28 protein-coding genes, 1 tRNA gene and 28 pseudogenes are annotated in these 54,212 nt (G+C 56.3%); 18 read left to right on the top strand and 39 right to left on the bottom strand.

Going from position 1 to position 54,212, the window contains the following annotated elements; all coding sequences use genetic code 11:
* Positions 1-459: pseudogene (locus ACTBDU_RS05195) on the top strand (IS3 family transposase); the annotation flags it as partial.
* Positions 460-495: 36 nt separating this feature from the next.
* Positions 496-834: a YejG family protein gene (locus ACTBDU_RS05190; RefSeq protein WP_438805759.1), complete on the top strand. Its 339-nt coding sequence runs from the start codon at positions 496-498 to the stop codon at positions 832-834.
* Between the two features lie 122 nt (positions 835-956).
* Here the strand turns inward: ACTBDU_RS05190 and ACTBDU_RS05185 are convergent, their stop codons facing one another.
* The 6 genes and pseudogenes from ACTBDU_RS05185 to ACTBDU_RS05160 all read right to left on the bottom strand — a co-directional run bounded on the left by ACTBDU_RS05185 (position 957) and on the right by ACTBDU_RS05160 (position 6,490).
* A complete protein-coding gene (locus ACTBDU_RS05185; protein ID WP_438805758.1) occupies positions 957-1,907 on the bottom strand; it encodes an ATP-binding cassette domain-containing protein in 951 nt (316 codons plus the stop codon).
* 10 nt (positions 1,908-1,917) lie between these two features.
* Complete coding sequence (locus tag ACTBDU_RS05180) at positions 1,918-2,148, bottom strand: ATP-binding cassette domain-containing protein (protein ID WP_438805762.1); 231 nt, start codon at positions 2,146-2,148, stop codon at positions 1,918-1,920.
* A gap of 10 nt (positions 2,149-2,158) precedes the next feature.
* Positions 2,159-2,560 carry an ATP-binding cassette domain-containing protein gene (locus tag ACTBDU_RS05175; protein ID WP_438805757.1) on the bottom strand — a complete coding sequence of 134 codons (402 nt, stop codon included), beginning with the start codon at positions 2,558-2,560 and terminating at the stop codon, positions 2,159-2,161.
* A 19-nt stretch (positions 2,561-2,579) separates the two neighbouring features.
* Positions 2,580-3,574, bottom strand: a pseudogene (locus tag ACTBDU_RS05170) (ABC transporter permease).
* Positions 3,571-4,669, bottom strand: a pseudogene (gene yejB / locus ACTBDU_RS05165) (microcin C ABC transporter permease YejB). Before yejB ends, ACTBDU_RS05170 begins: the two co-directional pseudogenes overlap by 4 nt.
* Before the next feature lie 14 nt (positions 4,670-4,683).
* Positions 4,684-6,490, bottom strand: a pseudogene (locus ACTBDU_RS05160) (extracellular solute-binding protein).
* Positions 6,491-6,636: 146 nt separating this feature from the next.
* Between ACTBDU_RS05160 and ACTBDU_RS05155 the strand changes: the two are divergent.
* The gene (locus tag ACTBDU_RS05155) at positions 6,637-6,927 is read left to right on the top strand and encodes a hypothetical protein (protein WP_438805756.1); all 291 of its coding nucleotides are present in this window, start codon (positions 6,637-6,639) and stop codon (positions 6,925-6,927) included.
* Between the two features lie 277 nt (positions 6,928-7,204).
* Positions 7,205-7,486: a hypothetical protein gene (locus tag ACTBDU_RS05150; protein ID WP_438805755.1), complete on the top strand. Its 282-nt coding sequence runs from the start codon at positions 7,205-7,207 to the stop codon at positions 7,484-7,486.
* A gap of 574 nt (positions 7,487-8,060) precedes the next feature.
* Here the strand turns inward: ACTBDU_RS05150 and mepS are convergent.
* The 6 genes and pseudogenes from mepS to ACTBDU_RS05120 all read right to left on the bottom strand — a co-directional run bounded on the left by mepS (position 8,061) and on the right by ACTBDU_RS05120 (position 13,994).
* Positions 8,061-8,630 (bottom strand): bifunctional murein DD-endopeptidase/murein LD-carboxypeptidase, encoded by a 570-nt coding sequence (mepS, locus tag ACTBDU_RS05145; RefSeq protein ID WP_438805754.1) that lies wholly within the window; start codon positions 8,628-8,630, stop codon positions 8,061-8,063.
* A 410-nt stretch (positions 8,631-9,040) separates the two neighbouring features.
* A pseudogene (locus tag ACTBDU_RS05140) lies at positions 9,041-9,768 on the bottom strand (phosphatase PAP2 family protein).
* A 32-nt stretch (positions 9,769-9,800) separates the two neighbouring features.
* Positions 9,801-10,783: pseudogene (locus tag ACTBDU_RS05135) on the bottom strand (CobW family GTP-binding protein).
* Between the two features lie 37 nt (positions 10,784-10,820).
* A pseudogene (locus ACTBDU_RS05130) lies at positions 10,821-11,870 on the bottom strand (hypothetical protein).
* A 273-nt stretch (positions 11,871-12,143) separates the two neighbouring features.
* Positions 12,144-12,779 carry an elongation factor P-like protein YeiP gene (yeiP, locus tag ACTBDU_RS05125; RefSeq protein ID WP_438805753.1) on the bottom strand — a complete coding sequence of 212 codons (636 nt, stop codon included), beginning with the start codon at positions 12,777-12,779 and terminating at the stop codon, positions 12,144-12,146.
* Between the two features lie 105 nt (positions 12,780-12,884).
* Positions 12,885-13,994: pseudogene (locus ACTBDU_RS05120) on the bottom strand (MFS transporter).
* Between the two features lie 401 nt (positions 13,995-14,395).
* On the opposite strand from ACTBDU_RS05120, the pseudogene fruB reads away from it, so the two are divergent.
* From fruB to ACTBDU_RS05105, 3 genes and pseudogenes are all read left to right on the top strand, one after another.
* Positions 14,396-15,522: pseudogene (gene fruB / locus ACTBDU_RS05115) on the top strand (fused PTS fructose transporter subunit IIA/HPr protein).
* Positions 15,519-16,303: pseudogene (locus ACTBDU_RS05110) on the top strand (PfkB family carbohydrate kinase); the annotation flags it as partial. The pseudogenes fruB and ACTBDU_RS05110, both read left to right, overlap by 4 nt.
* A gap of 221 nt (positions 16,304-16,524) precedes the next feature.
* The gene (locus ACTBDU_RS05105) at positions 16,525-17,145 is read left to right on the top strand and encodes a fructose-specific PTS transporter subunit EIIC (protein ID WP_438805752.1); all 621 of its coding nucleotides are present in this window, start codon (positions 16,525-16,527) and stop codon (positions 17,143-17,145) included.
* Positions 17,146-17,184: 39 nt separating this feature from the next.
* Here ACTBDU_RS05105 and ACTBDU_RS05100 read toward each other — a convergent pair whose 3' ends face one another.
* The 8 genes and pseudogenes from ACTBDU_RS05100 to purL form a co-directional block, all read right to left on the bottom strand.
* Entirely contained in the window at positions 17,185-17,355 is a 171-nt protein-coding gene (locus ACTBDU_RS05100) for a hypothetical protein (RefSeq protein ID WP_438805751.1), read from the bottom strand.
* Positions 17,356-17,578: 223 nt separating this feature from the next.
* A pseudogene (locus ACTBDU_RS05095) lies at positions 17,579-18,779 on the bottom strand (IS3 family transposase).
* 271 nt (positions 18,780-19,050) lie between these two features.
* The gene (gene glyA / locus ACTBDU_RS05090; RefSeq protein ID WP_438805750.1) at positions 19,051-20,304 is read right to left on the bottom strand and encodes a serine hydroxymethyltransferase; all 1,254 of its coding nucleotides are present in this window, start codon (positions 20,302-20,304) and stop codon (positions 19,051-19,053) included.
* A gap of 319 nt (positions 20,305-20,623) precedes the next feature.
* Positions 20,624-20,962, bottom strand: a complete 339-nt coding sequence (glnB, locus tag ACTBDU_RS05085; RefSeq protein WP_438805749.1) for a nitrogen regulatory protein P-II — start codon at positions 20,960-20,962, stop codon at positions 20,624-20,626.
* Positions 20,963-21,022: 60 nt separating this feature from the next.
* A pseudogene (locus ACTBDU_RS05080) lies at positions 21,023-21,907 on the bottom strand (response regulator).
* 77 nt (positions 21,908-21,984) lie between these two features.
* Positions 21,985-22,554: pseudogene (locus ACTBDU_RS05075) on the bottom strand (hypothetical protein).
* Positions 22,555-22,776: 222 nt separating this feature from the next.
* A pseudogene (locus ACTBDU_RS05070) lies at positions 22,777-23,840 on the bottom strand (sensor histidine kinase).
* Between the two features lie 691 nt (positions 23,841-24,531).
* Positions 24,532-28,424: pseudogene (gene purL / locus ACTBDU_RS05065) on the bottom strand (phosphoribosylformylglycinamidine synthase).
* Between the two features lie 292 nt (positions 28,425-28,716).
* On the opposite strand from purL, the gene mltF reads away from it, so the two are divergent.
* Positions 28,717-30,204, top strand: a complete 1,488-nt coding sequence (mltF, locus tag ACTBDU_RS05060) for a membrane-bound lytic murein transglycosylase MltF (RefSeq protein ID WP_438805748.1) — start codon at positions 28,717-28,719, stop codon at positions 30,202-30,204.
* Between the two features lie 171 nt (positions 30,205-30,375).
* Here mltF and tadA read toward each other — a convergent pair whose 3' ends face one another.
* The 5 genes and pseudogenes from tadA to murQ all read right to left on the bottom strand — a co-directional run bounded on the left by tadA (position 30,376) and on the right by murQ (position 34,007).
* Positions 30,376-30,876, bottom strand: coding sequence for a tRNA adenosine(34) deaminase TadA (tadA, locus tag ACTBDU_RS05055; RefSeq protein ID WP_438805761.1), 501 nt, complete (start codon positions 30,874-30,876; stop codon positions 30,376-30,378).
* Positions 30,877-30,942: 66 nt separating this feature from the next.
* Positions 30,943-31,583 (bottom strand): annotated as a pseudogene (gene yfhb, locus ACTBDU_RS05050) (phosphatidylglycerophosphatase C).
* A gap of 3 nt (positions 31,584-31,586) precedes the next feature.
* Positions 31,587-32,618, bottom strand: a pseudogene (locus ACTBDU_RS05045) (PTS transporter subunit EIIC); the annotation flags it as partial.
* An 87-nt stretch (positions 32,619-32,705) separates the two neighbouring features.
* A pseudogene (locus ACTBDU_RS05040) lies at positions 32,706-32,951 on the bottom strand (PTS transporter subunit EIIB); the annotation flags it as partial.
* Positions 32,952-33,127: 176 nt separating this feature from the next.
* Positions 33,128-34,007: pseudogene (murQ, locus tag ACTBDU_RS05035) on the bottom strand (N-acetylmuramic acid 6-phosphate etherase).
* A 145-nt stretch (positions 34,008-34,152) separates the two neighbouring features.
* Here murQ and ACTBDU_RS05030 point away from each other — a divergent pair.
* Positions 34,153-35,000 (top strand): annotated as a pseudogene (locus ACTBDU_RS05030) (MurR/RpiR family transcriptional regulator).
* Between the two features lie 4 nt (positions 35,001-35,004).
* Here ACTBDU_RS05030 and ACTBDU_RS05025 read toward each other — a convergent pair.
* Positions 35,005-36,211: pseudogene (locus ACTBDU_RS05025) on the bottom strand (acid phosphatase); the annotation flags it as partial.
* 474 nt (positions 36,212-36,685) lie between these two features.
* Here ACTBDU_RS05025 and ACTBDU_RS05020 point away from each other — a divergent pair.
* Entirely contained in the window at positions 36,686-36,886 is a 201-nt protein-coding gene (locus tag ACTBDU_RS05020; protein ID WP_438805747.1) for a hypothetical protein, read from the top strand.
* Positions 36,887-37,090: 204 nt separating this feature from the next.
* Positions 37,091-37,309, top strand: a complete 219-nt coding sequence (locus ACTBDU_RS05015) for a helix-turn-helix transcriptional regulator (RefSeq protein ID WP_438805760.1) — start codon at positions 37,091-37,093, stop codon at positions 37,307-37,309.
* Here the strand turns inward: ACTBDU_RS05015 and ACTBDU_RS05010 are convergent.
* Complete coding sequence (locus ACTBDU_RS05010; protein WP_438805746.1) at positions 37,293-37,505, bottom strand: hypothetical protein; 213 nt, start codon at positions 37,503-37,505, stop codon at positions 37,293-37,295. The two genes, ACTBDU_RS05015 and ACTBDU_RS05010, sit on opposite strands and share 17 nt — an antisense overlap.
* A gap of 317 nt (positions 37,506-37,822) precedes the next feature.
* Here ACTBDU_RS05010 and ACTBDU_RS05005 point away from each other — a divergent pair.
* Positions 37,823-37,930, top strand: a pseudogene (locus tag ACTBDU_RS05005) (ferredoxin); the annotation flags it as partial.
* 37 nt (positions 37,931-37,967) lie between these two features.
* Here ACTBDU_RS05005 and acpS read toward each other — a convergent pair.
* From acpS to ACTBDU_RS04970, 7 genes and pseudogenes are all read right to left on the bottom strand, one after another.
* The gene (gene acpS / locus ACTBDU_RS05000; protein ID WP_438805745.1) at positions 37,968-38,348 is read right to left on the bottom strand and encodes a holo-ACP synthase; all 381 of its coding nucleotides are present in this window, start codon (positions 38,346-38,348) and stop codon (positions 37,968-37,970) included.
* Entirely contained in the window at positions 38,348-39,079 is a 732-nt protein-coding gene (gene pdxJ, locus ACTBDU_RS04995) for a pyridoxine 5'-phosphate synthase (protein WP_438805744.1), read from the bottom strand. Before pdxJ ends, acpS begins: the two co-directional genes overlap by 1 nt.
* Positions 39,080-39,144: 65 nt before the next feature.
* Positions 39,145-39,656: pseudogene (gene recO / locus ACTBDU_RS04990) on the bottom strand (DNA repair protein RecO); the annotation flags it as partial.
* Between the two features lie 499 nt (positions 39,657-40,155).
* A tRNA-Leu gene (locus ACTBDU_RS04985) sits at positions 40,156-40,240 on the bottom strand.
* A gap of 42 nt (positions 40,241-40,282) precedes the next feature.
* Positions 40,283-41,410: pseudogene (locus ACTBDU_RS04980) on the bottom strand (IS3 family transposase).
* Positions 41,411-41,699: 289 nt separating this feature from the next.
* Positions 41,700-42,305, bottom strand: a pseudogene (gene nei, locus ACTBDU_RS04975) (endonuclease VIII); the annotation flags it as partial.
* 57 nt (positions 42,306-42,362) lie between these two features.
* Positions 42,363-42,587, bottom strand: coding sequence for a hypothetical protein (locus ACTBDU_RS04970; protein ID WP_438805743.1), 225 nt, complete (start codon positions 42,585-42,587; stop codon positions 42,363-42,365).
* Between the two features lie 600 nt (positions 42,588-43,187).
* Here ACTBDU_RS04970 and ACTBDU_RS04965 point away from each other — a divergent pair.
* Positions 43,188-43,726: pseudogene (locus tag ACTBDU_RS04965) on the top strand (DUF2501 domain-containing protein).
* A gap of 172 nt (positions 43,727-43,898) precedes the next feature.
* Here ACTBDU_RS04965 and ACTBDU_RS04960 read toward each other — a convergent pair.
* Both ACTBDU_RS04960 and ACTBDU_RS04955 read right to left on the bottom strand, forming a co-directional pair.
* The gene (locus ACTBDU_RS04960; protein ID WP_438805742.1) at positions 43,899-44,351 is read right to left on the bottom strand and encodes a YncE family protein; all 453 of its coding nucleotides are present in this window, start codon (positions 44,349-44,351) and stop codon (positions 43,899-43,901) included.
* Between the two features lie 126 nt (positions 44,352-44,477).
* On the bottom strand, positions 44,478-44,726 hold the full coding sequence (locus tag ACTBDU_RS04955; RefSeq protein ID WP_438805741.1) for a hypothetical protein: 249 nt from the start codon (positions 44,724-44,726) through the stop codon (positions 44,478-44,480).
* 944 nt (positions 44,727-45,670) lie between these two features.
* On the opposite strand from ACTBDU_RS04955, the gene ACTBDU_RS04950 reads away from it, so the two are divergent.
* Entirely contained in the window at positions 45,671-46,306 is a 636-nt protein-coding gene (locus ACTBDU_RS04950) for a LysR family transcriptional regulator (protein WP_438805740.1), read from the top strand.
* 35 nt (positions 46,307-46,341) lie between these two features.
* Complete coding sequence (locus ACTBDU_RS04945) at positions 46,342-46,569, top strand: hypothetical protein (RefSeq protein ID WP_438805739.1); 228 nt, start codon at positions 46,342-46,344, stop codon at positions 46,567-46,569.
* A 113-nt stretch (positions 46,570-46,682) separates the two neighbouring features.
* Here ACTBDU_RS04945 and lptG read toward each other — a convergent pair whose 3' ends face one another.
* Both lptG and lptF read right to left on the bottom strand, forming a co-directional pair.
* The gene (gene lptG / locus ACTBDU_RS04940) at positions 46,683-47,753 is read right to left on the bottom strand and encodes an LPS export ABC transporter permease LptG (RefSeq protein WP_438805738.1); all 1,071 of its coding nucleotides are present in this window, start codon (positions 47,751-47,753) and stop codon (positions 46,683-46,685) included.
* Positions 47,753-48,853 carry an LPS export ABC transporter permease LptF gene (gene lptF / locus ACTBDU_RS04935; RefSeq protein WP_438805737.1) on the bottom strand — a complete coding sequence of 367 codons (1,101 nt, stop codon included), beginning with the start codon at positions 48,851-48,853 and terminating at the stop codon, positions 47,753-47,755. Before lptF ends, lptG begins: the two co-directional genes overlap by 1 nt.
* 279 nt (positions 48,854-49,132) lie before the next feature.
* Between lptF and pepA the strand changes: the two are divergent.
* The 3 genes and pseudogenes from pepA to ACTBDU_RS04920 all read left to right on the top strand — a co-directional run bounded on the left by pepA (position 49,133) and on the right by ACTBDU_RS04920 (position 54,041).
* Positions 49,133-50,642 (top strand): annotated as a pseudogene (gene pepA / locus ACTBDU_RS04930) (leucyl aminopeptidase).
* A gap of 80 nt (positions 50,643-50,722) precedes the next feature.
* The gene (locus ACTBDU_RS04925) at positions 50,723-51,172 is read left to right on the top strand and encodes a DNA polymerase III subunit chi (protein ID WP_438805736.1); all 450 of its coding nucleotides are present in this window, start codon (positions 50,723-50,725) and stop codon (positions 51,170-51,172) included.
* A gap of 13 nt (positions 51,173-51,185) precedes the next feature.
* Positions 51,186-54,041 carry a valine--tRNA ligase gene (locus ACTBDU_RS04920; RefSeq protein WP_438805735.1) on the top strand — a complete coding sequence of 952 codons (2,856 nt, stop codon included), beginning with the start codon at positions 51,186-51,188 and terminating at the stop codon, positions 54,039-54,041.
* Here ACTBDU_RS04920 and ACTBDU_RS04915 read toward each other — a convergent pair.
* A pseudogene (locus tag ACTBDU_RS04915) lies at positions 54,014-54,212 on the bottom strand (IS3 family transposase); the annotation flags it as partial. The gene ACTBDU_RS04920 and the pseudogene ACTBDU_RS04915 overlap by 28 nt on opposite strands.

Raw genomic sequence — 54,212 nt, 5'->3', positions numbered from 1 at the left:
GCATACCTTGCGGTTGTTCTTGATCTGTTCGCGAGGAAACCGGTGAGCTGGGCTATGTCGTTCTCCCCGGGCAGTAGACTGACCATCAAAGCACTGGAAATGGCATGGGAAACGCGTGGTAAACCAGGCGGAGTGATGTTCCACAGCGATCAGGGTAGTCACTATACGAGCAGGTAGTTCCGACAGTTGCTATGGCGTTACCGGATTAAACAAAGCATGAGTCGGTGTGGTAACTGTTGGGATAACAGTCCGATGGAGCGGTTCTTCCGCAGCCTGAAGACAGAATGGGTGCCGACAAAGGGTTACAACAGCTTCAGCGAAGTAGCTCATAAAATTACCGACTATATCGTGGGATATTACAGCGCACTCAGGCCGCATAAATATAACGGTGGGTTGCCACTAAACAAATCAGAAAATAGATACTGGAAAAACCCTAACGCGGTGGCCAGTTTTAGTTGACCACTACGGTTATGGCGCTTCTAGGGAGAGGCAGTGATGAATTTACACTTATCCGTGGTACACCGGTTACCGCATCAATACCGCTGCCTGCAAGGCTATACCGGGGTCAAGGTAGAATCGGTTATTGAAGCCCGCCATGACGATAATGTCTTGATCGGGTTGACGCTGCTGAGTCACGGCGATGATACCGCCTGGCAGGTGATGCGTGAGCTCGCCCGCACCTTGGCAGAAATGGACGTCAGCTGCTCGATCGTGGAGTGCGACGGCAAGCCCTGCCTGTTTTTACACCGTGAAGATGAATGCGCCGGTTTGTGCCGCATCAAGAATATAGGCGTGGCGGTCGCTGAACCCGCCGGCGCACCGCACATCGCCTAAGATTATCTCTCTAGCCCGTCAACGGCCGTGCGCGGCCGCCTGTTGCTTCCCGCCACGCTTGTGCGCACGGGGGGCTGCTTTCCTCGCCATACCGCGCCAGTGAATCCTGCTTTCGCTTCCCGCTAACGCTCCGGGGCGAATTGACGTCCCGCCGTCATCAATTCCCGCGTATATGGCGTTTGCGGCGTGCGGAACACGGCCTCGGCGCTGCCTTGTTCTACGACCTGTCCCTGGCGCAGCACCACCACCTGATGGCACATTGCTCGTATCACCTGTAAATCATGACTAATAAAGATATAGGTCAAGCGATGTTTTTGTTGCAGCTCTTGCAGTAACGACAGGATCTGGGCCTGTACCGATCGATCCAGAGAGGATGTTGGCTCATCGAGGATCACCAACTCGGGCTGCAAAATCAACGCGCGAGCGATGGCGATAAGCTGGCGCTGTCCGCCGGAAAATTCCCCTGGATAGCGATAGCGATGGCGACTGGCGGCATCCAGTTTGACCTCCTCCAGCGCGGCAACCACCCGCTGCTCCACCGCGTGCGCACTGAGCTTCTGGTGCGCCTGCAGACTTTCTGCGACAATTTCCGCCATGGATAAGCGTGGATTCAACGCCGAAGTAGGGATCTTGAAACACGACCTGGATGCGCCGGCGCAGCGGCAGCATTTGCCAGCGGTCAAACTGATGCAGGGGCATAGCTCAAACCAGATTTCGCCCTCGCTGGCGATGAGCCGCTGCAGCGCCAGCGCGGTGGTGCTTTTCCCGGAGCCGGATTCCCCCACCAAACCCAGACTTTCGCCGCGGCGCAGCGTAAAGTCAAGACCGCTCAGAGCAGTTTTTGGCGCCTGACGCCGTGTGAATATCCGCCCGGCGCCGCCATAGCTGACGCCCAGATTGGTTAGCCGCAGCAGGGGGCGGCATCCTGCGCTATCGCCGGGGGGGCTGGCCGGACGGTTCGGTGGCCAGTAATCGCTGCGTGTATAGGGATGCGCCGGCGCGCTGAACAGGGTTTGGCAAGTATTGGTTTCCACGCAGCGCCCGTTTTGCATCACCGCCACCCGATCCGCCATTTGGCGAACACTATTCAGTGTCGTGGGTAATAAACAGCAGCGCCATGTCCAATTCCAGGCGCAGATCCGCTAGCAATTGCAGGATCTGCGCCTGGACCGTCACATCGAGGGCGGTCGTCGGTTCATCTGCTATCAACAGTTTTGGCCGCGTTAACAACGCCATCGCGATTATGACCCACTGACGTTCGCCGCCGGACAACTGATGCGGATAGTCCTGCAAGTGGCTGGCGGGGTGATGAATGCCGACCCGCTCAAGGCTCGCTAGCGCCTCGGCGCGGGCGGCTTTCCCCCCATACCGCGATGCAGCAGCAGAACTTCGCTGAGTTGCTTCTCCAGTGTGTGCAGCGGGTTAAGCGACGACACATCGGCTCTTGGAAAATCATCGCGATATCATTGCCGCGAATACGCTTCAAGGCCGCCTCATCGGCGTCAAGCAAACTTTGTCCGTTAAACCGGATTTCCCCACCCGGGTACTCAACCGGCGGCGCGGGCAGCAGGCGCAGGACCGACAACCCAGTGGCGCTGTTGCCGGAGCCCGATTCGCCCACCAGCGCCAGCGTTTCGCCTGCGTGCAGCGTGAGCAACACATCATCGACGACCCGGTGCACCGACGTCCCCTGGCGGAACGCCACTCTCAAGTGATTGATAGCCAATAACGGCGTGCGGTTTATATTAATACGCCTTTCTCGGATCGAAAGCGTCGCGCACCGCTTCGCCGATAAAAATTAATAACGACAGCACCAGCGCCAGTGTGATAAATGCGGTAATACCAAGCCAAGGCGCCTGCAAATTGTTTTTGCCTTCCAAGAGCAGATTTCCCAGCGAGGGAGAGCTGAGCGGCGGGCCGAAGCCGAGGAAGTCCAACGAGGTAAGCGTGGTTATCGAGCCGCACAATATAAACGGCAGAAAGGTTAGCGTTGCGACGATGGCGTTAGGTAGCATATGGCGCAGCATAATGTGCCGATCGCTGACGCCCATTGCCTGCGCGGCGCAGATATAGTCGAAATTGCGGGTGCGCAGAAACTCCGCCCGCACGACGCCGACCAGGCTCATCCAACCAAAGAGGACGATAATGCCCAGCAGCCACCAGAAATTAGGCGGCACTACGCTTGAAAGTAAAATGATCAGAAACAGCGTCGGCATACCGGACCAGACCTCAACAAAGCGCTGGCCCCACAAATCCAGACGCCCGCCGTAATAACCCTGAGTGGCGCCGACCAACGATGCCGATAAGGCTCGACAAAAACGTTAACGCCAGCCCGAACAGCATCGACAGCCGGAAGCCATACAGGAGATTGGCCAGGACATCGCGGCCGTTGCTGTTGGTACCGAGCCAATTCCCCGCCTCGGGCGGGGCCGAGAACGGCGAGGCTGAGGCGTAATTAATGGTGCGATAGTTGAAAAGCACTAGCGCCCACAGCGCCCAACCTTGCTCCTCAAGCCGCTGCATTACAGCGGGCCGCCAAAGGCAGCCTCGCTGTAATCATGCAATAACGCAGATAGAACTGACCCTGATACCGCTCCAGCAGCGCTCTGTCGTTGGCGATAAGCTCTGAACACAAACTGAACGCGAACAGCAACATAAACAACCACAGCGACCAATAGGCGCGGCTATTGTGGCAAAAGCGCGCCCAGCGCGCCTGCTTCACCGGAGACAACGATTTCAATGGCGCTTCCCGAAATCAATTCTGGGATCGACCAGAGTATAGGTAATATCGCTAATGATATTCAACAGCAGACCGATGAGCGTGAAGATGTACAGCATACCGAACATGACGGAGTAATCGCGCGACAGCGTGGCGTCATAGCCCAGCAGCCCCAGGCCGTTAAGGGAAGACATCACTTCAATGAGCAACGAACCGGTAAAAAACATGCTGATAAAGGTGGCGGGAAAACCCGCGATAACTAGCAGCATGGCGTTGCGAAAAACATGGCGATAAAGGATGGCGCCTTCCTTGAGTCCCTTGGCGCGTGCGGTGATAACATACTGTTTGCGGATCTCGTCGAGAAACGCGTTTTTGGTGAGCATGGTTAAGATGGCAAAAGCGCCAATCACCATCACCAGTACCGGCAGGGTAAAGTGCCAGAAATAATCGGCTATCTTGCCATACCAGGGCAGGGCGTCGAAATCACCGGACACCAGACCGCGTAGCGGGAACCAGTCCAGATAGCTGCCGCCGGCGAACAGCACGATAAGCAGGACGGCGAATAAAAACGCCGGAATAGCCTAGCCGATGATGATGAGCAAGCTCCTCCAGGTATCGAAGGTGCTGCCGTTGCGTACCGCCTTTTTGATGCCGAGCGGAATCGACACCAGATAGATAATCAGCGTACTCCATACCCCCAGGGAGACCGAAACCGGCAGGCTGTCTTTGATAAGCTGCCTCACCGAGGCGCCGCGAAACAAACTGTCGCCGAAGTCAAAGCGGACATATTGCCATAACAACGTGAAGTAACGTCCGTGCAGCGGCTTATCGAAACCGTAGCGGCGGGTTATTTCGGCAATCACCTCCAGATTCAGCCCCCGCGCGCCGCGATATTGATTATTCCCCAGTTGGCCACCGTGCAGGGTCTGATTGCGCGACAGGGGATTGCTGCCGTGGCTGCCGCCGAAGCCGGCCGTTTGTCCCAGCTCAATGGCGGCTATCGCCTGATCCACCGGCCCGCCGGGCGCAATTTGCACGATAAAGAAGTTGAGAGTGATAAATGGCCCACAGCGTGGGGATAATTAACAGCAGGCGTTTTAGTAAATAAGACGTCAAGCGACCTCTCCTCGTCAGCGCCGCTGGGCGGGCAGCTGCGCCGCCTTATTGACATCATACCACCAGCCGTCGAAACCCAGATCATGCGCGGGGCGCTGGGCGGGCATGGCGAATTTGTCCCAGTAGGCCAGGCAGATCTGATGCGAATACCACAGCAGGATCATAAAATAATTCCAGGTTAACACGCGGTCCAAAGCCCTTCCTAGTGGCAGTAACGCCGCTTTATCACCCTGATGGCGCACGATTTGGTTAATCAACAAGTCGATCGCGGGGTTTTTTACCCCGGGATGGTTATAGCTGGACTCCACATACACCGAACCCCAAATGATTTGCAGATCGCTACTGGGAAAGGCGTACGCGCCGTAGGTGGAGGAGATCATATCGAAATCCCGTTTACAGGCGGTTAATAAATTGGGCGCTGTCCACTTCGCATACCGTCATGGTGATGGCGAGGCGGGACAGGCTGTGTTGAAAAGGCAATATGTATTAATTATTGCCGCCGCTCATCACCAACAATTCAAAGCTGAACGGTTTGCCCTGGGCGTCGACCAGGCGCTGGTTGGGCAGCGTCCAGCCGGCTTGTTTTAGCAACGCCAGCGCCTTGAGTAGGTTGCGGCGGTCGTAGCCGCTACCGTCGGACACCGGCGGCTGGTAAATCGCGCTAAAGACCTCCGGCGGCACCTGTTTTTTCAGCGGCGCCAGTAGCGTCAGCTCGGCGGCATCCGGATAAGCGCGCGCGGCATAGTCGGTGTTCATAAAGTAACTGTTAACGCGCTGATAGCCATTATAAAACAGCGCCTTGCTCATCCATTCAAAATCGAACGCCCGCGACAGCGCCTCGCGGACGCGACGGTCGGCAAACAGCGGCCGCTGAATGTTAAAGCTCAGCCAAGGTGTCCCCACCGGCGCGTTGTTGGCCACTTCGCGATGAGGGATAAAACCGCGGTCGAAGTTACCGCCGCGGTACTGGGTCGCCCATTTTTTGAGTGAGCCTTTAATTCGCAGATTGAAAGCCTCGGCTTTGAAAGCTTCCATAGCGACATTATCATCGAGATAATAATTATAGCGCAGGGTATCAAAGTTGTAGCGCCCGACATTAACCGGCAGCGGGGCCGCCGCCCAATAATCTTTCACCCGGCTATACGTCACGGATTGGCCCGCGCGCCAGGCGGTGATGCGATAGGGGCCCCTGGTGGGAGGGGGGAAAGTGAGGGGATCGCTCAGTTTATGCTGCGACCAAAAGTTCTCCGGAAGTATCGGCAGCGTGAGAAGCCCTAATAACGCATCTTTGTTTGGCTCGGGGAATTCGTAGCGGACCGTTAGCCGCGAGATAGCCTTCACCTTCACCCCTTTATAGAACACCCGGAACTGGGGGACGCCCTCGGTCATGAACTTATTGAAAGTGAACGCGACGTCGGCGGCGGTAACCGGTTGATGATTATGGTAGCGGGCCCGTGAATTGAGCGTGATTTCCGCCCAGGCATAATTGGCGGGATGACGGGCCGTTTCGGCGACGAGCGGATAATAGCTGCCCACTTCGTCATCGGAGGTGACATACAGGCTGTAATAAAGCTGTTCCGTACGCGCCGCCGGCATCCCGCGCGAGGCGTAACGGTTGAAATTGTCGAAGGTACCGATGGCGGCCATGGTCATGCCGCCACCCTTGGGCGCAGCCGGATTAACATAGTCAAAATGGGTGAAGTCAGGCGGGTAGCGCCGTTCGCCTAACAGCGCGAAAGCATAGCCGTCATGCAAGGGTTCGCCTCGGGCGCACGGGAAAATAACGTTGAAAAATAGCGCCCGCCAAAAACGTGGAAACATCAGCTTATGCTTCTGCATCGTTATGCATCGCCGGCGGGAATGGACAGATTAATTAGCGATGCTATTGAGGACTATAATGGTTTTTTACCATAATTGTTCAAACAATCAATGATGTTCCCCGCCTGAGACGGGATAGCAGGAGAAGGATGATGCGCAAAGCCATCGCCACTGTGGCGTTATCGGGCACGCTGCCGGAAAGACTGGAGGCCATTGCCCGTGCGGGCTTTGCAGCCGTCGAGATTTTTGCCGACGATTTACAGACTTTCCCCGGAAGCGCGAGGGACATCCGCCGCTTGACGGAGGCCTTGGATCTGGACGTGGTGGTGGTGCAACCTCTGCGTGATTACGTCGACGCACCGCGTCAACGTAAACGAAAACGCGCAACGAATGCTGGAGCAGATGAACCAGCTCGGCTGTCGGCTGTTACTGGCCTGTAGCGGGACCGATGCGGCAACGTCGCCCGAACCGCAGGCGCAGATAGAAGATCTTGGGTGTCTGGCTGATCTGGCGCAGCAACATGATTACGCAGTGGCCTTAGAAGCGCTGGCCTGTGGGGCACGTATGTCAATCGTCTAAGTCAGGCGTGGGACCGCGTACGCGCCGTCAATCACCCGCATCTGGGTATCATGCTGGACAGTTTTCACGTCCTGGCGTAGGGGGAGGGGGCACAGGAGATAATGGCCATCCCGGCCGACAAAGCTTTACTTTATACAAATGGCGGATGCGGCCGCCCGTCCTTATCCGGCTATGCCGGTAGATAAATGGAGCCGCCATCATCGCTGTTTTTCCGGCAGAGGTACATTGGCGGTGACGGAGATTGCCGCCGCCGCGCAGCAAGCGGGATACCAAGGCGTCTGGTCGCTGGAGATTTTTAACGATCGCTACCGGCAATCGGCGCCTGCTGCCGTGGCCGCTGAGAGCTTTACGTCCCTGCAGTGGCTGGAGCGGCATCTGCCGCCACGGGGTCAGGCCGGCACCGCCGTCTGTGGGGGTTGACAGGCAAAACTGTTTTTTTTGGGGCTATTCCGATTGAAATCGGTACCATCGCCTGTCCCGAGAGATGAACCTGCCTTGAGCTGCTTACGGTTACGGGTCGCTTGATAGTCCTGCCACGCACTGCGGCGCGCACCGCCGCTATAGACTCCGGAACTCCCCTTAACGTGTCCGTCGGCGCGCCTGTTCGGCATGGTAATTATTCTGGTTCGATGGAATAACGCGGCATTTTTGTCAGCCTGCCGCGGCAAAAATCAGGCGAATTATCCTGTTGCCTGTGGCCGATAATGTTGCCATAGCGGCGAATAACTTGCTGCTTTAATCACGGTATGTGCTGGTCTAATGATAGATGTTTGGCAATAATGATAAAACAATTAAATCACAGGCTGGCGCTCATGCGAATGAGAAAAGTAATAATTAATTAACAGTCAGTAATTAATTTGTAAGTTTTTGTTTAAGTAATTTACGCAGCTATTAATTATTGCAGTGTTAATGAACAATAAAAAAAGCCGCTTGCGGCGGCTTTTTCGATCTCTCATTGGGCAATGCGGACGTTCAATTAATAACCAATTTAACTTTATACTTCGTTGGGCAACACCCGCCGGGCTTCACGGTAGCGGGATTTCCAGTAGCTTTCATTCAGATTGGAAATCATCACGCCACTGCTGGTAGAAGCATGAACAAATTGATTGTTACCCAGATAAATGCCTACATGGCGGCCCGTTGAGCCGGCGCAAAACAGCACCAGGTCGCCCGGACGCAGCTTAGTGCGTTGAATTCTAAAGCCTATTTCCCATTGATCCAGCGTAGAGCGCGGCAGGTCAAGGCCAAATTGCTCACGGAATGTCATTTGTACGAAGCCGGAGCAATCAATTCCGTGCTTGGTACTGCCGCCGAGGCGGTAACGCACGCCTTTCCAGTCGGCGTATTGATCCATAATTTTGGATTTAATATCCGCATTACGAACCATTTCTTCAAATTCGTCCTGAGAGGCTTGCAGTAAAAAATGATTTGAATCGTTTACTGCACGCATGTCAGCGGTTTGTTTCGGGCTATGAGAAGTACTGCAGGCGGAGAGCATGGCAGCAACCGCCACTGCGGGGATGAGCCGCGGAACATATCTCAAGATAGGCTGAGATTTGACCATTATTCGTGTTATCCCTTGAAGTCTTTAGAGGCAATGTTGTTATAAAATGCCAAACCAATTAGGGTTGAGCGGGTATCCTAATTGAACAGATTTCGTTCATCAAGTGTATGGTATTACTCACACAATCGCTTTAAGGATAAGAAAATTAACGGACCGGACGTCGAGCGAATTCGGGGTTACCGTAATAAATAAAGGAAAGCGAGGTTTTTTAAACGTAAACTTATAACATTTAATGATGTAATTATTTGTCAATCGGCACAGATGATTTTTGCGCAAATAATCAGCTGTGGTAACGAAATCGGCGCCGGTACAGGCCAAAAGCGCCTAATTGGGCATCGAGATAAGGGCAGGGATGGAGTACACCGCTTTCCTGGCGTGTCACGCCGGGAAAGCGGAGGATAGTATTTTCTTTATCCGTGCGGCTGCTGACGCCGGTTAAACAACATCGCGCGCGGCAGGTGGCGCTCAAACCAACTCACCAGCGCATCGTGACCGCCGCCGGGCAACCACAGCCCCAAACCCACCAGAACGATGGACAATGAGCCGACGGCGACGTCGGTAAACCAGTGGCGCTTATCAGGATCCGCAGCGTCGAGAAGAACAGGAGAATCAACACGGCCTGCAGGAAAGCCCGGCGGCCAAAATAGTGCAGCATAAAGGCGGCGAAAATCATCAACAGCATGCCGTGATCGCCCGGGAAGCTGTCGCTTGAGAACTCTTTGGTGGGAATATGGGTCAACTCGGCAATGCTGACGACGCCGGGCGTTGCTTTAAAATAGCGCGACGGGCTGACACGCGACACCGGCACCAGATGGCCAAGCTGGTTAAGCACCAGGGTGGTGATGATAAGGGCCAGGCCGATCGCCAGCATGCGGTGACGGCCGGCGGCATCGGTGCGCAGGAAGTAGCGCAGGTACAGGGCCCTCATCGCCAGCAAGGAGCCGAGATCAAAGATGCGGTTGTTGGTAACAGCCAGAAAATCGGTAAACTGCGGATGGCGTACCGACTGATAATTAATCACGTGGTAGATGCGGCTGTCGAGCGTGAACCAGATACCATGATGTGCGGGCAGGTACCATGAAATGAACAACGCCACGCCGAGTAAGCTCAGCATCGCCATGGTGGGGAGGCGAGACATGGAAAACCCTTAAGATGAAAGATTAAAAACGTTTAAATATAAGTGAGATAATTTAAATAAAAATTCAACAATTTGCTCTGAAAGTGATTCCAGTCTGCGGCCTGCGGGTGGATAAGCTCTATTCGGCTATCCGCCGGTGACTGAGGCAGCGTTTCCGTGTGCAGGTAATGCCCCTGGCGGTTTATCCGTAAGGTGCCTTCGCGAATCCACAGCACCCCTTTAATGCGTTCTACCGGCGCCAGACGCACCCGTTCCAGCAGTCCCAGCGTATCAAATCGCGTTGCGTCATCAAATATCCAGCCGCAGGCATGATAGCCTTGCCCCTGATTCAGCGCGCGGCGCCAGCCTTGATTGTCCGGCAGGCGGAGCGCGGCCAGGCCGGAGGGGGGGCCGCGGCATGCTGATGCTGATACCCGGCGCCGGGGGCCTGCGGTCGCAGATTTGCCCGCGGGCGATCCAACAGCGCTAGCGGCAGCTGCCCATGGCTGACAGTGAAGAGCTCGCGGCCGTCTGCGCTGGCGCGCCACCATGCCGCCAATGACTGCCGGTCAGTGTCAGCGTAGGTTTCCTGTTTGTTGGCAATGACGATATCGGCCGCGGCCAACTGATCGCAGAAATTTTCGTTGTCGCGATAACGTGGTTGGCTAAGCTGCCGCGCGTCAAGCAGGCACAGCGTCGCCCGCAGTTGTAGCCAGGTGCGATAGGTATCGGAGGCGAGCAGCGCAAGGATTTGCGCGGGATGACCCAGGTTGGTAGGCTCTATCGATAATTTATCGGGCCGGTTCCGCGTTAGCAAAGTGTTGAGGCCGATTTGCAGCGGCAAACCATTAACGCAGCACATGCAGCCGCCGGGGATCTCTTTTGGCAGCGCGCTGCTATCGGTGAGCAGGGCGCCGTCGACCCCGATTTCGCCGAATTCGTTCAGCAGGATAGCCCACTTCTCATCGGCGGGTTTCTGACTGAGAAAATGGCGTAAGGTGGTCGTTTTTCTACTACAGAGAAAACTGGTTACCAGAGTGGTTTAAGTCGGCATGGCGGTTCCGCTTTAGTCGTTAATTAATTCGGCTACCGTTGCCAAGCGCACCGTGCTGCATCGGCGATCGATAGGCCTCGGTGACCGCGGCGACGGACGCCGGGTTTTCCGGCAGATCCTGACCGAAAACGTTGCAAAGGGCAGGCCATGCCCGCACGCGCGCCGGTTCCTCTTCATACCGGGCGGCAATCTCCGAAAGCGTGCCGTGTAGCGGATAACGATAGGTTGTCCCCGCTCGTCAATGCCGCCGGCGTAACGCATTCAGCCCGCGACCGCCAGCGTCAGCAGCGGCGCAGGGCGGCCCTGTCGTAAATGCCAGCGCAGCGGATCGAGGATACGCTCCGGCAGTTTTTGCGTACTGTCCGTCGCGATTTGCTAGGTGCGATGTATCAGCGCGGGGTTAGCGAAACGCGCCAGCAATTGTCGGGCGTAGTCCCCCCCGGTGTCCACTCCCTCAATGGACTGCAGGGAGGGAGCTTGTTCGTCAAGCATCAGCTTCTCGACCGCGGCGCGCAGTGTGGCGTCGTTCATGCAGTCGCTGATATGAGCGTAACCGGCCAGATGATGGCCCAGCCAGACGAGGAACGAATGGCTGCCATTGAGCATCCGCAGCTTCATTTCTTCAAACGGCGCCAAACCGCGTTGATGGCGCAGATTAAGCGCTTCCGCCAGAATGCTGGGCACCGTGGCCGGCGTGTGCGACGCCGCCAAATCGGCCACTATGCCCGAATGGGTGGGATCGAGTTGGCCGCTGCCCGGTTCGATGCAGTAGCCTTTTTCGGTGATGGTCAGCGATACGATGGCGGCCTGCGGCTCGGCAGGCTTAGCCAGCAGCGCATCAATACCCTGTTCGGCGGCGACGATCAGCGAGTCGCCTACGGCGCCTATCACCCGCGCATACTCTCCAGTCGCCGCCGTGATGATTGAGCACCCGGTCGGTTATGACGCCCTGGTGGGCGCGGTGGAACGCACCAAAACCAATATGCATAATACGGCTGACAAGGCAACGGTGATCGTAACCCGGCTGCTGCACGTGTTCCGGTAGCGGCCGTGAGGCGAGGGTTGGCATGGTTTGTCCTCTATCAAGGGGAGTCTGCGCCCGGTGACGGCGTGACCGAGGCGAAAGTGTTTTTTTTGTTAAAAGAGTAAACATGAAAAGTTAATGCTGTAAGCTAGGCGGCAGAAAACCGCTTTTTTTGCCAGGATAAGCACGTGGGGGGGGGCGGCTAACCGGCCGTCCGCGCGCGGCACCGACATAGAAAACGCGAGGATGTTAGGGGTTTGCCGGATGCGCCCTGTTCCGGCGGGCGCAGGAGAGCGCGCTAAGTTGAGAGGGCCCGCTTCACCGAACCGCGCCCGCTGACCGAGCGGCATCGGTGAAGCGGGCCGGTGGATTAGTCGAGTCGGCGCGTCCCACATAGCGGCGTTCCGCCACGTGAATGCGGATACGCTCGCCGCTGCTGAGGTATTCGAGTACCTGGGTCACCAGACCGGTCGACAGAGTCGCGGGTTTGGTACGCGCGCTGGCGGAAGCCCCTTTGATACCCGGGGTGGTGTCGACAATATTCAGATCCATGGTCTGCGGCAGTTCCAGCGCCAGCACTGCACTGTCCATCCTCAGCACCTGCATGCCGGGAATACCGCCCTCGGGGATAAACAGCAGCTCGTCTTCAATCTGATCTTTTTTGATGATGTACGGCGTGTAATCCTCATTATACATGAAGATGTATTCATCGCCGTCCACGTAAGAAAACGTCACCGAACACCGGGTGAGGGTGATAGTATCGAGGATATCGTCGCCTTTAAAGCGTTCCTCAACCTTTAAACCGGTACGCACATCGGCAAAACACATTTTATGCAGCGTGCTGGCGCCACGCGCGCTCCGGCTTTGGGTGTTGATGTCTTTAACCAGCAATAATTTACCGTTGTAATTTATCGCCATACCGCGCTTTATTTTATTAGCTCTAGCCCTTAACAAGGGCCTGTAGTGTATATCGGGATCAGGGCGACACCTTGCCGTTGTCGTCGGGAAGAGGGGGCACAGTGTGTCGCGGGGCTGCGGCGAATCTACATCACGAATGCGTCACATGCAATATCCGGCGCCGGCAATCATGAGCGGCGACAGGGAAAATACGCCGTGGAATTGCTCGATTATCGACACCAGCCCGGCCAGCGAGCTGGCGATAATCCAGCCCAGCCCGGCCGCTATTGGTGAACAAGGTCGTGGCGGCCCCGGTTTGACCGGGTATCAAATCCTGAAAATAGATCATGCCGATGCCGGCTAAAATCCCGATGAATACGGCGTTCAGCCACTACAGCATCAACAGCGCCGTAGGATCGTGCATCAGCAGCATCCCGAGATAAAACAGCGCCCCGGCGGCCACCGCCGGGCGCATCAACTGCCGTTTCCCCCATCGGTTACTTAACCAGCTGGCCAGCAGCATAGTGGGGATTTCTAGCTCGGCGGCGGTACCCGTCATCACCCCGGCGGTTTTCTCCGGCAGATGCAATTCGTGCAGGATATACAGCGGCATATTAATGAGGTACATGCAACTGCAGGGCCACATCAAGGTACAAGCGGCAAACAACAACAGCGTATCGTGACGGTTGCGGCGCGCGCTTCCAACACCGACCGGGCCTGACGCCGGGATTTGCGCATAGAGGGCAACATCAGCCAGACCAAAGCACCGCAGAGCAAGAGCGTCACGCCGGCCATCAAATACATCATCTTGAAGCCGAATCCCAGCGCCAGCGCGAACGCCAACGGGGGACCGATGACCCACGCCAGCGAAACCTGCGCCCGCAGCACCGAACTGAACATGGCCGCTTCACGGCCGGTATGATCGGCATGCTCGCGCGCCAGGGCGAACAGTTGCGAGTTGGCGGTTGAGCCAAAGCTGGTAAGCAGTACGCCCAGACCGAGCAGACAGCATTTGAAAATCAAAAGTTCGCGATCGCCCTGTTTGTCGGAGCGAGCGGCCAGAAACTGGCTGACGAAAATACCGATAATGGCGCTGCCGGTATAAAACAGACCCACCATAAACGGCCGCGCCTGGGCTTCCTGGGATAAAAACAGACTGGGCGCGGGCAACTGGAGCGCACCGGCAATACCGGTCAGAAAAGCAATCGCCAGAAAAGCCGTAGAGGTCATATCCGGCAGGCCCGCACGAAGGCGGCAGGGGTATAGTATCATGAATATCGTTCGGGGTGAAGGATGGGCACGGGCGCATCATACGCCGATAGGAGAAAAACAAAATAGCGTAACGGAAAAAAAGACCTGCCGCGCAAACTGCCCGCTGGGCCCATCGCTGCAGCGGAAGAGGTTGCGTGAGAAAAATAGCGAACGAGGGCGCCCGGGCTTCAGCGTTGCTTCAGCTCACACTGCTCTAACGGGGCCATCGTCGGGCAAAATGTGCGGGCCATCAAAAATTCATGATGAAATAGAAGTCATCCCCTGCATTCAAGGGGATCTGGTTTCACACCGCCTTGAAACGTTTCAGTGTGGCTTCTCGAACGTCAACTACTAAGTCACGCGTTTTTTAACTTAATTAGATGAAACGATTTAACTTCAGCATTCAGCAGGTGAGGAGAACTATGTTCGAGCTGTCATTACATGACATCCATCCCGGCGCCCAGGCCGAGAATAAAGCGCAAGCCATTCGTTAGGTCGCGGATGCGCTGACGCAGCCCGCCTGCGTCAGCGGCGGTTATCTAGCGGGGATGATGGAGTAGGAAACGCAAACGTCTACCTTTTTGGGCAACGGCATCGCCATCCCGCACGGGACCTACGGCGACCCGCCATCTGGTGCAAAATACCGGGGTGCAGGTTTTTCAATACCCGCAGGGCATCGACTGGGGCGAGGGTTAAACAACTTATCTCGTCATTGGTATCGCCGCACGATCCGACGAGCATCTTGCCCTGCTGCGGCAACTGACTCATGTGCTAAGCGATGAAGCCCTGGCGGCGCGCCTGGCGAAAACCGACTCGGCCGAGCAATTGCGCAGCGTCGCAGCGTATTGGTGGGCGAGCAACAGCCCGCGGCGTTTTTGTTTGATAGCTCGACAATGATATTGGACATTGCGGCCGGCGATCTGATGACGCTGAAAGCGCTTAATGCCGGTTTGCTACAGCGCCTCGGCGCCGTGGACACCGGTTTCGAGGGCGTTATCGCCAGCCCGCCGCTTCATCTGGGGCGGGGCGTGTAGCTTGACGGCAGCACGCAGGGCAACATGATAAGCGCCGTCGCCATCAGTCGCCCGGCTACGCCCTTCGACCAGGAAGGGGTGCCGGTCATGTTGCTGATGACGGTGGCGATGGCCGACGATCAGCCGCTGCCGGTGCTGGACTACCTTGCCGCGCTTCTGCGCCAGGGGCGCGCCGGACGGCTGGCCGACGCTGCTGGCGCTGCTGACCAGCGAAGTGGCGGAACAGGCAAATCAGCTTACCGCCGAATTCGTGGTGCGCAATGAGCACGGGCTGTATGCCCGGCCGGGGCATGGCGCTGGTCAGCGTGATCAAACAATTTGACAGCGCCATCACCGTCACCAACGTGGACGGCAGCGGTAAACTCGCTAACGGGCGCAGCCTGATGAAAGTGGTGGCGCTCGGCGTCAAAAAAGGTCACAAATTACGCTTTACCGCTGAAGGTAATGATGCCGAACAGGCGCTGCAGGCAATCGGCGAGGCCATTGCCTCGGGTCTCGGGGCGGGAGAGGCATGAGCAGACACGTAGCAACAATTACGCTAAATCCGGCTTACAATTTGGTGGGCTTTTGCCCGGAAATCGAGCGCGGCGAAGTTAATTTGGTGCAAACCACCGGGCTGCACGCCGCGGGCAAAGGCATTAACGTTGCCAAAATGCTACTAAAAGATCTGGGCATTGCCAATCGTTTCCAGGTGGTGCAGGGCCGGACGCGTACCAATGTTAAGTTGACCGAAAAAGACGGCGACGTCACTGGCTTTAATTTTTCGGGTTTTACGGTGACGCCACAAGACTGGGACCGTTTCGTCAATGACTCGCTTACCTGGCTTGACCAGTTCGATATGGTGGCGGTCAGCTGCAGCCTGCCGGCTGGCGTGGCGCCGGCGGCTTTCACCGAATGGATGGTGAAGCGGCGCAGTCATTGGCCCCTGCATTATTTTCGACAGCAGCCGCGAAGCGCTGGTGGCCGGGCTGAAAGTCTCCCCCTGTCTGGTGAAACCCAACCGCCGTGAATTGGAGATTTGGGCCGGCCGTCTGTTGCCGGGGCGCTCTCGCCGACGTCATCGAGGCCGCCCACGCCCTGCGCGAGCAGGGGATTGCCCATGTCGTTATCTCGCTCGACGCCGATGGCGCGTTGTGGCTCAACGCCTCCGGCGCCTGGCTCGCCAAACCGCCGGCCTGCGAAGTGGTGAGTACCGTCGGCGCGGGCGATTCGATGGTGGGGGGGCTTTGTATCGTGCTGTCCTTCATTTTCGGCATTCATGCCGCCGAACAGCTGGGCACTTTGGCCGCGGCGTTGATGGAAATCGGCAGCAAATCCGCTCTGGCGCTCATGGTACCTGTCTTGGCGGGGGCTTCATTGCCTTCTCGATAGTCGATCGTCCGGGCCTGACGCCGGGGCTGGTGGGCGGGATGCTGGCGGTCAGCACCGGCGCGGGATTTATCGGCGGTATTATCGCCGGGTTCCTGGCGGGCTATGTGGCGAAGCTCATCAGCAATAAACTGCCCCTGCCGTAAAGCATGGCGGCGCTGAAACCGATACTGATCATTCCGCTTATCGCGACCTTGATGACCGGTCTAGTGATGATTTATGTGGTGGGGACGCCGGTGGCCAAAATCCTGACCGCCCTGACGCATTGGCTGCAGGTGATGGGAACCGCGAATGCCGTGCTGCTGGGGGCTATACTTGGCGCGATGATGTGCAGCGATATGGGCGGCCCCATTAATAATGCCGTCTACGCTTTCGGCGTCGCGCTGCTCAGCACGCAGACCTATGGCCCGATGGTGGCGATTATGGCCGCGGGGATGGTGCCACCGTTAGGCATCGCGGTGGCCACGCTTATCGGACGCCGCAAGTTCGATGACACTCAGCGCGAAGCCGGTAAAGCCGCGTTTGTGCTCGGCCTGTGCTTCATTTCGGAAGAAGCGATTCCTTTCGCCGTGTGGGGTGGCAATCATTTCTGGACTCTTAAGTTAAACGATGGGTTAGCCGGAAGCCCTTTAATGGCGCGGCTTACAGAGATTTTACAGATTCTGGACTTGAATGACTCTGGTTTGAGCAGATTTAAAGGTAGTTTAAACGCCTTTTTGGCATCCATTAGATATATGCAAATTAGGTTAAAAAATTTTAGTAAATCATAAAAATAATGAAGTGAGATAGATAATGGCCTAATCTTTCATTTAGGCCGCTCCACTTTTCTTACAGTTTAAGCTTGCCACATCTTCTACTGCACACTCTTCAGACACCGCCCCCTTTTTAGCTTCGTGTAAAGCTATCAGACGTTCTTTTCCTTCTTTTGGAAGTTGGAGTAACAGGCTATCTAAGTCATCTTTACGTCCTGATAACGCCAATACACCCTTTGCCCCTTCTTGTAAAAACAGGCATTATTAATGCCTCTAAATCTTTTTTATTCAGCGACTTATAAATCATATGCCAAGTAGTTTCTAAAGGATCTTCCATTAGGCTTTCCTCGTTAATTGACTGAGTCTCGCTAGTTGAGGCCACTTCGTTTTGAGTGCATGATGAAGCAAATATAAGCCAGTCCAGGCTGACGTGTTCCTTATATGCAATGCTCTACACCACTGTAAAAGATGGTTGTAGTGGCCAACTAAAACTGGCCACCGCGTTAGCGTTTTTCCAGTGTCTATTTTCTGATTTGTTTGGTGGCAACCCACCGTTATATTCATGCGCCCTGAGTGCGCTGTAATATCCCACGATATAGTCGGTAATTTTATGAGCTGCTTCGCTGAAGCTTATGTAGCCCGTTACCGGTATTCACTCATTTTTTAGACTTCTGAAGAAGCGCTCCATCGGACTATTATCCCAACAGTTACCCCGCCGACTCATGCTTTGTTTGATCCGGTGACGCCACAGCAACTGTCGGAACTGCCTGCTCGTATAGTGGCTACCCTGATCGCTGATGGAACATCACTCCGGCTGGTTTACCACGCGGTTCCCATGCCATTTCCAGTGCTTTGATGGTCAATCTGCTGTCCGGGGAGAACGACATAGCCCAGTCCACCGTTTTCCTCGCGAACAGATTCAAGAACAACCGCAAGGTATGCCCAGCGTTTCCCGGTCCAGATATACGTCACATCGCCGCACCATACCTAGTTTGGCTCCGTTACAGCGGACTGGCGTTCAAGATAATTCGGGATCGCAACATGCTCCTGACCGCCACGCTTATACCTGTGCGTCGGCTGCTGACAACTGACCAGCCCCAGCTCTTTCATGGGCCTGCCTGCGAGCCAGCGCCCCATCCGGAAGCCTCTCTGGGTTGCCATGGTGGCGATACTTCTCACGCCAGCGGCACGATGGCTGATATTGTGCAGTTCATGAACCTGACTGCGCAATGCCGTTCGCCTGCCGTCTGGCCTGTCAGGAGGACTTTTCCAGTATTTGTAACTGCTGCGATGAACCCTGAACACGTGGCAGAGTGTGTCCACAGGATAATGCGCTCTGAGTTTCCCGATTAACAAGAACTGTTCAGGGAGTCTGACATCAAGAGCGTTGTAGCCTTTTTTAATATTTCGTTTTCCATTTCAATGCGTTGTACCTTCTTCTTGAGCTCACGTATTTCGATTTGTTCCGGGGTTATGGGAGAGGCTTTTGGCGTTTTCCCTTGTCGCTCATCACGCAGCTGTTTTACCCATTTCGTTATCGTAGAAAGGCCGACGTCCATGGCTTTTGCTGCTGGCGCGGCGGTGTAATTTTGGTCGATAACCAGTTGAGCGGATTCGCGTTTGAATTCAGGACTAAAATTTTTTCTTTGCATTGGTGCACCCGTGTTGTTCTGAGGTGAGGATATCACCCCTGTTCAGGTGGCCAAATTCAGTGTGCCACTACAATTTGCTCGAATCCTGAACCCGGCCGCCTCCCGGCCGGCCCGGTACCGCGACGATTGACATCAAATATTCCAGCCGCCGTCAAAAGCGACGTAGTATTCGACCACCGCCAGGGCAAAAAAACCGGCCCCCCAAAGGAGGCTGGCCGCTGGCGTGTGGTCGCGGTGGCGCCGGCAGGATCCCTGCGGCCCCGCCTTATCATCACGCGTAAACGGGATGGCGGGCGCAGATATCCAGCACTTTATTCTTAGTGCGCACGATTACGGCGTCGTCATGGATATTTTCCAGCACGTCACACATCCAACCCGCCAAATCGCGCATGTCGGCGTCGGTAAAACCGCGACGCGTCACCGCCGGCGTACCGATACGCACCCCGGAGGTGACGAACGGGCTTTTCGGATCATTGGGCACGCTGTTTTTATTAACGGTAATATTGGCACGGCCCAGGGCGGCATCCGCTTCTTTGCCGGTCAGATTCTTATCCACCAAATCCAGCAGGAACAGGTGATTATCGGTAGCGCCGGAGACAACGTTGAAACCGCGTGACAAGAAAACCTCTACCATGGCTTTAGCGTTTTTGGCCACCTGCTGCTGGTAGGTTTTAAACGCCGGCTCCATCGCCTCTTTCAGCGCAACCGCCTTGGCGGCAATCACATGCATCAACGGGCCACCCTGCGCGCCGGGGAATACGGCAGAATTCAGCTTTTTATACAGCTCTTCGCTACCGCCCTTGGCCAGGATCAAACCACCACGCGGACCGGCCAGCGTTTTGTGGGTGGTTGTGGTCACGACGTGGGCGTGGGGCACCGGGTTCGGATACACGCCGGCGGCAATCAGACCCGCCACGTGCGCCATATCCACAAACAGATAAGCGCCGATGCTATCGGCAATCTGCCGCATTCTGGCCCAGTCAACCACGCCGGAGTAGGCGGAGAAGCCGCCGATGATCATTTTCGGCTGATGGGTTTTCGCCAGCTCGGACAGCTGGTAATAATCGATATGACCGCTCCCATCGATGCCGTAAGGTACGATATTATACAGCTTGCCGGAGAAGTTGACCGGAGAGCCGTGGGTCAAATGGCCGCCGTGCGCCAGGTCCATACCCAGCACCGTATCGCCCGGCTGCAGCAACGTGGTATAAACGGCGAAGTTGGCCTGGGAGCCAGAGTGAGGCTGCACGCTGGCATAATCGGCGCCGAACAGGGCTTTGGCACGATTGATGGCCAGTTGCTCTACCACATCGACATATTCGCATCCGCCGTAGTAGCGCTTGCCGGGATAGCCTTCAGCGTACTTATTGGTCAGCTGTGAGCCCTGTGCCTGCATAACGCGCGGACTGGTGTAGTTTTCAGATGCAATCAGTTCAATGTGCTCTTCCTGGCGCGCCACTTCCTGCTCCATTGCCTGCCACAATTCGGCATCATAATCCGCAATGTTCATATCGCGCTTTAACATCTGGTTCTCCTGACTCTCAGCTAACTGATTAGGGCGATTAAAATAGAGGAATGACCGGCCGTCAGTGTAATCTTTTTTGCCTGGCTTCCGATAGGGCCAGGCGCCGCTTTTTACGCAAACAATTCCCTTGCTGACGCCGCATGAGGCCGGTGGTCACGCTCTGCACCGCATGACGAAATATTTTCATCGCGCCAGAGGAAAATTTCATGCGGCGCGCCCGCGAGGACGTAATCCGTATCGCGTACAGAAACTGCCGTTTACCCGAGGGCGAATAGTTGGGGGGTTATACCGCGCTCGCTTCCGGTATCAGGCTGCGGCCTCAAACGGCCTCTTCGTCTTGCTCGCCGGTGCGGATGCGCACCACGCGTGCGACGTCGAAGACAAAAATCTTGCCGTCGCCGATCTTGCCGGTCTGCGCGGTATGCATAATGGTATCGACGCAGCTGTCGACGATATCATCCGGCACTACCAGTTCGATTTTCACCTTGGGCAGAAAATCCACCATATATTCCGCACCGCGGTACAATTCTGTGTGCCCTTTTTGGCGACCGAAACCCTTAACTTCGGTTACCGTCATACCGGTAATACCGACTTCCGCCAGCGCTTCGCGCACGTCGTCCAATTTGAAGGGTTTGATAATGGCATCGATTTTTTTCATTACTTCACCTACTTAGCAGATTACCTGCGCCCACCATCGATCGTCGGAAACGAGGGCCGATTAATGTTTAAATTCATTCGGGTCCAGCGTATGGTGGGACAAGAGTTTATAAAATTCTGTACGGTTGCGACCAGCCATCCGTGCGGCTTGTCGTCACATTTCCGTGGGTTATTTGTAATAACTTGCGTAAATAGCGCAGCTCAAATCGATGACGCGCCTCAGCGAAAGTTGGCATCACCGTGGTATCGTCCGCCAAAGCCTGCGCCACCAGCGCATCGCTGATAACCGACGTTGACGTCAACGCGGCACACTGTTCTATCACGTTCACCAGCTGGTGTACATTACCGGGCCAACCGGCGGCGGCCAGCCTTCTTCATGGCATCCGCGGAAAAACTGCACACAAACAATTTATGACGCTGCGCGGCCAGGCGCAGTAAATGCTGTGCCAGCAAGGGAATATTTTCTGCCCGCTCATGCAAGGCGGGCAGTTTCAAGCTGACGACAATTTAGCCGATAATACAGATCCTCGCGAAATTCCCCCGCCGCCATCGCCTTGGGCAAATTTCGATGGGTGGCAGACAAAATACGTACATCAATAGCGCGATACAGTGCGCCGCGATCCACCGGTTTGGTCAGAAAGCTGAACAATCCCTCCTGGGTGGCGGACACCGCCTCCGGAATCGAGCCATGGGCGGTAAGAATGATCACCGGTAAACCAGGCTGCTGCTGTATTGCCTTAAACAGCGCGATACCGTCCATCTCATCCATACGCAAGTCGCTGATGACCAGGTCGATTTTACTGCGTTGCGACAGACGTAGCGCCTTTTGGCCGTTTTCCGCAGTGGTCACCGTGAACCCTTCACTGGTCAGCCGCATGCCAAGTAGTTTCAACAGGCTGGTATCATCATCCACCAGCAAGAGATGGGCATGTCTGCGGGTCGTCATGGGCGTGTTTTCTCCCCGTCTTGGGCGCTGCAGTGGGAGGGCGGACAAGGGCGGGGGACGCCTCCCCCGCATCGCTGTCAGCAGCGCGCGAGCTCCTCCCCCTGCGTCTGCCGATTACCCGCCGCCGGTTTGTTGTTATCGCTGTCAAGCGGCGGCGTGCCGTCATCCTCCGCGTTCTGCCACTTGCGCGAGGACAGACGTCGCTCAATGTCGGTAAGATTTTGCAACTTGCGGGTTTGGTGGTCGCCAGCGCCTGATTGAGTTGTTGTTCTCGCGCCGTGAGCGAGCGGATCTGCCAGTCGCTTTCTTGCTGCTGACGCTGGCTAACGGCTGCGCTCATCAGCCAACACCAGCCGCTGCGGCTGGTGTTGGCGCCAAAGGGAAAACAGCGGATAAATACCGGTCGGGAAAGCATCACGATAGCCTAGGAGATGATGATAGGCCTGACGCCGCCCGGCGACATCAATATCCGCAGCGTCCAGCAAAATACTCTGGCGGAAACTGTCCAGCCAGCTTGCATCCTGGTGTCGCCACGCTTCTGCACGCGCCTGCGCCGGCGTCATGCGTGAAGCACATTCCATGAGACTCAACCAATAATCAGGCTGATTCACCCTGCCATCATCATCCTGCCAGATGTCATCGCACACTTGGCGCTAAATGGGTATGAGGCCCCGCTGCCCTCGCTGAGCAACGGGTGGCGGTCGCCGTGCTGCTGACAGGCCGAGAGCAATAACGGCATCAGCACCGCCATTAGCGCGCCGCGCAGGTGAACGCCGGCCGGCGAACACGGGGAGGAAAAGCGCGGGGTCTGCCGCGATAAACATGCTGCTCCAGTCATGTATTAACGATTCTCACCGGTTAGAGGGAGGCTAAATGCGAAAACAGACCGGGGCGTAATCTACTTGTACTAAATCGAGCTCGCCACGCATGCGGTGAATACAATCCCGGGCGATGCTTAATCCCAATCCGCTGCCTTTTACCGCGCCTTTACGCTGAATGCTGCTTTGGTAAAACGGCTCGAAAATCAGCGGGCTATCCGCCTCGGCGATGGGCGTTCCGCTATTGGCCAGCTCAAGCACAATATGCTGCCTGCTAAGGCGACTTCGGATCCAGATGTTACCGGATTCCTGGCCGTAGTGCACCGCATTGGAATAGAGATTATCCAACACCCGACTTAATAAGTCCGCCTGTGCGTGACACTGCGTCACCTCGAGCGCCAGGTGATTGTTGATACCCTTGGCGCGTGCCGGCAGACTGTGGGCGCCAATAACCGACGCCACCATTGCCGCCAGATCGACATTGTCGGCCCGGGAAGGACCGACCGCCAGCCGGCGATTGTAATCCAGTACTTGTTCAATGAGTTGCTGCAGGTGACGGCTGCTGCTGTCGAGAATCGCCACTACCTCTTTCTGATCGGCGCTCAGCCGGCCCGCCACCTCGTCGGCCAGCAGTTCCGCCCCCTCGCGTAGACTGGCCAGTGGCGTCTTTAATTCATGGGAGATATGACGCAAAAATTCATGCCGTTAAGATTCGAGTCAGGCCAATCGTTCGTTCAACCAGATAATACGCTGGGTGAGAGACTGAATTTCACGCGGCCCGCTAAACGGGGTATCCGCGCCGCCAGAGTTTGCTTTTTCCCCAGCTGGTTGATCATATATTCCACGCGCTTCACCGGGCCAACGTTGGATCGTCCAGGCCGCAATATTGGTGATAGCTGCGCTCCATCGCCAGCGCCAAACCGGTCATGTTTTCGGTGCGCCGGGCGTCCGCCAGCGTCGCGTGGGTAATCTCCGCCGCTTGTTCGCTCAGGGTATCCAGACTTTGCCGGGCCTGCCACGCCAGCAACCAGCAACAGTAGCGGCAGTAACACCAGGCTGAACGCCAGGACAACCAATTGACGCAGCGAACGGGGAAACGGACGCCACTTGTTCACGGTTATCGTCCTCAGAGGATTAGGGACAGGCTTTGATGGTAGCCGACTGTCGCCGGCAGGGGAAGACCAAAAAAGGCACTTGGCCGAAAATTAAGTGCCTTGGCGAGGAAACAGGGAGTGCTTCACTCAACGTGTCGCCCTGTAATTGTTAACACCGCCAGAGCAGCGATTAACGGTTACGTTGGACGGTAGGCACCGTACATTGGCATCATTCGGCAGATATGGAGCGGTCGTATTGCCTAGCCTGTGACGCTGTCATATCAAGGTGAATGAGCGACTGATTTAGATATACCAGAAACCGTACAAAACCGCCAATATTACAGACATTCATATGATTATTAAGTATTTTTTAATTTTTTTGTCCAGTCTTAAGGCGACATCCTCTGGCAAAGCAAATTAAAATGTCTCCTACGGGAGACATAAAATTATGTTCTGCTATGAAAGCAATAAAAATCAGAGAGGTAAATGTCTTTTATCGGCAACAGTTTGTTGGCCGCTCGCGTGGAAAAAGCGACACCTAGCGCACGCCCATTATCCCGGGGCACTTTCGCGCCGCGTCAGCTTCGTTTGCGGCGGCGTGAGCCGCAGGCCTAAGCCAACATCGTTACCGGCCGCACGACAGGCAGCCCCGCAAACACCTGGGCGGTGCCTCTGCGCCGACCATAAGCCGGCGCAGATTAACCTATGCGCGTTAGCCCAGTTGCTTGCGCGCGTTGCGGAATAGCCGCATCCAAGGCCCGTCCTCGCCCCACTCCGCAGGGTGCCAGGAGTGGCTGACGGTGCGGAAAACCCGTTCAGGGTACGGGGCATGGTCAGGGTAACGCGTCCACTGGCGTTGGTGATAGCGGTGATTTCGTTAGGTGAGCCGTTGGGGTTAGCGGGATAGTTTTCGGTGACCTTGCCGTAGTTGTCCACATAGCGCAGGGCCACCAGGCCCGCATGGCTTAATCGCGGCCAGATGCGCCGCGTCGCGCACCTCCACCCGCCCTTTGCCGCGGGCAACGGCGATAGGCAGACGGGAACCGACCATGCCCTGCAACAGCAGCGACGGGCTCTGCGTCACCTTCACCAGGCTGAACCGCGCCTCAAAGCGCTCGGACTTGTTGCGCACGAAACGGGACCACAGCTCCGCGCCGGGGATCAGTTCGCGCAAATTGGACATCATCTGACATCCGTTGCAGACCCCGAGCGCCAGGGTTTGGGGACGGTGGAAAAACGCCTCGAACTCATCGCGCACCCGCGGGTTAAACAAGACTGACTTGGCCCAACCTTCCCCGGCGCCCAACACATCGCCGTAGGAGAAATCGCCGCAGGCCACCAGCGTATGGAAACCGTCAAGGGTTTGCGCACCGGTGAGCAGATTGCTCATATGCACATCAATAGCCTCAAATCCGGCACGGTGAAAAGCGGCCGCCATCTCCACATGGGAGTTCACGCCTTGCTCCCGCAGCACGGCGACTTTCGGCCGTGCACCTTTGGCGATAAACTGTGCAGCGATATCCTCCATAGGATCAAAACTCAAGGCCACCGTCAGGCCCGGATCGTTGTCGTCCTGACGGGCGGCGTGTTCCTGATCGGCGCTTTCGGGATTGTCACGCAGCCGCTGCATCTGCCAGCTGGTTTCCGCCCACCAGGTTCTCAGGGTGGTACGGCTTTCACTGTACAGCGAACGCTCGCCGGCGCGCAGGATAAAACGGTCGCCGGGCGGGGCCGTGCCAAGGTAGTGCAGACAGTCGGCCAGACCCTCCTGGTGGAACGGCGCCGTAACCGCGTCGCGATCGGCCGCGTCGATCTGGATTACCGCCCCCAGTTCTTCATTGAACAGGGCGCCCAGCGCATCATCTCCCAGCGGACCAATGTCGGCATCGATACCGCAGTGGCCGGCAAACGCCATTTCTGCCAGCGTCACCAGCAAGCCGCCGTCGGCGCGGTCGTGATAGGCCAGCAGTCGCCCTTGCGCCACTAGTTGTTGCATGACGCGGAAAAAGGCGGCCAGCTGACCGGCGTCGCGCACGTCAGCGGCTTCATCCCCGAGCTGGCGATACACCTGCGCCAGGGTGGTGGCGCCCAACGCCTGATGGCCGGCGCCCAGATCGATGAGTAGCAGCGCATTATCGCGCGCCGGCTGCAATTGCGGCGTCACGGTAGCGCGTACGTCTTCCACGCGGGCGAAGGCGGTGATGACCAGCGACAGCGGCGCCGTCATTTGCCGTGATTCGGCCGCGTGCTGCCAGCGGGTTTTCATCGACATGGAATCTTTACCTACCGGGATGGTGAGCCCCAGCGCCGGACAGAGCTCCTCGCCCACCGCTTTCACCGCCTGATACAGGCCGGCATCTTCACCGGGATGACCCGCGGCGGCCATCCAGTTGGCGGAGAGTTTCACCCGCTTGATATCGCCGATATGCGTGGCGGCCAGGTTAGTCAGCGCCTCGCCTACCGCCAGACGTGCGGAGGCGGCAAAATCTAGCAGCGCGACCGGCGCCCGCTCACCCAGCGACATCGCTTCGCCGTAATAACTGTCCAGGCTGGCGGTGGTCACGGCGCAATCCGCCACCGGCACCTGCCACGGGCCGACCATTTGATCGCGCGCGACCATCCCGGTCACGCTACGATCGCCAATAGTGATAAGGAAGGTTTTTTCCGCCACCGCTGGCAAATGCAACACGCGGTTAATCGCCTCGGCAAGCGTGATGCCATCGCGGTTTAGCGGGTGGCCGGCGGCCTGCAGGCTGGGGGCTTCCCGCTGCATCTTCGGCGTCTTGCCGAGCAAGACATCCAGCGGCAAATCAATCGGCCGGTTGTCGTAATGCGCGTCGTTCAGGCTGAGATGCAACGCGTCGGTCGCCTCGCCTATCACCGCATAGGGCGCGCGCTCACGGCGGCAAATGGCGTCAAATTCCGCCAACCGCTCAGGGGCTACCGCCATAACGTAGCGCTCCTGCGATTCATTACACCAGACTTCCAGCAGGCTCATGCCCGGCTTGTTATTGGGGATCTCGTGCAGCTGAAAACTCCCGCCGCGTCCGCCGTCGCTGACCAGCTCCGGCATGGCGTTTGACAGACCGCCGGCGCCTACGTCATGTATAAACAGAATCGGGTTGTCTTCCCCCCGTTGCCAGCAGCGGTCGATGACTTCCTGACAGCGGTATTCCATTTCAGGATTGTCGCGCTGCACCGAGGCGAAATCTAAATCGGCATCGGACTGACCGGAGGCCATCGACGAGGCCGCGCCGCCGCCAAGGCCGATGTTCATTTCCGGACCGCCCAAAACGATAAGCTTGGCTCCCACGCTGATTTCGCCTTTTTGCACATGCGACGCGCGAATATTGCCAATGCCGCCGGCCAGCATGACGGGTTTATGGTAACTGCGCAGCTCCACGCCGTTATGGCTGTCCACGCGCTCTTCATAGGTGCGGAAATAGCCGGCCAGCGCCGGACGACCGAATTTGTTATTGAACGCCGCGCCGCCCAGGGGGCCCTCGGTCATGATATCCAGCGCGCTGACAATACGCTCGGGGCGGCCGAAGTCTTCTTCCCAGGGCTGTTTAAGGCCGGGAATGCGTAAATTGGAAACAGAGAACCCGACCAGACCGGCTTTCGGCTTGGCCCGGCGCGGCCGGTGGCGCCTTCATCGCGGATTTCACCGCCGGAGCCGGTGGCCGCGCCGGGCCAGGGCGAAATGGCGGTCGGATGGTTATGGGTTTCGACCTTCATCAAAATATGCGCCGCTTCCTGATGATAGTCATAGCGCCCCGCCTGCGCGTCGGGGAAGAAATGCCTTACCGCCGATCCCTCCATCACCGCGGCATTGTCTTTGTAGGCCGACAACACATAGTCGGGGGTCTGCTCGAAGGTATTTTTGATCATCTTGAACAGCGACTTGGCCTGCGGCTGGCCGTCGATCACCCAATCGGCGTTGAAAATTTTATGCCGGCAATGCCCGGAGTTGGCCTGAGCGAACATATAGAGTTCGACATCGCTCGGGTTACGCCCCAGGCGGGTGAACGCCGCGAATAAATAGTCGATTTCGTCCTGCGCCAGCGCCAGACCCAGCGCCAGATTTGCCGCCTCCAGCGCGCCGCGTCCCTCACCCAAAACGTCCACCAGCGTTACCGGCGCCGATGCATGCTGGGCAAAGAGCGCCGCTACCTCCTCCAGGCTGGTGAATACCGTTTCCATCATCCTGTCGTGCAACAGGGCGGCGAGTTGCCCCCACTGAGGCTCACTTAATTGAGGCGCCTGAATATAATAGGCCAGACCGCGTTCCAGACGTTTTATCTGCGGCAGTCCGCAGTTGTGGGCAATATCGGTCGCCTTTGACGACCAGGGAGAGCGCGTACCGGGCCGCGGCGTGACCAGCAGTAGGCGCCCTTGCGGCTGATGTTCCGCGAGAGAGGGACCGTATTTCAACAGCCGCTGCAGCCGGCTTGACGCATCCTCGTCGAGCGCTGCGCTGACATCGGCGAAGTGGATGTATTCGGCATAGATATCGTCGACCGCCAGTCGGGCGTTTCGGCAGCGAACCAGCAGTTTATTAATGCGAAATACGGACAGAGTGGGCGAACTGCGCAATATTTCCATAGTAACAGATCTCTCGTCTTTGAACCGCCGGCCGCAGGTGTGTGGCTCGACCATTCATGGGGCGCAACAACAGGGGAAAACGCGCCTCATTATAGAGAATCCCGGCTGCGGACGAAACCGTTTGCGCAGTTATTCTTTTATCCTTTATTTCCCCTCGCCCGGGCGCGGACATGCATCAATCTTGTTGCACGTTGGCGCTTTGTTGCGCAAAATGCCCTCCTGTTTGGAGAAAAAATCATAATAATGTTGCCGTTAACGACAGCGAGGCCTGCCTCCGGCACGAGATAACGCTTTGAAGCGGTTTAAATTAAATTATTTTATCATCGCCCTTATCGCCATTATGCTCACCTGGGCCCTCTGGGCTACCGCCCCTTGGCAAAACGCCCATCAGGATAGCCTGGTGGCTATTAAAGCGCGCGACGAACTTCGTATCAGCACCCTTGACGCGCCGCTGAGCTATCATCGTGTCAATAATCAACCGGCGGGCTTTGATTACGACCTGGCGCAACGCTTTGCCGATTACCTTGGCGTTACCCTCAAGGTACGCGTGCGCAGCAACCTGAATCAGCTGTTTGACGATCTGGATAATGACAATGCCGATATCCTGGCGGCCAGCCTGATTTACAATGCCGAGCGGTTGAACCGATTCACCGTCGGTTCCTCTTACTACTCGGTTTCGCAACAGCTGGTGTATCGCCTGGGCCAGCCGCGGCCGAAAAATCTGGGCGATTTGCGCGGGCGGCTGGCGGTGGCGTCAGGTTCGGCGCAAATTTCCCAGCTTCGGCAGTTAAAAAAGAAGCAGTATCCGCAGCTCGCCTGGGAGGTATCCTTCGATCTCAGCAGCCGGTCGCTGCTGGAAAAAGTCGCCGATGGCAAGTTGGACTATACGCTGGCCGACTCGGCCACCGTCGGGCTGCTGCAGCGTGTGCATCCGCAGTTGGCGGTGGCATTTGACATTACCGAGGAAGAGCCGGTCACCTGGTATCTCCGGCGCAGTGATAGCGAGGGGCTGTCAGCAGCGCTGCTGGATTTCTTCAGTCAATTGAACGACAACGGCATCATGGCGCGGCTGGCGGAAAAATATCTCGGTCACGTTAGCGGGTTTGACTATGTCGATACCAAAACCTTCCTTAACGCTATCGATGCCACCTTGCCGGCGCTGCAGCCGCTGTTTGAACGGTATGCCCGCGATATCGACTGGAAGTTGCTGGCGGCTATTTCCTATCAGGAATCCCATTGGGATCCGCTGGCCACTTCGGCCACGGGAGTACGCGGGCTGATGATGCTGACCCGTCGCACCGCCGATAGTCTGGGCATCGGCGACAGAACCAATGCGGAACAAAGCGTGCGCGGCGGCGCCCTTTATTTGTCGCGCATGATGCAGCGAGTGCCGGACACCATCTCCGAGGATGAAAAGATCTGGTTTGCCCTGGCGGCATATAATATGGGCTATGCTCATATGCTGGACGCACGCGCTTTGACGGCAAAGCAGCAGGGCAATGCCGACAGCTGGGTCGACGTGAAGCTGCGATTGCCGATGCTGAGCCAGCCGCGCTACTACAAGCAAACCCTTTACGGTTATGCCCGCGGCCAGCAGGCGTATAATTACGTGGAAAACATCCGCCGCTATGAAATCAGCCTGGTAGGGTACTTGCAGGAAAAAGAGAAAAAGGCGGCCCAGCTTGCGGCCTGGAATGCCGATCCCACCAACGCTTACCCGGTCGTAACAACGGAAGATCTGCGCGCGCTGGCGCCGGCCAGTACTGTCGCGGCCCCCTGACGACGCCGGGCAGAACTGATTCCGCTAGAGGGGATAGCTCGCCGGCGGCGCTCAGCGTCGTGAGAAGCGTGCGGCGAGCGGTGACAGGCACAGCGCCATTTTAGGGCTCGCCTTACAGCAGCCCTGCTGCGCCATTACTGGGGTTCGTCCAGCAGCGACCGTTTAACGCCGTTAACAGGGGCTGTCTGGCAGTTTCAGCGCCAGCCGCTGCGCCCGGCGGCGTCGGAAAAAATCGCTGAGCTGGGCGGCGCATGCCTGCGCCAACACATCGGCGGTAAGCTCAATCCGATGATTCATACCCGGATGACCGAGTACATCCATGAGCGATCCCGCTGCGCCGGTTTTCTCGTCCCGCGCACCGAACACCAGGCGGCCGATACGGGCGTGGATCATCGCGCCCGCGCACATCACGCAGGGTTCCAGGGTTACGTACAAGGTCGCCGCCTTCAGCAAACGGTAATTACCCGCTTGCTGCCCCCCCTGGCGCAGGGCCATGATTTCAGCATGGGCGGTGGGATCGTGATGGCCGATGGAACGGTTCCAGCCTTCGCCGATAATCGTGCCATCTAGCACCAGGACCGCACCGACCGGCACCTCGCCTTCGGTTTCAGCGCGCCCGGCCAACATCAGGGCGTGACGCATCCAAACTTCATCGCAGCAGCGCTCGCTCATGACCTCCCTCCCCACCGATAACCGCCGCGAAGTATACCGGCCCGGGTAAAGAGAAGGAAGGCAAAATCAATCCAGCTGCTTGAGTTGGCCATCACATGTGTTACCCGCCAACGATATTGGCAAAAATACAGCAGCGGACTGTCGTGAATGCTATCGCTATAGCCGCTGTATAATTTCAACGGGATCCTCCAATTCGCGCTCCAACTGCGCCACTTTCTCATGCCCGAGACAGCGCAGCGTCAGTATCCAGCCGCCGTAACGCCGGTGTATCCGGCTCCCGATAAGCCGCACCTGCGGCAATAATACCGCGTCGTGCTAAACCTTCTCCACCAGCGACTCCGGTGAGCCGGTAATCAGCCACACCCCGGGCATTGTGACTGGTGAGATAGTCGTCCAGGCGCGCCAGTACCTGCGGGAAACGCCGCGCGCGTCGACGGGAAACAGCCGCAAACCGCGCCTCCAGGGCCTGCAACCGCGCCTCGTTATGGCCGAAGGTAATCGACCACAGCAGCAGGCTCATCGGCCAGCGGGCCGAACGGCCCTTGACCAGCAGTCCAAACGCCACCGCCGGCAGAACGGGGATCACCAATACGACATTCAGCGGCAGATGCGCAAGCAGATAGCGCAAAAAGCAGCCAAACATATCCTGTTGATAGCGTGCCGTCCAAATCAAAAAACACAACGCGCCGGGCGGTTGGGTCAGTCAAAAGCTACTCCTCCGGATCTCTAAATTTAATCAGCCATGTAAAGACAAATCCTGTCGCCACGGCAGCCGCCGCCCCCAGCAGATAGGCCGCGACCTTTCCGGTGACGATGGTCAGCGCCAGCGGCAATCCCGACAGGCCAAAGGTAGTAAGCGTCGCCACTTTGAGATAACTTATCACCGCGCCGCCGAACGCCCCGCCGAGGCAGGCGGCGACAAACGGGCGTCCCAGCGGCAACGTGACGCCGAAAATCAGCGTCTCGCCTATACCGAGCACACCCACGGGCAAGGCGGCTTTCAGCACTTTTTTCAGCCGGGCATTGCGAGTTTTCAGCAGCACGGCCAATGACGCGCCACCTGACCTACCCCGGCCATGGCCAGGATCGGCAGCAGTGGATTCACGCAGTGGGCTTGGATAAGCTCCACGTGCAGCGGCACCATTCCCTGATGCAGGCCGGTCAGCACCAGCAGCAAAAAGCTTCCCGCCGGCACCCGCCCCGATCAATCGCCACATTCACGCCGTGGGCGATAGGCGTCCGAAATAGCCCTGCCGAGCGGTTGTAACACCACTATCGCCAGCGATACAGTTATCAGTGTAGTCAGAAGCGGATTAACTATCAGCTCAATCGACTCCGGTAAAAGTGACGCCGCAACGCTTTTCCACCCAGCACATCAGGGCCACTACCAGCAAGACGGCAATAACGCCTCCGCGACCGGGCTGTAGCGGCTCATCGAAAAGCCGGATCTGCGCCAGGCCAGGGCTGCTCAGGATGGCGGCCATGACACTACCCATGGCCTGGGAACCGCCGAACACCCGCGCCGCGTTCACCCCCACCAAAATAGTCATGATAGCGAATAGCACGCTGCCAAACAACGCCCGCCGCCCGATTAAATTGGGATAGTGCCGCGCAATATCGCCGCTGACATCTGAACGCGTCAGAAGATTAACCAGCCCCGTAATGAGACCGGAGGCGATAAAGGCCGGGGTGAGCGGGATAAACACATTAGCCAGCTGACGCAGAGCGCCGCTGACGGGGGTCGCGTATCGCGTTCTGATGCGCTCACGCGTTTGCGCCGCCCTTATCCGCCGACTTCGTACCAAACGATGCAGCCGGCGTGTCAGGCATGAGGCGGCGCATGGCGTCAACAATCTTCGCCGCGGCGCTCGGGCCCCGGCGACGATCTGATGTTGTCGGCCCTGCATGAGATAGCCTTTAACACCCTCCACCCGTTGCAGCGCAGCCACATCAACGCGCCGGTCGTCGAGCACCTCCACCCGCACCCGGGTCATGCAGTTCTCAAGCCTCAGCACATTGTCCGCCCCGCCTAGGCCGGCCAGTAGCGCGGCCGCTACGCTTTCGCTTTGATGCATTATGGGCTCCCGTCCCGTTAACGTTGGCGCACCGCATGGCAGGCGGCACGACGCTAGCGTCTTTTTCACCGCGGGGCACACGGCGCGCCCTTATGTCGCGTCTGACTGCGAGGCTGCATTACATCGGCGGCTACTGAGGGGATACGCCTGCCGGCAGGTAACGCATGCCCGCCCCGTTACGCGCTAATGTCGGCCAGAGCCGCCCGCAGAAGCCCCGTGCGCCACCTGCGCTTCAGCGGCGCTTTTGCCGCTAAGCAGCATCAGAATGGCCGGTTTAACTTCATGGTCGGTCTGCGCGCCTGCTCCGCCTCGACCCCGCAAGCTTCGCAGACAATGCAGCAAGCGCGATCGCCTAGCTTGGCATTGGTGGCCCGGACATCCACCATCAGGTTTTGATAGACCTTACCCAGCTTAACCATGGCGCCGGTGGAAATCATATTCAGCACCAGTTTTTGCGCGGTCCCGGACTTCATGCGCGTTGAGCCGGTCAGCACTTCAGGCCCCACTAGCGGCGATATCGCGATGTCCGCCGCTTGGGCAATGGGCGTGTCGGGATTACAGGAAATCGCGACGGTGGCACAGCTCAACGCGCGGGCATAACGCAACGCGCCCAACACATAGGGCGTCCGGCCCGACGCTGCCAGCCCTACCACCATATCGGTCGGGGTGAGCCGGAGGTGTTGCGGATCATGTTCTCCCAGCTCCATATCATCCTCCGCGCCTTCTACCGCCTTAAGCAGTGCGCCGGGGCCGCCGGCGATAAGGCCGACCACCCTGCCGGGCGGCACGCCGAAGGTGGGGGGAATTTCCGATGCATCCAGCACACCCAGCCTGCCGCTGGTTCCGGCCCCCATATAAGATAAGCCGCCCGCCGGCGCTCAGCGCCTGCGCCGCCCGCTCAATAGCCGCAGCCACCGCCGGCAACTCGGCGGCGATAGCCTCAGGCACCAGCCGGTCCTGCTGGCTAAACAATGTCACCATCTCAAGCGTCGATAAGGTACCCAACGTCATCGAATCTGGATGACGTGTTTCCGATACTAATGCCCCTAAATTCATACAGCCATCGTTGAATTTTTAATTCAAATAATAAACACTATTATCGAATAGACAATTCTTGCAGGCGAGAGAAATCTCGCCGCCCGATAGCAGAGAGCCTTGCCATCGTTTCGACACGACGGCGTGACGCCGAAGACAGCACCTCATAAGCAGTTTATTACAAATAGGCCAGCTCTATCGCTTTTTGTCGCGCAATGATCAGAAATTGGCGGATTTTTTACTGCTTCATACTGAAGAAGCACGCCATCTCAGTTCCCAGCGCGTGGCACAGATGACCGGCGTCAGCCAGTCAAGCGTAGTGAAATTCGCCCAGAAGCTCGGCTACAAAGGATTTACCGCGCTGAAGCTGGCGTTGAGCGAAGCGCTGGTCAACCGCCAGGAGCCCCGTCGATACCGGTGCATAACCAAATCCTTAGCGATGATCCTATCAAAACCGTCGGGGAAAAACTGCTGGCGGAAAAAGTGGCCGCTCTGCGCGGCACGCTGGGTATCGACAGCGAAGATAAACTGCACCAGGGGGTGGAGATGCTGCAACGGTCAAAGCGGGTGATTATCGTCGGCATCGGCACGTCGGGACTGGTGGCGCGGGATTTCTCTTACAAATTGATGAAAATCGGCATGGCGGCGGTGGCGGAAAACGATATGCACGTATTGCTGGCCACGGTGCAAGCACTCAGTCCGGACGATCTGTTATTCGCCATTTCATTTAGCGGCACGCAGCGGGAAATCAACCTGGCAGCGCAGGAGGCGTTGCGGGTGGGTGCTCGGGTCATGGCGGTCACCAATTTCGCCCCCAACGAACTGCAACAGTATGCCGATTTGACGCTTTACACCGTCTCAGAGCAGCAGGCCCAGCGCAGCGGGGCCATTTCCTTGAATATCGCGCATCGGGCGATAACTGACCTGTTGTTTATGGGGCTGGTACAACAGGATCTGGCACACGCCCCGGACCGCATCCGCCACAGTGAAGAGCTGGTCAAAAAACTGGCCTGAGAACTTAATCAACCCGCGCGGGCTCGGGCGCGGGCAGTACGGCCTCATGCAGATTCAGCCGCTGCCAGAAATTTTGCCCCCCCTGACCGCCTGAAAGCGGATAGCCGTCGGCAAATCATGGTGCGCACCATGAGCGCCCGCCGCTGGCTGGCGCTGAGATTGGGCAACGGAAACGCCAGCAGCACATCTGCTCCCTCGGGCACGGTCACCGCCTGCGTGGTCGTCACCTCGGCGCGCGGTAGGCGATAAGTTATAGTGTAGCGGTAAAATGCCGTCATGCCGCTCTGGGTATAAGGATAGTTTCCCTGACCGCTCTGCGCGCATTGGGCGATGGTGGTACCGCACTCTTTCTCCAGTGCGCCGCGTAATTGTTGTCTGGCCTGGGCAAATAATACCTGGTAGGCCGGATCGTTGACATAATGCGCCACATTGCGTTCAGCCACCATCCGCGAGCCGATCACATCCAGCGGATAATGCACGTCCAGCACCAGTCGGGAATAGCCATATTTTGCGCCGCGATCGACCAGCGGGACGAAGCGTTCCGGGATCATTTCCGCCAGCAATAACGCATCGGTATAACCGGTGTTGGTATGGCCGCTTGGAAATGTGCCGCCGTCGGCGGTGTAGGAATGGTTGTCGCGCACCACAATGTCATCCGGTCCCAGCAAGATATGGTTGCCCGGGCAGAGAAACGGCCGCGGATAATTGAAATGTTTCTTCGCCGCCGAGGTGCTGATTTCGCTGGCTTTGATTAAGGCGGCCGCCTTACTGATGAGCTCCCCTTTATCATAGGCGTTGATGAAGGCCTCCCCCAGACGTGGTCCGAGCGCATCCGCCAGAAAATAGAGATAGGGAGTGCCCTCCGCATCCACCAAGGCCTGCTGACGCACGCCGCGGGTCGCGTTTTGATTAATTTGCGTCGCGATAGCCAGACTCTACTGCTGGACGGCAGGCAAAAGGGCGTTAAAGCTTTCCAGCAGCGCTACGCCCGCTTGCTGATTGGCGGGGTAGGCAAAATCATAGCCGCTCTGCCGCCGCCAGGCGTTGTCAGCCTGTTGTGCCGTTTGTTCTGCATCGTCCAGATGGGCGCGGGTGACTTTGCCGCCATCGCCGGCGATGCCGCGGCGCAAATGTTGTACCACGTTCGCCATAAGCGTTGGAAAGCCAGGCTGGCTATTGGCGGGGGCGTCGCCTCCAGAGTTTGCGGCAGAGTGGCATCTGCGACAGGCTGCGCCAGTACGCCATAAGAAATGAATAAAACACACATCAGCGCGGAAAAGCGTAATAAAAACATGGGGAATTCCTTCTCAGCAAGGGGGAATACGAAGCTTTTCGCCATGTTATGCTCGTAATATGACGGTTTTATGTCAGTCTTTTGTCCTTCGCAACAGCAACAAGCGCGGCGGCGCTGACCAGGTTGAAGGCCGCCGGACAAGGTTTCTGCGGCTGTCCGCCCCCTTCAGCATTACCCTTTGAAGTAAGGGGACAGTACTTTTTTTCCGCCCGCGTATTTGTGTAATTATTACTTTTATAAATAGTTTGGCATTTCCGAATCAGGCTAACGACTGCCGAGGAGGCACCCTCATGGAGCAACACGACAAAGGATTGTCCGCCGCGCTTACCCGGGGAACGCTCTATCAGCTACCACTGTTAACTTTAATGGAAAACGCCCCCTGCCGTGGGCATTGAAAAGTCACGATTCACGTTATGTTGATATCAATCAGGCGGCGCAAAATTTTGCCAATATTCCCGCAGGCTTTGACTATGAAGGCCGTCTGGACGGTGGATTCCTCACCCCATGGGCGAAATTCGCCGCCGATTATCAGGCCCACGACAGAAAAGCGCAGGCCAGCCCTGAGGGCGCGGAAATTATCACTACGTCCTAATTTCATCCGTAACGCGGTGCTGGAGTCGTGGTACTGCGCCAAATTTCCGATCTGATCTATGATAGCTAGGGAGAAATGTTGGGAACCTCCTGTTACGCCAAAAAGTTTACATTCCTCTCGCTGTGAGATTTCTGCAATCACCTGAAACCGTCGGTTATCAGGCCTCACGCCGCCTGACGACACCTTTAATTTAATGAGAAAGAGCTGGATATCATTTTTTTCGCCATACAGAAGTACAGCGCCAAAGCAATTGCCGCGGCGTTGGAATTATCACATCGAACGGTGGAGAATCGTTTATGCACGATTTACAGCAAGGTCGGCATAAATTCCTTGAGTGCCCTGATCGATTATTGCCAGGCGACGGGCTTGAATCACTATATACCCCATAAACGCCTCCGCGAGGGGGTCAACTTCTTCTGGTAATAACGTGACGACACCGGGCGACCCGGTACCGAGCTACGCCAAACCCACGCCCGCGCCTGCGGGCATAAGTGCCCCGCGTCTTCACAATAGTCTGGTTTAACTGGAAAGCGGCATAGTCATACACCTGTCCGGGAGCGCCGCTGTACACGCCCCGCCCTCGACAATCGACGTCCGGTTTGGTTATCAGGGTCGTCAAAATCGGCCTCCTTGCCGTTTCGTAATTGAACGCTATCGAGGAGCGTGGAAGGTCGCCATGATTGGGGTTAACGGGTTTATAGTGCGCGGCACTCTCGCTCCTTATGAACTGAGGTGTGCAATCAAGCTCATACACGCCTGCCGTTACAGGCAAAAAACGGCGGCGGAGAGCAATTGTGGGTGGTGGTGGCGCGTTGCCGGACTACGGTTAACCCGTTAACCGCGTCCGGCCCCCACCGACGGTAAGCAGAAGAAAGTCAATTAGACGCACTCACTCTCGCTGACTGATTAACCTGGTTTGAAGGGTAGTTTGTTGAAATGTCTTTACTCATCACTAAACGCCGCATCAATTGCGACATGTGCGAGCCGGAGTGCCCGAACGAAGCTATCAGCATGGGCGCGGAGTATTATCAGATCAACGCCGATCATTTGTAGTTTGATAATGCCGCAAACCGCACGGGCGTCATCGCTCAAAAATGACCGTCGCGCAGGTATAGTGCCGCTCATCGGCCAAGGTAACGTGCATACCGGTAACGCCTAACCGATTGGCCATCGCCGCCGCCTGATCAAATAACCGCAGCGAAGGTTTACCCAACGCATCGTTGCAGACTTCGAACTGGGCGAAGGCCAGCCCATCACAGATACCGGTACCCAACGCCTTGGATGCCGCCTCTTTCACCGCAAAACGTTTGGCGAGAAACCGTACCGGCTGATTGTGCTGCTGATACTGTTGCCACTCATCGGGACTAAGGATCCGCCGTGCCAGCCGATCGCCGCTGCGGGAGACGACCGCCTCAATGCGTCCTATCTCGACGATATCGGTACCGATGCCGATAATCGCCATCAGCTGCGCGCTTCACGCATCAGACGTTTCATGTCCCTCACCTCATCTGCCAGGCCGCCGATGACGGCGCGGCTGATAATCGCGTGGCCGATGTTCAGCTCTTGCATCTGCGCCAACGCGGCCACCGGTTTGACATTGTGATAATCAAGCCCGTGGCCGGCATTGACTTTCAAACCCAACTTGACGGCAAAGTCCGCGCTCTGACGGATACGGGCGAACTCTGCCGCGCGGGAGACCTCATCGGTCGCATCGGCATAGGCGCCGGTATGAATTTCAATATAGGGCGCGCCCACGTCCGCTGCCGCCGCAATTTGCCGCTCATCAGCGTCGATGAACAGCGACACCTGGATACCGGCAGCGCTTAAACGGGTCACGGCCTGGCGCAGCTTTTCCGGCTGGCTGGCGACATCCAGCCCGCCTTCGGTGGTCACTTCCTGGCGCTTTTCCGGCACCAGACAGCAAAAATGCGGCGCCACATCGCAGGCAATAGCGATCATCTCTTCCGTCACCGCCATTTCCAGATTCATGCGGGTTTGAATCGTCTTGCGCAACAGTTGGACATCACGATCGGTGATATGCCGGCGGTCCTCGCGCAGATGCACGGTGATGCCGTCAGCGCCCGCCTGCTCGGCGATAAAAGCCGCTTGAACCGGATCCGGCCACGCCGTGCCGCGTGCATTGCGCAACGTCGCAATATGATCGATATTCACGCCCAGCAACAATTCAGACATCCTCTTCCCCTGACATTGGTAGGTATTGTGTCGTAGTGTAAACCAGCGCTGTAGCCCAGACCAGTTTATTGCGTGCCTTCGTCACCGTCCGCCCCGTCTCCCCCCGCCTTGCGCGTGGCTGCCACGCCGGCGCTCGCCTGCGGTGTCGCCTGCGGGCGCCGGTCAAGAAACTGACGAAACAGCTTGCGGCTCTTTAACGGTTTGCCGCCCAAATAGGGTTTAAGCGCCATATGGGTGGAACCGCTTGGCGGCGCGCAACGTGTCAATATCGGGAAACTCCCGCTCTGCCAAGGCCTGCAGCCTCTCGCCCGCTGAAGCTGTAGCGATCTAAAAGTACGCTGGCGGTAAAACCTTTCTCTTCACAGTAACGGTAACGGTAACGGTAGGTCATAGCATCATCGATCGGCTCACCGCTGCCGGCACAGTGGAGAAAATCGACGCCGTAACCCAAATGCGACAGCAACGCCAGCTCAAAACGGCGCAGGGCCGGCTCCGGCAAACCCGTGGTGCCCGCCCGCCCCAGCCATTGCAAACAGTGGGGGTAATCGTAAAACAGCGTAGAGTAATCTGTGGGGTGGCAATCATTTTTGGACTCTCAAGGGGAACGATGGGTTAGCCGGAAGCCCTTTACTGACGCGGCTTACAGCGATTTTAAGGATTCTGGACTCGTCGCAAAAAAATGAGCAGAAAATGATTTTTTTGCACTATATTCTGGATTGGATTGGATTGGATTGGATTGGATTGGATTGGATTGGATTGGTTGTAGTTTGAGTAAGTTTGAAGGCCATTTAAACAGTTTTTTATTAATGATTATATTAATATATTTAGATTTTATCTATTCAAACGGCTCTTTTGCTATCGCTTGTTAACGTTTCTTCTCCTGCCTCATTTCTGCCATTGTAGTAATTTTAGTTGACCACTACAAACCGGAAATACCATCATCTGTACCAACATATGTTGGTAGATGTATGTTGAAGTCGGTTGACCTTGAGAGAGTTAATAAAACGAAAAGGGTGAGTAACTGCTGGATTTTAGGCATAAAAAAAGACCTCAGTTGAGGTCCATTTACATGCTTTTGGTGCCGAAGGCCGGACTCGAACCGGCACACCCGAAGGCGGTTGATTTTGAGTCAACTGCGTCTACCGATTTCGCCACTTCGGCACTGTAGGGTCAACTAAAACTGGTCACCGCGTTAGCGTTTTTTTAGTATCTATTTTCTGATTCGTTTGGTGGCAACCCACCGTTATATTTATGCGGCCTGAGTGCGCTGTAATATCTTACGATATAGTCGGTAATTTCATGAGCTGCTTCGCTGAAGCTTATGTAGCCCGTTACTGGTATCCACTCGTTTTTCAGACTTCTGGAGAAGCGCTCCATCGGACTGTTATCCCAACAGTTACCCCGTCGACTCATGCTTTGTTTGATCCGGTCACGCCACAGCAACTGTCGGAACTGCCTGCTCGTATAGTGGCTACCCTGATCGCTGTGGAACATTACTTCGGCTGGTTTACCACGCGGTTCCCCATGCCATTTCCAGTGCTTTGATGGTCAGTCTGCTGTCCGGGGAGAACGACATAGCCCAGCCCACCGGTTTCCTCGCGAACAGATGCAAGAACAACCGCAAGGTATCCCCAGCGTTTCCCGGTCCAGATATACGCCACATCGCCGCACCATAGCTGGTTTGGCTCCGTTATAGTGAACTGGCGCTCAAGATAATTCGGTATTTCAACGTGTTCATTGCCGCCGCGTTTGTATTTGTGAGCCAGTAGCTGCCAGCTGGCGATACCCAGCTCTTTCATGAGCCTGCCTGCGCATCTGGAAGCCTCTCTGGGTTGCCATGGTGGCGATACTTCTCGCGCCAGCTGCACCATGGCTGATACTGTGCAGTTCATGAACCTGACTGCGCAATACCTCTCGCCTACCGTCTGGCCTGTCAGGACGACTTTCCTAGTATTTGTAACTGCTGCGATGAACTCTGAACATGTGGCAGAGTGTGGCTACAGGATAATGCGCTCTGAGTTTCCCGATTAACGAGAACTGTTCAGGGAGTCTGACATCAAGAGCGCTGTAGCCTTTTTTAATATTTCGTTTTCCATTTCAATGCATTGTACCTTCTTCTTGAGCTTATGTATTTCGATTTGTTTCGGGGTTATGGGAGAGACTTTTGGCGTTTTCCCCTGTCGCTCATCACGCAGTTGTTTTACCCATTTCGTCATCGTAGAAAGGCCGACGTCCATGGCTTCTGCTGCTTGCGCGGCGGTGTAATTTTGGTCGACAACCAGTTGAGCGGATTCGCGTTTGAATTCAGGACTAAAATTTCTTCTTTTGCATTGGTGCACCCGTCTTGTTCTGAGGTGAGCATATCACCTCAGTTCAGGTGGCCAAATTCAGTGTGCCACTAAACATTAAAGGGGTACGGATAGCGAGGTGCATTATACCGTTAACAGATCCCGGCGCAATACTAATCCGTCCTTTCGGTGTGCAACTGCTGAAAAAATGGTCTCATTCTGTATTACCGTGACTGTTGGCTCATGTTAGCAACCTGAACATCGCTGCCGTCCCCGTGCCTGTCAACCCCCTCTGTTAGCCAGGGTGCCGGTACTTTTCATGTTCCTGCTGTCTACTGCTGGCAGCCCGGGCACCAGTAAAACGGGCGGGCGGAAAAAGTGGTTTTTTCTATGTCATGACTGCAGCGCTCGCAGGCTTTTCCGGCTCGATGAAAGGCGCGAAAGCGGAACGTGGCGCCGTGGTGATCTTTGGCGCCGGGTTGGCCGCGGGTGGTGTAAGATAAGCGCGAAATGTCGAGAATCGCCTGGCATAAGAGCCGCTGTTGCTCTTCGTTGAGATCTCGCGGCCGATGGTGAGCCATTAACCGTGCCTGCCACAATATCTCTACCCGCAGATAGTTTCCTAGACCGGCGATAAAGGACTGATCCAACAGCAGCGCGCCAAGCTGGCGGCCGGAAAAGTGTTTAGGTATCAGCCGCGCCAGCACGGTGTCCACCGCCAGTAGCGGGTCCAGCAACATCCGGGCCGATGCGCAGCAGAAAAAATGCGCAGCCACTTCCTCGGAGCTGAGTATACTGATTTCGGAAGCGCTGTAGAGCAGGATGGCGGCGTTGTGGTTTTCCAGGCGCCCGCGCAGATCGCGTTTTGTTACCGGCGTTTCACCCGCGTTGACGACGCGCCAGACGCCGTACAGTTGGTTGTGGCTGTAAAGTACATGTCCATTGGGAAATTAATGGAGCATCGCTTTGCCACACGCCTCGATCCTGTCGATGGTTTACCCGGTCAAAACTGTCTCCCATCGTTTCAGATGGGGAAAGGCAAACCAGGTCAGGGTAAGCGGTAAATTTGACATCGCCAGCATGAGGCTGTCGGCTGCACGACGTATTTCCGGTCCTTCCGGCATTTCCATTTTCTCCATCCGCAGTGGTGCAATAATAGCACCCGGCGGGAAATGGCGTCTAAGCGTAATCAATGTCGACAGCATACTGCGTACCGTCACTGGCCCTATGTTGGTCGGGGATACACCACGTCGCCGGGCTTCCTGGTAAGGGCTAAATCTTATTTGATAAGATACTGGCTGCAGTGCTACCCCACAGCGCGGTGCTAACAAGCGTGCCAGTTAGAGCTTATTCGCCTAATTATCGCGTTCACTGAGTTGTAACACCTGTCGGCAAGTGGACAAGCACCGACGGCAACAGCAGCGATGACCATTTCAGCTATTCAGCTATTTTGATTACTTCATTTACACTAGCGACTTTCGTGACCTAAGCTACTTCCGCGACCTCTGCAACCTGGCCCCTTAGCACCCTAACACCCCAACAGTTTGGCACTTTATCATCCCTGCTTCCCTGCTTCCCTGCTTCCCTGCTTCCCAGCGATCTTATCGACCTCTGCAACTTCAGCCCGTCATGACTAACGTCGCTCATCCGGACAGTATCTCTCTCATCGGCAGGAATTATCCCAAAAAGCGCCTTGTGCGGTAGGTTTGCCCGACATTTCGCTGCCCAACAGGCGTTGACGCGGCATACTGGGGCAATAACGCCTGCATGACCGCAACGTTTTGCAGGCCCATTATCTATTAATGAATCAGGAGCTCGTTATGGTGATTCCCTCTCGCCGCCTGCTGTGCGCGCTGGGTGTTTACGCCGCTATGGCTGGCGGCATAGCGCAAGCGGCAAGCTGGGTAAATTCTGCCGCCAACGTAGCCAATAGTTTGAATCAATCGAACGCTAACAGTGGTACGCAGAACAGTATCGCAACCAACAATAGCGGCACTTCCTTGACTTCACTGGCCGGGCTACTGAACGGCGGCGATAAAGCGCTGAGCTCCGGCACGATGACCAATGCCGCCGGCGTGCTGCAATACTGCGTTAAAAACAATCTGCTGTCCGCCGGCAGTACCTCTACGGTAAAAGACCAGCTGCTGACCAAGCTGGGTATTAACAATACTGCTTCGGCCTCCTCCCTCCTCCACTGCTAAAACGCAGGATTACCAGTCCGGCCTGGCTGGGTTTAATACCCGCCAGGGCAATGCCGTGGACTTACTTGAACGCCCTCAGCACCTCACAGCTGACGGAAAAGGTAAAAACCAAAGCCTGTGATCTCGTTCTTAAGCAGAGTAAAAACTTCATTTTCTGAAGTACTTAATAGCAGGAAAATGCTGGTTGCTGCCCAGCCCGCTGACGGGAATGCCAGCGGGTAAAAGACGCTGGTTCAACCAGGAAGCGGGGCGCCGCCGCCCTCATTTACATTGTAAAGAGGCGCCGATGCAGCGCGCAACGACGCTATTGTAACCCCGATGAGCTTATCGCTATGCGCCCACCAGAGGAAAATAGCTAAGCACCTCGCATCCCTCGCCCACCCGCGGCGTGGCGATCACCTGCAGCAGGTTCAAATCGATTACGCTTAGGGTGCCGTCATCCTCGTTAGCAATCAGCAAAAGGGCGTCGTCAGGGCTGAAGCAGCCATCCATCGGCTTATTGCCGACGTTCAGGCTGGCTAGCGGTGTGAGTTCGCCGTCCAGCAGCGTAACCACCGGTTCGCCGTCGTCAATCACCGCCAGCAGCGAACCGTCGGCATTGAAACGGACGACTTGTACGCCCTGGTGATGAAAATCCAGAGTCAGCGTGCCGCGCAGTTGATGGCTGTCGCTATCGACAATATACAGCGCCGGGCGCTCCGCGGCGGCGGCCACAAGATAGGGATTACGGGGTGAGGCGGCGATACCGCCGATCGGCCCCGGCATCGCAATGGTATCCAGCACGCGTCCCGGCGAGACGGCAATATCTACCGCGGTAATGCTGGCGTCCTTTTCATTTTCCGTGAACAGTTTTTCCCCGAGGGGGTCATGGTCAGGCGGTGGGTGTTAGCGGAGGGGGTAGCGATCTGGTCAACCACCCGGCACCCGGTTATCATCGGTGTCGATCACTACGATCGCGCGGCTATTCTCACAGCACAGATAAAGGCGCCCGTCATCGCTGATGCGCCCGGTATGCGGAGATTGCAGCGGGCTGATGTCAATAAAGCCTTTCAGCACGCGCCGCGCCAGATCGATAACAGCAATTTTATGCCCCGGATGCGGGTTGTCGCCGTGTACGCCGCCGTCTCCGTAAAGGGGAACATAAGCCTTCAGCCGCAATCACCAACTCATGGGGGCGAGGAGGAAAGCCGTTTGACCTTTGCTGTACAGCGTAGCTGACGGGATCAAGAAACAAGACGTTTGAGCCTTGTTTGTCTACAGCAATCAGGCCATAGACGCCGGCGAGTGTGGTCATAGTGGTTATCCTTCTTGGCAATATCTACCCTAAGAATAGTTCATCATGCAAGGTTTGGCGCCAGCGCACGCAGCGTTTACACTGGCAACAACGTCGATACGCGCTCAAACACAGACAAGAATTAAACCGCCGCCGCCAATGCCGGTACAGGCACTGACGGTGACCAAAACTTTAGCCTCGGCGCCAAAACCGACGTCGGCACTTACGATAACGATGCAGGCAGCGACAACGGTACCGCCCTGGTTCTGTCCGTAGGCGCGGCACCCGTGGAGTCCCCCCTGTGCTGATAAACGTATCCTGGACGACCCAGGCGGCGGCACCAGGCGGTAAACACGTTGAGAAATCATGCGAGAGATTGTGGTAAAAATGCGGCTTAGCATCCCGTGTAACATGAGCCAACAATTAATTTATTTTCGTATTAATAATATATTAAATGGCAATAAAATTAGTCCAACGGTGGGAGGATTTGATTTATGTTGTAGGTTTTAAAATAAATAACCCACTATTTACCCACAGATAATAACATTATTCCCCGTGGGGGAATAAGGAGGTCAAGCCAGCAATAGCGCCCGTTGCAGGGTGATCGGTCGGCAAAGCGATAACTCTGGACTAAAGGAAAAGGTTAATTTAATGTTATCATGATTAAAAAATCAAAGATAGAATCATTAGTTACCAAAAGCAGTTAACTATCGCGCCCAATGTTATTTTCTCTCCCGACCTTGTCAGGAGCGTTTAATGGCTTGGATTCCTTAATATTCGTTTACTAACGAATATCCCACAAACCAGCCATTTAACGAATGCCTCTTATATGAATAACTTTGACTTTAATTTATTAGTGGTTCTCAACGCATTACTGGAAGACTGTAGCGCCAATCTGGCTGCCAGGAAGCTAAACGTCACCGCGCCGGCCATCAGCAAATCGCTGAATAAAATCCGCGCCTTATTCAATGATCCGATTCTGGTGCGCAGTGGCAGCAAATTAATTCCCACACCCAAAGCGATCGCATTAAAGAAGGATGTTAGACAACTCGTCAATCGGATTGAATCCATGCTTAACACCAATATGGCGTTTGAGCCGCATATCACCACCGTCTCATTTACCATCGCCGCCAACGCCCCTATCGTGTTCACCCTTAACGCGCTCCTGTTCTGCGAGGTTCAGCGCAGCGCGCCAAATGTGTTTATTAATCTGGTGCATGACTCGGACTATGACAACGATTTTCTCCGCTCAAACGATATTGATCTCTATATCGGTGAGATGCGCAGTTTAAACCCAGAGATTACCATTCGCACTATTCACTCGGCGAAATGTTACTTTATGTGCCGTTGCGGCTACCCGATCTTGGCCAGCGATAAAAGCATAGACAATCTGCTGAAATATCATTTTATGCAAACCAAGGAGAAGTATCCGATAGGGACCGACGAGACGGCGAAATATTTCTAGTCGGCGCGCCATGTGATGGGGCCACGCCGGGCTATATGGCGACCATGAACGCCATTACCCATTCCGATGCGCTGGCTATCGTGCCTGATTTTATGGTCACCACAATGAAGAAATTGAATGTAGCGGTGGAATTCTTCAGCGCCGATTTCGATCTGGGTAAGCGTAGTATTATCCAGGAATGGCATTCAAAAAATAATCACTCACTGTGCCACAAGTGGTTGCGGGATTCGACCAAAGGCATGTTTATTGACAGCATGAAATAATTTGCCGCTGTTGGCATGACACAGCATTAAGGTCCAAAATGAAAGTTACGGCAATAAAAAAACGGCGCTGACGGAATTAGCGATCAGCGCCTCACCAGGTAATATCGAGCGCGTCACCGACGCCGTAACAGCATGACAATACTGATAATGAGAAACGCCATACTGGGTAGCAATGCTCCAAACACGGGCGGCATGTTGTACACCAGACTCAGTGGTCCGAAGATCTGATCCAAAACGTAAAACAAGAACCCGAAGCTTATCCCGGTAACCACCCGTACCCCCATAGGGACGCCGCGCAGCGGTCCGAAAATAAACGACAAGGCCATGAGCATCATCACCGCCACCGAGAACGGCGAGAAAATCTTGCTCCACATATTCAGCTGGTAACGGTTGGATTCCTGCCCGCTCTGCTTGAGATAGTTGACGTAATTGTACAGCCCCGAAATGGACAACGAATTGGGCTCCAGCGCGACAACACCCAGTTTATCCGGCGTGAGATTGGTCTTCCATTCGCCGTTCAGGGTTTGCCGGCCGGTGATTTGCTTGTCGTTGGTCAAATTCGATTCGTCCACCTGCGACAATTTCCAACTTCCGTTGCTGAACGTGGCCGTGGCGGCATAGCGCAGCGACTGCAGCCGCTCCGCCTTATCAAAATGGTAAATATTGACGCCGACCAGCTCATCGCTGCCCACCACCCGCTCGATGAAAATAAAGTCGTTACCGTCCTTGGCCCACAGCCCGTTCTGGGTTGAGAGCATGGAGCCGCCGTAAATCATCTGAGTCCGATAATTGTAGGCCATTTGCTCACCCGCCGGCGCCACCCATTCACCGATAGCCATGGTCAAGAGCGCCAGCGGAATAGCGGTTTTCATCACGGAGCCAGCAACCTGCATACGGCTGAAACCGGACGCCTGCATCACCACCAGTTCACTGCGGGTTGCCAGCAAACCCAGCCCCAGCAGCGCGCCCAACAGCGCCGCCATCGGGAAGAAAATCTCGATATCCTTGGGGACGCTGAGCAGGGTAAACAACCCCGCGCCCAGCGCTGAATAGCCGCCCTGGCCCACTTTGCGCAACTGTTCGACGAATTTGATAATGCCCGAAAGCGATACCAGCATGAACAGGGTCATCATGATGGTATTGAAGATCGTTTTACCGACATAGCGGTCTAACATACCGAACATCAGGCCGCTCCTCTCGCATGCAGACGCCCGCGAAGCCTTCTCGCCGGTACGCTGTCCCATAAATTCAGTACCAGCGCCAGCGCCAGGTACGCCACATTGGTCAGCCACATCCACAGCATCGGGTCAAGCTTGCTTTTGGCGCCGTTGGAGCGTAGCGAGGTTTGCAGTAGGAAGAAAATCAGATACAGCAACATGGCAGGCAACATGCTCACCACCCGCCCCTGGCGTGGGTTGACCACCAACAGCGGCACCACCATCATTGCCATGATCAGCACCGAGACCACCAGCGTAAATCGCCAGTGCAGTTCGGCGCGCGCCTCGGGCTCCGGGGAGCGCCATAGCTGGCGCAGCGACATCTGCTCAGCGTCGGTGCCGTCCACCGCCACCGCCCGGTGACCGATAACCGCCTGATATTGAGTGAAATCGGTAATGCGGAAATCGCGCAGTAGCGCGGTCCCCTCATAGCGGGTGCCCTTGTCCAGCATGACCAGTTGTGATCCGTCGGGCCGCTGGCTCATATGGCCGCGGTCCGCTATCACCACGGAAGGGCGCGCGTTGCCGTTCGGCTTAAGCTGCGCCAGGAATACATGTTCAAAGCCTTTATCTTTGACGTTGCCGACGAACAGCACCGAATTGCCGTTTTCCGCCGGTTTGAATTGCCCCTCGACCAACGCCGCCATGCTGGGATTGGCTTTGGCTTTCGACATGACCAGATCCTGATGGCGTGACGACCAGGGTGAAAGCCATACCACATTCACCGCCGCCAGTATTGCGGTAATCAGGCTAAGCAGCAGCGCCGCACGGGTCAATATGCTTTTACCCAACCCGCAGGCGTGCATAACCATAATTTCGCTTTCGGTGTACATCCGGCTCAAGGTCATCAACAACCCCAGAAAGAGACTCAGGGGTAGGATCAGTTGCGCCATTTCAGGCACGCCCAAGCCGAGTAAGGATAAAACCAGGTTTGTCGGGATATCGCCATCCACCGCTGCACCCAGGATCCGCACCAGCTTTTGACAGAAAAAAATCAAAAGCAGGATAAACAAAGTGGCGAGCTGGTTTTTAAATGTCTCCCAAACCAGATATTTAGTGATTATCACGCTTATTTCGCCTGCGAAAACTTGTCTTTTTGCAGGAAAATCGATAATTTCATCGCTAATCCCTCATTAATACGCATCAAATAGCCATCTTTATCGCTAGATAGAGTGTAACAACATTAAGCGCTCGGCCGAGCCATGAGAACGCACTGATTGTCGACAGAATAGCCTCCTTTGCGTCGTTCAGATTAACACATAGAGTGAATGCAAAGGCGGGACAATGACGGAAAAGTCTATTTTATCCCGCGCTACCGTCTTTGTCTTTAAGATTGAGGAGAGTGCATGGAGTTCAGTGTAAAAAGCGGTAGCCCGGAAAAACAACACAGCGCCTGTATCGTCGTCGGGGTATTTGAACCACGTCGTCTATCCCCGATTGCCGAACAGCTCGATAAAATCAGCGATGGCTATATCAGCGCGCTGCTACGTCGTGGTGAACTCGAAGGCAAGGTCGGACAAATGTTGTTGCTGGCATCATGTCCCGAATGTGCTGTCCGAACGAATTTTGCTTATCGGCTGCGGTAAAGAGGGCGAGCTGGATGAGCGCCAGTATAAGCAGGTCATTAACAAAACCATTAATACACTGAACGACACCGGCTCGATGGAGGCCGTGTGCTTTTTGACCGAGCTGCACGTCAAAGGGCGCAATACCTATTGGAAAGTGCGCCAGGCGGTGGAAACGGCGAAAGAGACGCTTTATACCTTTGATCAGCTGAAAAGCAATAAAATTGAACCGCGCCTACCGCTGCGTAAAATGGTGTTCAATGTGCCGACGCGCCGCGAGCTGATTAGCGGCAAGCGCGCGATTTCGCACGGTCTGGCGATTGCCGCCGGCATCAAGGCCGCTAAAAACTTGGGTAACATGCCGCCCAATATTTGCAATCCCGCCTACCTGGCCTCCCAAGCGCGCCAGCTGGCCAACGGCTACGGCAAAACCACCACCGGGGTTATCGGCGAACAGCAGATGAAAGAGCTGAGGATGAACGCCTATCTGGCGGTAGGCCAGGACTCGGCCAATGAATCGCTGATGTCGGTCATCAAGTATAAGGGTAGCCCTGACGCCGACGCGCGGCCTATTGTGCTGGTCGGTAAAGGGCTGACCTTTGACGCCGGCGGCATTTCCATCAAGCTCGCCGACAGCGTGGATGAAATGAAATACGACATGTGCGGTGCCGCGACCGTGTATGGCGTAATGCGCATGGCGATGGAGCTTAATTTGCCGCTGAATATCGTCGGCGTACTGGCCGGTTGCGAAAACATGGTGGACGGCCGCGCATTCCGGCCCGGCGATGTGTTGACCACCTTTTCCGGCCAAACGGTGGAAGTATTAAATACCGGTGCCGAGGGGCGGTTGGTGCTGTGCGATGCCCTCACCTATGTCGAGCGTTTCGAGCCGGAGGTGGTGATTGATGTCACCACGCTGACCGGCGCCTGCGTTATCGCGCTGGGGCATCATTTGACCGGGCTGATGTCGAACCACAATCTTCTGGCCCATGAGCTTATCGCCGCCGCCGAACAGGCCGGGGACCGCGCCAGGCGTTTGCCGCTGGGGGATGAGTTCTAGGAACAGCTGGAATCAAATTTCGCCGATATGGCGAACATCGGCGGCCGGCCGGGCGGCGCGATTACCGCCGGTTGCTTCCTGTCCCGTTTCGCGCGTAAATATAATTGGGCGCATCTGGACATCGCCGGTACCACCTGGCGCTCCGGTAAAGCCAAGGGCGCCTCGGGCCGTCCGGTAGCGATGCTGTCGCAATTCTTGCTTAACCGCGCCGGACTCAACGGTGACGAGTAACCGTAAAAAAGGTATGCTTGCACGGGCGGCGCTTGCCGCCCGCTGTTTTTTCCGTAACCCCCTTATTGACTTAACGGCACATGAAAAACGCAACTTTCTACCTGCTCGACCAACATGCCATCAGCGATGGGCTGACCGCCGTGGAGCGACTCGCCTGCGATTTGGCGGCCGATAAATGGCGGCAGGGGAAAAGGGTGCTTATCGCCTGTGAGGACGATGCTCAGGCGCTCAGGCTCGAGGAGGCGCTATGGGCGCGCGATCCCCAAGCGTTCGTGCCGCACAACCTGGCGGGGGAAGGTCCGCGCTACGGCGCGCCGGTGGAGCTTTGCTGGCCGCAGTGCCGCGGCAATGCACCGCGGGATCTGCTGATTAGCCTGCTGCCGGCCTGTGCGGATTTTGCCTCCGCTTTCCATGAAGTGATAGACTTCGTCCCGGATGAAGATGCTTTAAAACAGTTGGCGCGCGATCGTTATAAAGCGTATCGCAGCGTCGGCTTCCAATTGACTACGGCCACGCCGCCAACGCAGTGATTAACGACGCATAATGGACAAAACATACAATCCCAAAGATATCGAGCAGCCGCTGTATGAGCACTGGGAGCAGCAGGGCTATTTCAAGCCGAACAACGATACCCGGCAGGATAGCTACTGCATCATGATCCCGCCGCCCAACGTGACCGGCAGCTTGCATATGGGCCATGCCTTCCAGCAGACCATTATGGATACCCTGATTCGTTATCAGCGTATGCAGGGCAAAAATACCCTGTGGCAGGCGGGTACCGATCACGCCGGCATCGCGACGCAGATGGTGGTAGAGCGGAAAATCGCAGCTGAAGAGGGAAAAACTCGGCACGATTACGGCCGCGACGCCTTCATCGACAAGATTTGGCAGTGGAAAGCCCAATCCGGCGGCACGATTACCCATCAAATGCGCCGGCTGGGTGACTCCGTGGACTGGGAACGCGAGCGGTTCACCATGGACGAAGGGCTGTCCAACGCGGTGAAAGAAGTGTTCGTGCTCCTATACCAGGAAAATTTGATTTACCGCGGCAAACGCCTGGTGAACTGGGACCCAAAATTACGCACCGCGATTTCTGATCTCGAAGTGGAGAACCGCGAGTCGAAAGGCGCTATGTGGCACCTGCGCTACCCCCTTGCCGACGGCGTGCGTACCGCCGACGGTCTGGATTATCTGGTGGTCGCCACCACGCGGCCGGAAACCATGCTCGGCGATACCGGCGTGGCGCTGAACCCGGAGGATCCGCGCTATCGCGATTTAATAGGTCAGTTTGTCATTCTGCCGCTGGTCGGCCGCCGCATCCCGATTGTCGGCGACGAGCACGCTGACATGACTAAAGGCACCGGCTGCGTCAAAATCACGCCGGCGCATGACTTTAACGACTATGAGGTCGGAAAGCGCCACGCGCTGCCGATGATCAACATCCTGACCTTTGACGGTAATATCCGTCAGGACGGCGAGGTATTCGATACCTTCGGCGAGGCCAGCGACGTCGTGTCAGGCGAAATTCCGGCGCCCTTCCGTGGTTTGGAGCGCTTCGCCGCCCGCAAGGCGATCGTGGCGGAATTCGATCGACTGGGCCTGCTGGTCGAGGTCAAGGCCCACGATCTCATGGTCCCTTACGGCGATCGCGGTGGCGTGGTCATCGAGCCGATGCTGACCGACCAATGGTACGTCCGCGCCGCACCACTGGCGAAAGTGGCGGTGGAAGCAGTGGAACAAGGGGAGATCCAGTTCGTGCCGAAGCAGTATGAAAACATGTATTTCAGCTGGATGCGCGATATTCAGGATTGGTGCATTTCCCGCCAGCTGTGGTGGGGGCACCGTATACCGGCCTGGTATGACGCCGAGGGGCGGGTCTATGTGGGCCGCAGCGAGGCCGAAGTACGCCAGCAGCATCAGTTGGCAGATGACGTGACGCTGGGCCAGGACGACGACGTGCTGGATACCTGGTTCTCTTCCGGGCTGTGGACCTTCTCTACCCTCGGCTGGCCGGAAAACACCGACGCCCTGCGCACCTTCCACCCCACAAGCGTAGTGGTAAGCGGCTTCGACATTATCTTCTTCTGGATTGCGCGCATGGTCATGCTGACCATGCATTTCATCAAGGATGAGAACGGTAAGCCGCAGGTGCCGTTCAAAACCGTCTACATGACCGGTTTGATCCGCGATGAGGAAGGGCAGAAGATGTCCAACTCCAAAGGTAACGTCATTGATCCGCTGGACATGGTGGATGGCATCTCGCTGGCTGATTTGGTCCAAAAGCGTACCGGCAACATGATGCAGGCGCAGCTGGCGGATAAAATCCGCAAACGCACCAAAAAACAGTTTCCCAACGGCATCGAGCCGCACGGTACCGATGCTCTGCGCTTCACGCTGGCGGCGCTGGCCTCTACCGGTCGCGATATCAACTGGGACATGAAACGTCTGGAGGGGTATCGCAATTTCTGTAATAAATTGTGGAACGCCAGCCGTTTTGTATTGATGAACACCGAAGAGCAAGACTGCGGTTTTCACGGTGGCGACAAAGTGTTGTCGCTGGCAGATCGCTGGATCCTGGCGGAATTTAACCAGACGGTGAAGGCGTTCCGCGAGGCGCTGGATAATTATCGCTTCGATCTGGCGGCCGGCATTTTATACGAGTTTACCTGGAACCAGTTCTGCGACTGGTATCTGGAGCTGACCAAGCCGGTGATGAGCGGCGGCAGCGACGACGAGCTGCGCGGTACCCGCCATACTCTGGTTACGGTGCTGGAAGCGCTGCTGCGGTTGGCGCACCCGATCATTCCGTTTATTACTGAAACCATCTGGCAGCGGGTGAAAACCCTTACCGGCGACCAGGGTGACACCCAGATGCTGCAACCGTTTCCGTCATACGATGCGGCGCTGGTGGATGCCGACGCACTCACCGATTTGGAATGGATCAAGCAAGCGATCGTCGCGGTGCGTACCATTCGCGCTGAGATGAATATCGCCCCCGCCAAGCCGCTAGCGGTGCTGCTGCGCCAGGCATCCCCCGTGGTAGTGCGCCGGGTGAACGAGAATCTGAGTTTTATGCTCGCCCTGGCGCGGCTTGACAGCATTACCCTGCTGCCGGCAGACGATAAAGGGCCGGTTTCCGTCACCCAGATTATCGACGGCGCCGAATTGCTGATTCCGATGGCGGGTCTGGTCGATAAGGACGCCGAACTGGACCGTCTGGCGAAAGAAGCCGCGCGCATCGACGGCGAAATCAGCCGTATTGCTGCCAAGCTCGGCAACGAGGACTTTATCGGCCGCGCACCGGAGGCGGTGGTAGCGAAAGAGCGCGAGAAGCTGGAAAGCTATCAGCAATCCAGGGCGAAATTGCTGGAACAGCAGGCGATTATCGCCGGTTTATAAGCGCGCCCTTGCCGGGGGCAGCGCCCCATGCGGAAGCCTCTCTAGGTTGCCATGGTGGCGATACTTCTCGCGCCAGCGGCACCATGGCTGATACTGTGCAGTTCATGAACCTGACTGCGCAATACCGTTCGCCTGCCGTCTGGCCTGTCAGGACGACTTTTCCAGTATTTG

The sequence above is a fragment of the Sodalis sp. (in: enterobacteria) genome (assembly GCF_051710625.1).
GTDB lineage: Bacteria > Pseudomonadota > Gammaproteobacteria > Enterobacterales > Enterobacteriaceae > JBPESN01.
This window is presented reverse-complemented; position numbering and strand designations above follow the sequence as displayed.

What these genes read in the sequence shown, in the direction of transcription:
- ACTBDU_RS05190 (WP_438805759.1), top strand. Translation starts at nt 496, where the DNA reads ATGAATTTACACTTATCCGTGGTACACCGGTTACCGCATCAATACCGC.
- ACTBDU_RS05185 (WP_438805758.1), bottom strand. Translation starts at nt 1,907, where the DNA reads ATGGCGGATCGGGTGGCGGTGATGCAAAACGGGCGCTGCGTGGAAACC.
- ACTBDU_RS05155 (WP_438805756.1), top strand. Translation starts at nt 6,637, where the DNA reads ATGATGCGCAAAGCCATCGCCACTGTGGCGTTATCGGGCACGCTGCCG.
- ACTBDU_RS05150 (WP_438805755.1), top strand. Translation starts at nt 7,205, where the DNA reads ATGGCGGATGCGGCCGCCCGTCCTTATCCGGCTATGCCGGTAGATAAA.
- mepS (WP_438805754.1), bottom strand. Translation starts at nt 8,630, where the DNA reads ATGGTCAAATCTCAGCCTATCTTGAGATATGTTCCGCGGCTCATCCCC.
- ACTBDU_RS05105 (WP_438805752.1), top strand. Translation starts at nt 16,525, where the DNA reads ATGGCGGCGCTGAAACCGATACTGATCATTCCGCTTATCGCGACCTTG.
- glyA (WP_438805750.1), bottom strand. Translation starts at nt 20,304, where the DNA reads ATGTTAAAGCGCGATATGAACATTGCGGATTATGATGCCGAATTGTGG.
- glnB (WP_438805749.1), bottom strand. Translation starts at nt 20,962, where the DNA reads ATGAAAAAAATCGATGCCATTATCAAACCCTTCAAATTGGACGACGTG.
- tadA (WP_438805761.1), bottom strand. Translation starts at nt 30,876, where the DNA reads ATGAGCGAGCGCTGCTGCGATGAAGTTTGGATGCGTCACGCCCTGATG.
- acpS (WP_438805745.1), bottom strand. Translation starts at nt 38,348, where the DNA reads ATGGCGATTATCGGCATCGGTACCGATATCGTCGAGATAGGACGCATT.
- pdxJ (WP_438805744.1), bottom strand. Translation starts at nt 39,079, where the DNA reads ATGTCTGAATTGTTGCTGGGCGTGAATATCGATCATATTGCGACGTTG.
- ACTBDU_RS04950 (WP_438805740.1), top strand. Translation starts at nt 45,671, where the DNA reads ATGAATAACTTTGACTTTAATTTATTAGTGGTTCTCAACGCATTACTG.
- ACTBDU_RS04945 (WP_438805739.1), top strand. Translation starts at nt 46,342, where the DNA reads ATGGCGACCATGAACGCCATTACCCATTCCGATGCGCTGGCTATCGTG.
- lptG (WP_438805738.1), bottom strand. Translation starts at nt 47,753, where the DNA reads ATGTTCGGTATGTTAGACCGCTATGTCGGTAAAACGATCTTCAATACC.
- ACTBDU_RS04925 (WP_438805736.1), top strand. Translation starts at nt 50,723, where the DNA reads ATGAAAAACGCAACTTTCTACCTGCTCGACCAACATGCCATCAGCGAT.
- ACTBDU_RS04920 (WP_438805735.1), top strand. Translation starts at nt 51,186, where the DNA reads ATGGACAAAACATACAATCCCAAAGATATCGAGCAGCCGCTGTATGAG.